This is a genomic window from Massilia endophytica (assembly GCF_021165955.1).
GTDB lineage: Bacteria > Pseudomonadota > Gammaproteobacteria > Burkholderiales > Burkholderiaceae_D > Rugamonas > Rugamonas endophytica.
Window position 1 is genome coordinate 227,560 of record NZ_CP088952.1, and the last position, 53,880, is coordinate 281,439.

Sequence of the window (53,880 nt, forward strand, 5' to 3'; positions counted from 1 at the left end):
TGCCCGCCTTGCCCACCATATAAGGCACCGCGGCATACAGCGAGATGTTGTACTGTTCGGCCGCGTTCTGCAGCTGCTCCAGCGTGCGCGCGCCGATGCCGCGCGCAGGGAAGTTCACCACGCGCAGGAAGGCCGAATCGTTGTGCGGATTGTCCATCAGCTGCAGGTAGGCGATGGCGTGCTTCACCTCGGCGCGCTGGAAGTAGCGCAGGCCGCCGTACACCGTGTAGGGCAGGCCCGCCGAGAACAGCGCATGCTCGATCACGCGCGATTGCGCGTTGGAGCGGTACAGCACCGCGATCTCGCTGCGCGAGGCGCCTTCGGCGATCAGGTTCTTCGCCTCCTCGATGATCCACTGCGCTTCCTGCAGGTCGGAGCTGGCTTCGTACACCCGTACCGGTTCGCCGTGGCCCGCGTCCGTGCGCAGGTTCTTGCCCAGGCGGCGGCTGTTGTTCGCGATGAGCATATTGGCCGCATCGAGAATGTGGCCGTGCGAGCGGTAGTTCTGTTCCAGCTTGATCAGGTTCTTCACCTGGAACTCGCTCTCGAAGGCTGCCATATTGCCAACGTTGGCGCCGCGGAAAGCGTAGATGCTCTGGTCGTCGTCGCCCACGGCGAACAGGGCGCCGCCGTACTGCGAGCCGTGGCCGGACATCAGCTTGAGCCAGTTGTACTGCAGGTTGTTCGTGTCCTGGAACTCGTCCACAAGGATGTGGCGGAAGCGCTGCTGGTAGTGCTCGCGCAGCGGCTGGTTACGGCTCAGCAGCTCGTAGGTGCGCAGCAGCAGTTCCGCGAAGTCCACGACGCCCTCGCGCTGGCACTGCTCGTCGTACAGGTCGTAGAGCTCCACCAGCTTGCGCTCCATGGCGTCGTAGGCGTTGATGTCCTTGGCGCGCAGGCCCTGTTCCTTGTGGTTGTTGATGAAGTACATGACCGTCTTCGGCGGGTACTTCTCGTCGTCCACGTTGTACTGCTTGAGCAGGCGCTTGATCATGGACAGCTGGTCCTGCGAGTCCAGGATCTGGAAGGACTGGGGCAGGGCGGCGTCGCGGTAATGGGTGCGCAGCAGGCGGTTGCACAGGCCGTGGAAGGTGCCGATCCACATGCCGCGTGTATTGATCGGCAACATGGCCGACAAGCGCGCCAGCATCTCCTTCGCCGCCTTATTGGTAAAAGTGACAGCCAGGACGCCGGCCGGCGACACCTGGCCGGTCTGGATCAGCCAGGCGATGCGCGTGGTGAGCACGCGCGTCTTGCCCGAGCCGGCGCCTGCCAGGATCAGGGCATTCTGCGGCGGCAGGGTGACGGCGGCGAGTTGTTCGGGATTGAGGTTGTTGAGGAGATTCTGCATCCCGCCATTATACCGGCAGGCCTCATTCCTTCGGGGTTTCCGGCTGCACGAGGGCGGCCGGCGCTTCCGCCTCCGGCTGGCCGAAAATCTGGCGGTAGGCGGCGTAGAAGGAGCAGTGCAGAACGACCGTGAGGATCACGGACATGGGCATCATCAGCGTCATGGCGAACTGGTTGCGGCCGAAGATGAGCAGGATCAGCTGGCTGGCCAGCACCGTCATGCCGAACCAGCTGGCGGCGAACACCGCGAAGGCCTTGATCGAACGCAGGACGGAGAAGAAGCTGAAGAAGATGGCCTTCCCCAGGCTCATTTTCTGCCAGTAGATGAGGGGCGCGGCGAAGGCGAAGCCCATGGCGCCGGGCAGGTAGACCAGCACTGCCAGCAGGATCGCGCTGCCGATGTTCGAGCCGCGCAGCTCGGGCGAATTGGCCTGGACGCGGCCGGTGAGGAGCTGGATGAACATGCCGTCGTCCACCAGGGCGGAGAGGCCCACCGCCAGCGCCGCCACAGCGAGGTAGAGCATCCCGAGCGCGAACAGCTGGGGGAAGGCGGGCTTCTGGAAGCCCGACACCAGCAGCGCGGGCACGATGCGCCTCTTGTAGTCGATGAAGGCGCAGGCGCGCATGAAGGCGACCGAGAACACGGGCACCAGGATCACAGGCAGCAGCTGCCCCAGCACAGGTATCAGGCCGAAGAACAGCATGATGAACATGTAGCCGAGGAAGAGCGTGGAGAGGCCGCCGGGCTGCTGGCGGAACAGGGAGAAGCCCTGCTTCACCCATTGCCATCCTGTGATCGCGGGCAGCTTGTTCATGCGAAGAGCACCGGAGGGGCGACGTTGATGCGCTCGCGCAGGATGCGCTCGAAATGCCCGGGATCATGGGGCGTGAGCAGTTCCGCCTCGCGCGGCTTGTGCAGGTCGTACAGGCGCGAAAGCCAGAAACGCAGCGCGCCCGCGCGCAGGGCGCAGGGCCAGGCCTTTTTCTCGGCTTCCGTGAAGGGACGCACGGCATGGTAGGCGTCCAGCATGGCGCGCACGCGCGGCTCATCGAGCCTGCCGCTGGCGAGGTCCACGCACCAGTCGTTCACGGTGACGGCCACATCGAACAGCCAGGTATCGCAGCCTGCGAAATAGAAGTCGAAGAAGCCGGTCAGGCGTTCGCCGTCGAACATCACGTTGTTGCGGAACAGGTCTGCGTGCACGGGGCCCTGCTGCAGGCAGCGGTAGGTATCGGAGGCCGCAAACTCCTCCTGGTATTCCATTTCGCTGCGCAACAGCGCCGCTTCAGCCTCGCTCAGGTGCGGCATGACGGCGGGCGCCGCCTGGCGCCACCATTCCAGGCCGCGCAGATTGGGCTGGTAGAGCGGAAAGTCCTGCCCCGCCAGGTGCATCTTCGCCAGCATGGCGCCAACGGCCGCGCAGTGCACGGGCCGGGGCTCCATCTGCGAGCTGCCTTCCAGTTTCGACACGATGGCGGCAGGCTTGCCGTGCAGCGGCACGCAGAGCACGCCCTTGTCGTTGGGGACCGGCGCCGGAACCAGCACGCCGCGCGCCGCCAGGTGGCGCATCAGCTCCAGGTAGAAGGGCAGCTGCTCGAAATTCAGGTTCTCGAAGATGGTGAGCACATACTCGCCGCGTTCGGTGCTCAGGAAGTAATTGGTGTTCTCGATGCCGGAGGCAATGCCCTTGAGTGCGGTGGCGCGGCCGAGAGGGAACTGCTTGATCCATTGGGCCACATCGTCCAGTGTGACCGGGGTAAAGACTGCCATGGGAAATCGTCAGGTAATCGTCGATAAAAACAGGCCCGGCTGCGCCGGGGCCGATCAGCGTTTTGCGGGCGGCGCGGGTGGCGGCGGCGGTTCATCCAGCTTGTCCGCTGCGGCGGCCTGGTCTTCGCTGCGCTGCTTCTGCTTTTTCGCGATATCGAATTCCATCACCGTCCATTGCGGGCCTCGTACGCCGCTGCCGCTGGCATCGCCCGGCAGGGCGGTGCTGTTGGTCTTGCGGGCTTTCACGGTATAGGCGCCCTTGCCGCTGCCTACCTTGCTCTCCGTGATCATGCCGCCTTCCCGTTTTTCGGTGACGGCGCGTTCCGCGCCTGGTTTGGTGGTAACCGTGATCGGCGTGTCCGTTTCGTCGATTTTGTCGAGTTTGGGCGGGGTCTGCGTCTGCGCGCCGGCGGCGCCTGCGGCCAACAGGGTCAGCAAGAGGATGGAGCAGTTTGTAAGGGCGCGCATGATGACCTCTGTCGAAGACGCATTTTGTCGTATGGCCCATTGTAACAAACTGACACGATATTGCCCGTTTTGTCTCTGGGGAGCCGTCCTGCAGGCGGCCGAAAAACTCTGCGATAATGGGAGATTCACCTTCATTCAGTGCCGGGCCGCTGGCGGATCCGGCCGCTTCATGGTCATTTATGCAAAAAACACTGCTGCTGGTTGACGGCTCCAGCTACCTGTACCGCGCCTTCCATGCGCTGCCCGACCTGCGCAGCCAGGAAGGCCACCCCACTGGCGCCATGCACGGCATGGTCAACATGCTGCGCCGCCTGCGCGCCGATTTCCCCGCCGCCTATATCGCCTGCGTGTTCGACGCCAAGGGCAAGACCTTCCGCGACGACATGTACCCGGAATACAAGGCCACCCGCGCCTCCATGCCAAGCGACCTGGCGCTGCAGATCGAGCCGATCCACGAGGCCGTGCGCGCCATGGGCTGGCCCATCCTCATGGTGGAAGGCGTGGAGGCGGATGACGTGATCGGCACCCTCTCCGTGGAAGCCGAGAAGAACGGCATGGAAGTGATCATCTCCACCGGCGACAAGGACCTGGCCCAGCTGGTCACCTCCAAGGTCACCCTGATCAACACCATGACCAACGAGAAGCTGGACGAGGCGGGCGTGCTGGCCAAGTTCGGCGTGCCGCCGAACCGCATCATCGACTACCTGACCCTCATCGGCGACACGGTGGACAATGTGCCCGGCGTGGCCAAGTGCGGCCCCAAGACGGCCCTCAAGTGGCTGGGGCAGTACGACAGCCTGGATGGCATCATCGCCAATGCGGACAAGATCACCGGCGCCGTGGGCCAGAACCTGCGCGACGCGCTGGAATGGCTGCCCCAGGGCCGCAAGCTGATCACCGTGAAGACCGACTGCGACCTGACGAAGCACATGATGTCCATCTCCGAGTCCCTGGTGGCGAAGGACGAGGACCGCGAGCTGCTGCTCGCCTTCTTCACCAAGTACGGCTTCAAGACCCTGCTGCGCGAACTGGGCGGCCTCACTCCTGCTGCGCCCACGGGCGCAGCCGCACCGGCCGCTGCGCCGGGCGAAACAGGCGACATGTTCGCCGCCGGACCGGCCACCGTGAGCTACGACACCGTGCTGACCGAAGCCCAGCTGGACGCCTGGATCGAACGCATCCACCAGGCCCCGCTCACGGCCATCGATACCGAAACCACCTCGCTCGACCCCATGGCCGCCGAGATGGTCGGCATTTCGCTGGCGACGGAGCCGGGAATCGCCTGCTACATCCCCATGGCCCACCGCTACCCCGGCGCGCCCGAGCAGCTGCCGCGCGAGCTGGTGCTGGAGAAGCTCAGGTCCTGGCTGGAGGACGGCTCGAAGCAGAAGCTGGGCCAGAACCTGAAGTACGACGCACACGTTTTCGCCAACCATGGCGTGAACCTGCGCGGCATCGTGCACGACACGCTGCTGCAATCCTATGTGTTCGAGTCCCACCGTTCGCACGACATGGACAGCCTGGCCATGCGCCACCTGAACCACAAGACCGTGGCGTATGAAGAGGTGTGCGGCAAGGGCGCGAGCCAGATCTGCTTCGACCAGGTGGACGTGGCGCGCGCCACCGAATACGCGGCGGAAGACGCCGACGTGACCCTGCGCCTGCACCTGGCCATGCACGGCCACGTGGCGGGGGACGAAGGCCTCACCTCCGTCTACAGCACCATCGAACTGCCGACGGCCGTGGTGCTGCAAAAGATCGAGCGCAACGGCGTGCTGATCGACGCGGCGCTGCTGGCGACCCAGTCCAATGAGCTGGGCACGCGCATCCACGAACTGGAACAGAAAGCCTACGAGCTGGCGGGCGGGCCCTTCAACCTCGGTTCGCCCAAGCAGATCGGCGAAATCTTCTTCGGCAAGCTGCAGCTCCCAGTGGTGAAGAAGACGCCGAGCGGCGCCCCGTCCACGGACGAAGAAGTGCTGCAGAAGCTGGCGGAAGACTATCCGCTGCCGAAGGTGCTGCTGGAATACCGCGGCATGGCCAAGCTCAAGTCCACGTACACGGACAAGCTGCCCAAGATGATCAACCCGCGCACGGGCCGGGTGCACACCAACTACGCGCAGGCCGTGGCGGTGACGGGCCGCCTCGCGTCGAACGACCCGAACCTGCAGAACATCCCCATCCGCACGGCGGAAGGGCGGCGCATCCGCGAAGCCTTCATTGCGCCGCCGGGCAGCCATATCGTGTCGGCCGACTACTCGCAGATCGAGCTTCGCATCATGGCGCACATCTCGGAAGACGAGAACATGCTGCGCGCCTTCGCGGAAGGCGAGGACATTCACCGCGCCACCGCCGCCGAAATCTTCGGCGTGCCGCCCGCCGAAGTGCAGAGCGAGCAGCGGCGTTACGCGAAGGTCATCAACTTCGGCCTCATTTATGGCATGAGCGCTTTCGGCCTCGCCGCGAACCTCGGCGTGGACCGCGCCGCCGCGCAAAGCTATATCGACCGCTACTTCGCCCGCTTCTCCGGCGTGAAGCGCTACATGGACGAAACCCGCATGGACGCGAAAGCCAAGGGCTACGTCACCACCGTGTTCGGCCGCCGCCTCTGGCTCCCGGAGATCAACTCGCCGAACGGCCCGCGCCGTCAGGCGGCCGAGCGTGCGGCGATCAATGCGCCCATGCAGGGCACGGCGGCTGACCTGATCAAGCTCGCCATGATCGCGGTGCAGGGCTGGATAGAGAAGGAGAACCTGAAGTCGCGCATGATCATGCAGGTGCACGACGAACTGGTGCTGGAGGTGCCGGACGAGGAACTGGCGATGGTGCGCGAAAAGCTGCCGGAACTGATGGCGGGCGTCGCGCAGCTGAAGGTGCCGCTGGTGGCCGAAGTTGGCGTCGGCCGGAATTGGGACGAAGCTCACTAAACTGAACGAAGGAGGAGAAGGTATGAAGGATCTGCAGAACGATGCCGTTAGCCTGATTGGCCAGTCCGAAGGGCTGGACCGCCGCGACTTCCTCAAGGCTGCATTGGGCACCGGCTTCGCTGCCGCCGTGCTGCCGGTGCAGGCCCAGACCGCGATCAAGACCGATACCGCCGGACTGACCGAAGGCACGGTGACCATCAAGGTCGAAGGCCAGAGCGTTCCGGTCTACCGCGCACAGCCCGAAGGCAAGACCGGGCTGCCCGTGATCCTCGTCATCTCCGAAATCTTCGGCGTGCATGAACACATCGCCGACGTGGCGCGCCGCTTCGCCAAGCAGGGCTACATGGCGCTGGCGCCGGAACTCTTCGTGCGCCAGGGCGATCCCCAGATGGAGCACAGCATCCCCGACCTGATAAAGAACATCATCTCCAAAACGCCGGACGCGCAGGTCATGGGCGATCTGGATGCGGTGGTGGCCTGGGCCAAGGCCAACGGCGGCAATACGGACAAGCTGGGCATCACGGGCTTCTGCTGGGGCGGGCGCGTCACCTGGATGTACGCCGCGCATAACCCGAACGTGAAGGCCGGCGTGGCCTGGTACGGCCGCCTGGTGGGCGAATCGAATGCCATCACGCCCAAGCACCCGGTCGATGTGGCATCCACGATCAAGGGCGCGGTGCTTGGCCTGTACGGCGGCAAGGACCAGGGCATTCCCCTCGACACCATCGACAAGATGAAGGAAGCGCTGGCCAAGGGCAGCAGCAAATCCACCTTCGTGGTCTACCCGAATTCAGGCCACGCCTTCCACGCCGACTACCGTCCCAGCTACAACGAGGCGGACGCGAAGGATGGCTGGTCGCGTGCGCTGGCCTGGTTCAAGAGCCACGGCGTCGCCTGAAAAGCTGGTAATTCTGCAAAAGCGCGGGCTGGACGGTAAAATGTCCGGTTTGCGCGCGGCTGCGTGCGCGTCACGGGCACGCCTGTAAGAGGTCTCAAAATCGATCCGGTACTCATTTCCATCCTGCTCGCCACCACCCTGGCTGGCGTCATCAGCATCACGGCTGCTGCGGTGTTCTCGTTTACGCTGCTCTCGAGGATGGTGGAACGCATGGTCAGCCTCTCGGTCGGCATCATGCTCTCGACCTCCCTGCTGCACGCGCTGCCCGAGGCCTTCGAGTCGGGTGCCGACACCCACAGCCTCTTCGCCGCGCTGCTGGCGGGCCTGCTGGCCTTCTTCATGCTGGAAAAACTGGCCATCCTGCGCCACTCCCACCACCACGAAGGCGACGGCCACCACCACGCCCATGGCCACGACAAGCACGAGGCAGGGCGAGCGGGCTGGATGATCCTGCTGGGCGATGGCATGCACAACTTCACGGACGGCATCCTGATCGCGGCCGCCTTCCTGGCCGATCCCCAGCTGGGCATTGTGACGGGCGTGGCCATCATCGCCCACGAGATCCCGCAGGAGATCGGCGACTTCATCGTGCTGCTCAACGCCGGGTTCACGCGCACGCGCGCCTACGTCTACAACCTGCTATGCAGCCTGCTGGCGGTAGCGGGCGGCCTGCTCGGCTACTACACCCTGGACCGCGCCAGCAACCTGATTCCCTACGTGCTGGTCTTCGCGTCCTCCGGCTTCATCTACATTGCAGTCAGCGACCTGATGCCCCAGATGCAGCGCCGCGCCACGATGAAGGAAACGGTGCCCCAAGTGCTGCTGATCGCGCTGGGCGTCTGCATCGTCCTCTTCCTCACCGCCCACCACTAATTTCCTAAAGGGGTCTGTCCCCTTTAAGAAATTAGTTGCGGCCGGTGGCGACGGGGCGGGTGGGGGAGGCGCACCATTCGGACCAGGAGCCGGGATAGAGCGCCGCGCCGGACAGTCCGGCGATTTCGAGGGCGAGCAGGTTGTGGCAGGCCGTCACGCCCGAGCCGCATTGCATGATGGCCTGCGCTGGCGATGCAAACAGCGGGGCGAATTCTTCCTTCAGCTGGGCCGCGGGTTTGAAGCGGCCGTCCGCCTGCAGGTTGTCCTTGAAGAAGCGGTTCTTCGCGCCGGGGATGTGGCCGCCAACCGGGTCGATGGTCTCGTTCTCGCCGCGGAAGCGGTCGTTGGCGCGCGCGTCCACCACCGTGCGCTTGCCGCTCGACAGATTTGCCACCACATCTTCCACCGTCACGGTCTGCGTCAGCGGGGCCTTGTCGCCGATATTTCCGGCGGGACGGGCCCTGGTTTCCGCCGTCAGCGGCAGGCCTTGCGCTTCCCAAGCCGCGAGGCCGCCATCCAGCACTGCCACCGCTTCGTGGCCGACCCAGCGCAGCAGCCACCAGAGGCGCGCCGCATACATGCCGCCGTGGGCGTCGTAGGCGATGACCTGGGTGCCGTCATTGATGCCCCAGCGGCGCAGCGTGTCGATGAAGCCCGCACGGTCGGGGAGGGGATGGCGGCCCTTGAACACGCCGTCCGCACCCTGTTTGGGGCCCGAGAGGTCGTGGTCGATGTTGGCGAATTGCGCCCCCGCGATATGCCCTGCCGCGAAGGCGTCCCGGCCGTAGGCGGGGTTCATGAGGTCGTGGCGGCAGTCGAGGATGATCCAGCCTTCGTCGTTCAGGTGCTGCGACAGGGTGGCGGCATCGATCAGGGTGGTGTGCATGCTGTCTCCTTATACTTCGCTGGCAATCGGGTCGGTCTTGGCGATGGCTGCGCCTTTGTCCGTGTTGCGGGTATTGTAGAACGTGGCCGCCATGCCGGAGGCGAGGATGATGCCGATGCCCAGCCAGCTGTGCCAGTCGAAGGTGTCGCTGAACACCAGCACGCCCCATACGCTGGAGAAGACGATGCCGGTGTATTGAAGATTCGCCACCACAAGGGTCTTGCCCACGCGGTAGGCGCGCGTCATGGCCATCTGCGCGGCCGTGGCGCACAGGCCTATGCCCAGCAGGAGCAGGAAGCCGTAGGTGTTGTTGAGCGAGTGCCACACGACGGGACCGCCGCCCGCTTCGGCGACATGGCCGCCCGCTCCAGCGAGCAGGTTCATGACTGAGAAGAAGTAGACGACGCGATATTCGGGTTCGCCCGCAAGCCCCAGCTTGCGCACCTGCATATAGGCCATGGCGGAGAGCACGGAGGAGCCGAGCGCGATGAGCGCGTCGAACAGCAGATTGGCGTGGAAGGCGGGCTGCAGCAGCAGGGTCACGCCGACGAAGCTCATGAAGATGGCCACCGTGAGCGGCCATTCCACGCCCTTGCGCTTGTGCCACCAGCCGTGGGTAAAGAGCCAGACGGCGATCCAGATGGGCGCCATGTAGTTGAGCGTCATGGCGGTGGCGAGGGGCAGCTTGGCGATGGCGTAGAACCACATCCACAGCGAGACCACGCCGACGACGCCGCGCCAGAGGTGGCCCATGGCGAAGCGGGTACGCAGGGTGCCGCCCTGGAACCAGATCATGCAGGAGAGGATGGTGATGCCGACCACGCCCCTGTACATCACGATTTCGGAAGTCGAATACAGTCCCGAGGCCAGTTTCACGCAGACGCCCATTGCGGCAAACATGAAACTGGCAAATAGCATCCACAGTGACTGCATGACTTCCTTAAAGTGTTATTTTGCTGCGATACCACTCATGGAAGTGCTGCATGCCGTCTTCCATCGGCGACTGGTACGGCCCCGCATCGCTGGTGCCGCGCTGCATGAGAATGCGCCGTCCGGCATCCATGCGCAGGGCGATTTCGTCGTCCTCGACGCAGGTTTCCATGTAGGCCGCGCGTTCCGCTTCGATGAATTCCCGCTCGAACAGCACGATCTCTTCGGGGTAGTAGAACTCCACCACGTTCTTCGTGCGCTGCGGCCCGTCCGGCCACAGGGTCGATACCACCAGCACGTGCGGATACCACTCCACCATGATATTGGGGTAGAGCGTGAGCCAGATGGCGCCGAAGGGCGGCGCCTCGCCGCCGCGGAACTTGAGCAGCTGCTCGTGCCATTTCTGGTAGACCGGCGAGCCGGACTTGCGCAGGCCGCGGTTCACGCCCACGGTCTGCACGCTGTAGTCCGCGCCGAATTCCCAGCGCAGGTCGTCGCAGCTCACGAAGGAGCCCAGGCCCGGGTGGAAAGGCTCGACGTGGTAGTCCTCCAGGTAGACCTCGATGAAGGTCTTCCAGTTGTAGTCGCAGTGGTGCACTTCGACGTGGTCGAACATGTAGCCGCTGAAATCGAGGTCCTTGGTGACGGAGAGCTTCGAGAGCTTTTCCATCACGTTGTAGCCGTTCTGCTCGAACAGCAGCCCGTTCCAGTTCTGCAGCCGCGTCTTCGGCAGGTTCAGGCAAGGCGTTTCGGGGAAATGCGGCGCCCCGATCAGCTCACCCTTCAGGTCATAGGTCCAGCGATGCAGGGGGCAGACAATATTGTTCGCATTGCCACGGCCATTGAACATGAGCGCCTGGCGGTGACGGCAGACGTTGGAGAGCAGTTCGAGGCCTTGCGCGTTACGGACCAGCATGCGCCCTTCGTCTTCCGCAACGAGGGTCGCAAAGTCGCCGACATTCGGCACCATCAATTCGTGTCCCACGTAGCGTGGGCCTGCCTGAAACAAGTGCTGCATTTCGCGCTGCAGAAGCGCTTCGTCAAAATAGACGCTAACCGGTAGTTGCGCGTTGGAGCGCGCTAGCCTGGCGTGGGTACCCAGATCGGACATCCCAACCCCCCTTAATTAAAGTACTGCAAACCAAGAAGAGACAGAATCCGCAAAGACCTGAATTCAGAGTATAAAAACGGTATTTCGGACAGAACCGGAGATTATAGCGCGAATGGCCCCATTTTGCCCGAATTTCTCCGGCTGCCTCGCCCCGCAGGGCGAACAATCTAGCGTGGCCGGAATTGCAACATGGGCTGATCCGTAAGCCCGGCATTTTTAGACCGTGGCGGACAGTTTGTTCTAAAATAACGGGCTACACTGAGCGATTGAGTATCTATGTCCAAGAAAATGAATGCCGAGAACGCCGCCCCCGCCTCATTCGAGGATGCGATGGCCGAGCTGGCGCAGCTGGTCACGCAGATGGAAGCCGGACAGCTGCCGCTGGAGGCTTCCGTGGCGGCCTATGCGCGCGGCTCCGAGCTGGTGAAGTATTGCGCGGCGCAACTCGACAAGGTCGAATCGCAGGTGAAGGTCCTGGAAGGCGACATGCTCAAGCCCTTCGCGGAAGACGGCGAGGCGCAGCAATGAGCGCCTCCTTCCAGGACTGGATGAAAACCATCCAGGCGGGCATGGAGGCCGACATGTCGGCTTATCTCCCCGCCGCCCAAGCCATTCCCACCAGGCTGCACGCGGCAATGCGCTATGCCCTGCTGGGCGGCGGCAAGCGTGTGCGCCCGCTGCTGGTGTACGCGGCCGGAGCGCTCTTCGGCGCCGACGCGCAGGCCCTGAGCCGAGCCGCCGCCGCCGTCGAGATGATCCACGCCTATTCGCTGGTGCACGACGACATGCCCTGCATGGACGACGACGATCTTCGCCGCGGCAAGCCGACCGTGCACGTGGCCTACGACGAGGCGACCGCGCTGCTGGTGGGCGATGCGCTGCAGTCCCAGGCCTTCACCGTGCTGGCCGAGGCTACCACGCTGCCGCCGGAGCGCCAGGTCGCCATGCTGGCGCTGCTGGCCCAGGCAGCCGGTTCCTCGGGCATGTGCGGCGGCCAGGCCATCGACCTCGATAGCGTGGGCCTGAGCCTGACCCAGGAGCAGCTCGAACGCATGCACCAGCTGAAGACGGGCGCCCTGCTGCGCGCGTCCGTAGTGCTGGGCGCCCTGGCAGGAAAATCGCTGGATGCGGCCGAACAGAAGGCGCTGGACGACTACAGCCGCGCCATCGGCCTGGCCTTCCAGGTGGTGGACGATGTGCTCGACGCCACGGCCGATTCGGCCACCCTGGGCAAGACCGCGGGCAAGGACGCCGCGGACAACAAGCCCACCTATGTGTCGATCCTGGGCCTGGAGCCTTCGATCGCACTGGCAGAACAATTACGGCGCGAGGCGCATGCCGCACTCGCCCCATTCGGAGAATCTGCACTGCGTCTGCGCGAGATCGCCGACCTTATCGTGCAGCGGAAGGCTTAAATGAAACTGCTTGAAACCATCAACAATCCGGCCGACCTGCGCAAGCTGCCGCGCACCCAGCTCAAGCCCCTGGCCGACGAGCTGCGCGGCTTCCTGCTCGATTCCGTGTCGAAGACCGGCGGCCACCTGTCCTCGAACCTGGGCACGGTGGAGCTCACCGTCGCGCTGCACTATGTGTTCAACACCCCGCAGGACCGCATCGTGTGGGATGTGGGGCACCAGACCTATTCGCACAAGATTCTCACCGGGCGCCGCGACCAGTTCCATACGCTGCGCCAGCTGAACGGCATCTCCGGCTTCCCGCGCCGCGTGGAAAGCGAGTACGACACCTTCGGCACGGCCCACTCGTCCACGTCGATCTCGGCGGCGCTGGGCATGGCCCAGGCGGCGAAGATCAAGGGCGAGCAGCGCCACGCCATCGCCGTGATCGGCGACGGCTCCATGACGGCGGGCATGGCCTTCGAAGCCCTGAACAACGCGGGCGTGGAAGAAGACCTGAACCTGCTGGTGATCCTGAACGATAACGACATGTCGATTTCGCCGCCGGTGGGAGCGCTGAACCGCTACCTGGCGCGGCTCATGTCCGGCCAGTTCTACGCCGCTGCGAAGAACGTCGGCAAGTCCGTGCTGCCCGGCCCCATGCTGGAGTTCGCGAAGCGCATCGAGGAGCATGCGAAGGGCCTCGTCGTTCCTGCAACCATGTTCGAGGAATTCGGCTTCAACTACATCGGCCCCATCGACGGCCATGACCTCGACTCGCTTATCCCCACGCTGCAGAATATCCGCCAGCTGAAAGGCCCGCAGTTCCTGCACGTGGTGACGAAGAAGGGGCAAGGCTACAAGCTGGCCGAGGCCGAGCCTATCCTCTACCACGGCACCGGCAAGTTCAACCCGGCCGAAGGCATCAAGCCCGCGCCGCCGTCGAAGATCACCTACACCGAGGTGTTCGGCAACTGGCTGTGCGACATGGCCAAGCATGACAAGCGCCTGGTCGGCATCACGCCCGCCATGCGCGAAGGTTCGGGCATGGTGCGCTTCGAGCAGGAACATCCGGACCGCTATTTCGACGTCGGCATCGCCGAACAGCACTCGGTGACCTTCGGCGCAGGCCTGGCCTGTGAAGGCCTGAAGCCTGTGGTGGCGATCTATTCGACCTTCCTGCAGCGCGCCTACGACCAGCTGATCCACGACGTGGCCCTGCAGAACCTGGACGTGACCTTCGCCCTGGACCGTGCAGGCCTGGTGGGCGCCGACGGCGCAACCCACGCGGGCAATTACGACCTGGCCTACCTGCGCTGCATCCCGAACATGGTGGTGATGGCGCCTTCGGACGAAAACGAGTGCCGCCAGATGCTGACGACGGCCTTCCATTACCAGGGCCCGGCCGCCGTGCGCTACCCGCGCGGCGCCGGCGTTGGCGCCGCGATCCAGCAGGAGCTTGTGTCCGTCCCATTCGGCAAGGGCGAGATCCGCCGCACGGGCCAGAAGATCGCCATCCTTGCCTTCGGCTCCATGGTGGCGCCGAGCGTGGCCGCTGGCGAGCAGCTGAATGCCACCGTGGCCAACATGCGCTTCGTGAAGCCGCTGGATGCGGCCCTCGTCAAGCAGCTCGCCGCCGACCACGATTACCTCGTGACGGTGGAAGAGGGTTCGGTGATGGGCGGCGCAGGTGCGGCCGTGGCCGAATCGCTGGCCGAACAGGGCATCGTCAAGCCGCTGCTCATGCTCGGCCTGCCGGACAAGTTCATCGACCACGGCGACCCGGCCAAGCTGCTGGCAAGCGTAGGCCTCGACGCAGCGGGCATCGCCGCTTCGGTCCGCCAGCGCTTCTTCGCTGGCGACGAGCCGCGCCTGGTCGTCAACAACTCCTGATTTTCATCGGGCAGGCCAGGCGATCATGCGCAATGCTCGCTGGCCTGTGCTGATTCTCGCGGCCGTGGCCATCGGCTTGCTGCTTTCCTTCTTCATTCGTCCTTCCGATCAGGAAGCGCCGCACCCTGCCGCCACTCAGCCAGCGCGCATGGCCGTCGCGAATGCGCTGCATCCCGCCGCGCCAGGCGCCACAAGGGTTCCTGGCTCGCCGCCGCCCACCGCCGCCATGCGGCAGCGCTTCGAAACCGCGGAAAACTATGCAGCCTTCATCCAGGACGCGATGCAGCGTCCCGAAGAAGGAGGGCGCTTCTACGCCTGGATCGCCTACGTGCGCTGCATGGAAGTGGCCCGTGCCGATACGCGCCGCGCAAGCGCCGCGGACCGGGGGGCTGTCCTTCAGGCCGCGGTACGCGTTATTGGTGAACTGCAGCACCGCTGCCGCGACGTTGCCGCCTACTACCCCGATGAGCGTGCGGTCCAGGCGGCGCTGCGCTACTCGAACGCGCGCGGTGCTCCCGACGCGCTGCTGAACGAGCGCGGGGCTTTGCTGCCACCCAGCCGCGAAACGAGCGTGGCCGACCTGCAGCACGCCTATGCCAGCAACGACCCCTATCTCATCGCGGCCACGCTGGATGCCAATATCGACTTCTTCGCCGAGAGCCTGGGCGAAGAATTCCGCACGGGCGATGAACGCCCATTGCTGTACATGGCGATGTCGGTGGCCGTATGCGAGATAGTCGGCGATTGCGCGAACAGCTACCGCGCGCTGCTGCCATGCCTGAACGGCGCCGCCTGCGAGTCCACGGACTACCGGGAGTATGTGCGGGCCACCGTTCCGCCCGAGTCCCGCGAGCTGTTCGATAAAACCCGCAAGCGCCTTTTGCAGATCGCGCGCGAACGCGCGATACCGCAAATCGCGCATTAATTCCACTGCCTTGATTCAATTGCAGATAACAAGCGATGCATAAACGCGTCAGCTTTCAAAATATAAGCGACATTATTTTTTGACAGCCAAAAACCCTTCGTCTTATATTTGCCAGCGCTATATAGCACGGAGGAGAAATGTTGAAAGCAAAACTGAAGTCTCTGCTGATGTACGGACTGGTACTTGCTGCTGGCCTGATCGTGGGCGTGGGCGCCGCAAAGCTTCCCAAGCTCCTGGAGCGCCCCTACCAGCAAGGCGATTTCTCCACGCATTACGCGGAAGCCAAAACACAGGTCGTGGTGTATGGCACGACGACCTGCCCCTACTGCGCTAAAACGCGTGAGTACCTCGGCCAGCACAAGGTGGCTTTTGCCGATTTCAACGTGGACAAGTCCGAGAGCGCACGCAAAAAATACTCGGAGCTGAAGGTCAAGTCGGTTCCGGCCATCCTGATTGGCGACCGCCTGATCATGGGCTTCAAGCCCGACGCCATTGACGCGGCCCTTAAAGCAGCCCGCCGCTAAATCGCCCACCGCTGACTTTCAGGGCGCCACCATGGCACGCAGCTGTTCGAGGCTGAAGCTTTCCGCGATAGCGCGGTAACCCTCGTCGCCGGGATGCAGGTGGTCGCCCGAATCGTAGCGGGCAAGCAGCCGTGATGGATGCGAGGGATCCCGCGTCACGGCATCCAGGTCGGCCACGGCATCGAAGGCGCCGCTGCTCCTGATCCATTCATTCACTTCGCGCCTCACCGCATCCTTTTCAGGCGTGTAATGCCCCGAGAACGGTGTGCCATGCAGCGAGCCCTCATACGGCAGCAGGGTGGCGCCGATCACTTTGACATTGTGTTCGTGAGCCATGGCGATCAGCTGGCGGTAGGCGCCAATCATCCGCTCTGCCGTCATCGGCGCATCCTGCGGGGCGAAGGCGCTGCGGGGCCATCCAATGTCGTTAATTCCCATGAGGATCACCACGGCCTTGACGCCGGGCTGCTCCAGCACGTCGTGACGGAAGCGCTCGGCCGCCTTCACACCCATGCCGTCCGCAAGAAGGCGGGCGCCCGAGATGCCTGCGTTGGCGACTGCGATGCCGTGTGGCGCGAGGCGTTCGGCGAGATAGTCGGGCCAGCGCCGGTTGGCGTCCGGCGTGGAGCCATTGCCGTCGGTGATGGAGTCGCCGAACGCCACCAGCGTCGCCCCGGCCGGGCCGCTTACGTGAAGAGCGCTGACGAAGCTGCGCCCATGCATGGGCTGCGCAGCGGACATCAGCTCGGCGGCGCTCTGGTTCCCCTGCGCGAGCCAGGCCGTCTGCTGCGCGCCCCAGTGAAAACTGTCCAGCGCCGCCCGGCCAGGAAGCCACAGCGACACGCTCAGGCGCTCCAGCGCTTCCGTGCGGAAGTCGACGGGATCGCTGAGCGCAGACCCGCCCGGCGGTATCGTCACCCCGGGCTGTCCGCCGAAGCGCAGCCCGGCCCCGGCTCCTTGCGTCGCCGCCTGGGCCTCGCGGGTCCTTGCGACGCGCGCCTCGCCGATGACCAGTGGAGCCTTGCCGTAGCGGTTGGACAGCATTACGCGCAGGCTGCCGCCACCGGCGCTCGTGCGCAGGGTTTCGCGCACCGTCTGCGCCGCGAGCACTGGCGGAACATTGGTCGGAAGCGCGAATGCCGGACCCCAGCTGGGCTGCGGCGCGGCGTACCAGCTGGTAGTCCAGGTGGGTTCCGCAGCCGCTACGGGAAGGGAGGCCAGCATGGCGGCAAGCAGCCAGGCGGTGGAACGTTGAATCATGATCTTCTCCTTTTGATTGACAGTGGAAGGATCATCATTCAGTTCAAATTGTTATAGTAGTGGGTAAAATTGACTATTGATCAGTCGAATATGGAATAAGTGAATGAGCGACTTCCGATCCTTGCACGTGTTTGTGCGCGCCGTTGAACTGGGAAGCCTGTCGGCGGCCGCCCGCGAGCTGCACACCACGCAGTCCAATGCCAGCAAGATCGTGGCCGCGCTGGAGGACGGGCTGCGCGTGCGCCTCCTTGAGCGAAGCACGGCCAGCCTGGCGTTGACGGTACCTGGCCGGCGCTTCTATGCGCGGGCCAAGGGACTGCTGGAGGAATACGCCGAGGCGGTGGCGGACGCGCGCGGCGAAACAGCGGCGGCGGCGGGCCTCCTGCGGGTGAATGCGCCGGTGGCGCTTGGCCAGTTCGCCCTCAACGGCATCGTGCAGGACTTCCTGCGCGCCTATCCCGGCATGGAGGTCGAGCTGATTCTGAACGACCGCATGGCGGACCTGGTCGAGGACGGCGTCGACGTTGCGCTGCGCCTGGGCGGGAGCCTGCCGCCCAATGCGGTGGCGCGCAAGGTAGCCGTGTCGCCGCGCTGGCTGGTCGCCTCGCCGGCCTACCTGAAGGCCAATCCCGCGCCGGCGCATCCCGAGGAGCTGTCACACCATAGCTACATCCGCTTTGCCTGGCTGGCCAGCGGCGACCGGATCACGCTGCACGCGGCGGGCGCCAGCCTCACGGTGCAGACGCATGGCCGCTTCCGGGTCAACAACGCGCTGGCGATCCGCGACAGCCTGCTCGCTGGCGCAGGCATCGGCCTGTGTCCCGCGTGGCTGGTGCAGGACCTGGTCGCAGCCAGGAAGCTGCGCCGCGTGCTCAAGGAATGGCATGGCGACCCGCAGGAAATCCATCTGCTCTATCCCACGCGGCGCTACCAACCCGCCCGCGCGCGATTATTCATGGAGTTTATCCAGCCGCGCCTCGCCCAATTACCGGGAATGTCGGCTGAATAAATATCGGATTAATAGTGATGCGTAATTACATCGCTATTAAATCAGAAGTAACATTGCTTTATTGACATTAACCCTTCGGCTTCCTATATTTGATCGGCGCATATTCTTATGTGCCTAACCCAAAAAGGAAAAACCGACATGAAAAAAGCTCTTGTCTTCGTTTTCGCCCTGGGCGCCGGTATTTCGGCCGCCTTCGCTTCGGGAAGCCCGGAATGCTACGCGGCCTGCCGCGACGAGCAGCTGGCCTGCCTGGCCAACTCGCCACATGCCACCGGGGCCTGCCAGAAGGTCTACGATATGTGCAAGTACGATTGCGATTTCGGAGTCTAAGTCCGCATCACAAAAAAAAGCGCCGCAATGCTGAACTGAACCCCAAGAGTTGGACACCAACTTTTGGGGTTTTTTCATGACGAAGTACGATGAGAAGTTCAAGCTAGCGGTAGTTCAGCAGTACCTGCGCGGCGGGGCCGGTTACAGGACGATCGCGCAAGAGCATAGGGTCGCATATGGGATGGTGCGACGCTGGGTGGAGTCGTTCCGGGCCCATGGTGTCGGAGGACTCAAGAAGAAGTTCAGCCACTACAGTGCCGAGTTCAAGCTCTCAGTCTTGCCCTGCAGCCCGGCCAACGAGGAAAACCGAGCAAGATGGCAACCGCAACGGAAAAAACAGAAGATTCCCCCAACGATGACACGCGCACCCGCGAGGAGCTGCTGGCGGAGGTAAACCATCTCCGCATGGAGGTGGCATATCTAAAAAAGTTGCGAGCCTTGGTTCAAGCACAGCAGAAGGCGACTCCCGCCAAAAAGCGCAAGTAGTGCAGGAACTAAGGCAGCAGTATCCAATTGCCGGATTGTTGAAGCTGGCAAAGCTGCCGCGCAGCACCTTCTACTACCAGCAGAAAGTGCTTCAAGGCGGCGACAAGCACGCGCAGGTTAAAGAGCAGATCAAGACGATATTTAATCGTCACCAGGGACGTTATGGCTATCGCCGCGTCACTGCCGCGGTGCGTCAGCTGGGTCTGCTGGTCAACCATAAAAAAGTACAGCGCTTGATGGGAACGCTGGGACTGAAATCGCTGGTTCGACCCAAGAAATACCGATCATTCAGGGGCGAGGTGGGGCGTGCTGCATCGAACGAGCTGAACCGCCAGTTCCAGGCCGATGCCGCCAACCAGAAGTGGGTTACCGATGTGACCGAGTTCAATGTGGCCGGCAGGAAGCTGTATCTTTCGCCTGTGCTCGATCTCTACAACGGCGAAATCGTCGCCTTCGAAACCGCCGAGCGTCCCAAGTTCGAATTGGTCAGCTCAATGCTGAAGCAGGCACTGGCGAAACTCGGCCCCAACGACAAACCGATGCTTCATTCCGACCAGGGGTGGCAATATCGTATGCCCGCCTACCAGCGTCAGCTCCACCAACGCGAGCTGGTGCAAAGCATGTCGCGGAAGGGAAACTGCCTCGATAACGCGGCGATGGAGAGCTTTTTCGCGGTGTTGAAGACCGAGTTCTTCTACCTCAATAAGTTCAACAGCGTCGAGGAACTCAGGGCTGGGCTGAAGCGCTACATCCATTACTACAACCATGACCGCATCAAGCTCAAACTAAAAGGGCTGAGCCCGGTACAATTCCGGACTCAGCCCTTGGCTGCCTAACTAAACTGTCCAACTCTTTGGGGTCAGTTCACAATGCGGCGCTTTTTTTATCCGCGCTTGCGGTCGTGCCGCCACAGCACGTCGCTGCCCCCTGCGAAGCGGTTCAGTACGCGGGAGAGCACGAACAGCAGGTCGGACAGGCGGTTCACGTACTGCCGTGGATAGTCGTGAATCGTTTCCGCCTTGCCCAGGGTGACGATGCTGCGCTCGGCGCGGCGGCAAACCGTGCGGCATACGTGGGCCAGCGACGCGGCTCGCGAGCCTGCGGGCAAAATGAATTCGGTCAGCGCGGGCAGGGTGGCGTTGTATTTCTCCAGCAGGCTGTCCAGGCGTTCCACATGCTCTTCCTTGATCATCTGGTAGCCCGGAATGCACAGCTCTCCGCCCAGGTCGAACAGGTCGTGCTGGATCGATACCAGTTCTTCGCGCATATCGTCCGGCATGGCTTCGCAGAGCAGCAGGCCGAGGTTCGAGTTCAGCTCATCCACTTCGCCAATGGCGTGGATGCGCACGCTGTCCTTGTCGGTGCGGCTGCCGTCGCCCAGGCCGGTGGTGCCCTTGTCGCCGGTGCGGGTGGCGATTTTTGAGAGTCGGTTACCCATCTCGTTCTACCTGCAAAAGTTCCGAAGCTGCGAGGATACGCCAAATTACCAATGGTTGGGCGGGGATTTCGCCTCCGTGCGCGGATTCGCCATACAATTCATGCTCGCCCAATCCCTTCCCCACGATGTGACATGAATTCCCCTTCCACCCAAAGCGCCTTCTGCGAGGAACGCCAGCGCAGCGTGGCGGAGGCGTTGCTTGCCGTGCTGCCGCCGCACTGCGTGCTGCACAAGCTGGAAGACACGCGCCCTTACGAGTGCGATGGCCTGGCGGCCTACCGCCAGCCCCCCATGATCGTCACGCTGCCGGAAACTGAAGCGCAGGTGGCCGCGGTGCTGGGAGTGTGCCGCAAGTACGGCGTGCCCATCGTGCCGCGTGGCGCGGGCACGGGGCTCTCGGGCGGCGCTATGCCCATCGCGGACGGCGTCGTGCTTTCCACCGCGCGCCTGAACCGCATTGTGCGCATGGATGCGTATTCGCGCACGGCGGTCGTACAGCCTGGCGTGCGCAACCTCGCCATTTCGGAAGCGGCTGCGCAGTATGGCCTTTACTATGCGCCCGATCCTTCCTCGCAGATCGCCTGCACCATCGGCGGCAACGTTGCGGAGAATGCGGGCGGCGTACATTGCCTGAAATATGGGCTAACGGTCCACAACGTGCTCCGTGTGCGCATGATGACCATCGAGGGGGATGTGGTGGAGCTGGGTGGGGAATCGCTCGACGCGCCGGGACTCGACCTGCTGGCCGCCTTCATCGGGTCCGAAGGCATGCTGGGCGTCGTCACCGAAGTCACGGTGAAGCTGGTGCCAAAGCCTGCCGCCGCGCGCGTGATCATGGCTTCTTTCGACGACGTGGTAGCGGGCGGCAACGCCGTGGCGCACGTGATCGCGGCGGGCATCATTCCCGCCGGCCTTGAGATGATGGACCAGACCTCCTCGCGCATGGTCGAGCCTTTCGTGAAGGCGGGCTACGACACCGATGCCGCCGCCATCCTGCTGTGCGAGGCGGATGGCACGGCCGAAGAGGTGGAGGAAGAGATCGCGCGCATGAAGGCCGTGCTGGAGAGCGCGGGCGCCAGCGCCATCCTCGTATCGAACAGCGAGCAGGAAAGGCTGCGCTTCTGGTCGGGCCGCAAGAACGCCTTCCCGGCGGCGGGCCGCATCTCGCCGGACTACTATTGCATGGACGGCACCATTCCGCGCAAGAACCTGGCCCAGGTGCTGACCGGCATCGCGCAGATGGAGGTGAAATACGGCCTGCGCTGCGCCAACGTCTTCCATGCCGGTGACGGTAACCTGCACCCGCTGATCCTCTTCGATGCGAACAAGCCGGACGAGCTGCAGCGCGCCGAAGCCTTTGGCGCCGAGATCCTGGCGCTGTGCGTGGAAGTGGGCGGCACCATCACCGGGGAGCATGGCGTGGGCATCGAGAAGATCGATTCCATGTGCGTGCAGTTCAAGCCTGCCGAACTGGAGGCTTTCTTCGCGCTCAAGCGGGCCTTCGATCCGCTCATGCTGCTCAATCCGAACAAGGCCATTCCCACGCTGAACCGCTGCGCCGAATTCGGCAAGATGCGCGTGAGCGGCGGCGTGCTGCCGCACGCGGACCTGCCGCGCTTCTGACCAAGGACCATGCAAGCCATTATTGAACAATTCCGCGACCGCATCCTGACGGCCCACGCCGCGCGCTCGCCCCTGCGCCTGCGCGGCGGCGGCACCAAGGACTGGTACGGCCAGCGCCTGCAGGGCGAGGTGCTGGATACGCGCGCCTACAGCGGCGTGGTCGACTATGAGCCCACCGAGCTGGTGATCACGGCCCGCTGTGGTACGCCCTTGGCCGAGATCGAGACGCTGCTGGCCGAGCGCAGGCAGATGCTCGCTTTCGAGCCTCCACGCTTCGGCCCCGCCTCCACCATCGGCGGCGTGGTCGCCGCCGGTCTCTCCGGCCCGCGCCGCGCGGCGGCGGGCGCCGTGCGCGACTTCGTGCTGGGTGCGAAGCTGATGGGCCACAAGGGTGAGCTCCTGAATTTCGGCGGGCAGGTGATGAAGAACGTGGCGGGCTACGACGTATCGCGCCTGCTGGCGGGCTCCCTCGGCACGCTGGGCCTCATCATGGAAGTGTCGCTCAAGGTGCTGCCCATGCCGGTGCGCGAGGAGACCATTCGCTTCGAGCTGGACGAGATTGCAGCGCTGAAGGCCCTGAACGAATGGGCGGGCCAGCCGCTGCCGGTATCTGCAAGCTGCTGGCATGGCGGCGTGCTCACCGTGCGCCTTTCAGGCGCCGAGGCCGCGGTGCAGCTGGCGCTGGCGAAGCTGGGCGGCGAACGCGTGTCCGGCGGCGCCGCATTCTGGACGGGGCTGCGCGACCAGACGAGCGCCTTCTTCGAGACCGAAACCCTGTGGCGGCTGTCGCTGCCGCCTGCGGCCAGCGCCGTAGTGCTCGGCGGCGAGCAGCTGATCGAGTGGGGCGGGGCCCTGCGCTGGCTGAAGGCTGCGCCGGAAGCGGCGGATAGCATCCGCCGCAGCGTGGCGGCCGCAGGCGGCCACGCAAGCCTGTACCGTGCCCAGGACAAGAGCGCCGGCGCCTTCCATCCGCTGGCGCCCGCCGTCGCGCGCATCCACGAACGAATGAAGGCGGCCTTCGACCCTGCCGGCATCTTCAACCCCGGCCGCATGTACTGAACCTATGCAAACCAATCTGGCAGACTTCATTCGTAACACGCCTGAAGGCGACGAGGCGGAATCCATCCTGCGCGCCTGCGTGCATTGCGGCTTCTGCACCGCCACCTGTCCCACCTACCAGCTGCTGGGCGACGAGCTGGATGGACCGCGCGGCCGCATCTACCTGATCAAGCAGGTGCTGGAAGGCGCGCCGGTCACGCACAGCACCCAGACCCACCTGGACCGCTGCCTCACCTGCCGCAACTGCGAATCCACCTGCCCTTCCGGCGTGCAGTATGGACGCCTGGCCGACATCGGCCGCAAGGTGGTGGAGGAACGCGTGCCGCGCCCGCTGGGCCAGCGCATCCAGCGCTATGTGCTCAAGGAAGGCCTGGCGCGCAAGGGCCTGTTCACGCCAGCACTGCGCATGGGGCAGTTGTTCCGTCCACTGCTGTCGAAGTCCCTGCAGGACAAGATTCCGCCAATGCGCCTGCCGCAGGCATGGCCGGCGCGCCAGCACGCCCGCAAGATGCTGGTGCTGGACGGCTGCGTGCAGCCCGCCATGGCGCCCAATATCAACGCCGCGGCCGCGCGCGTGCTCGACGCCGTGGGTGTCCAACTGGTCGTTGCGCCGAAGGCGGGGTGCTGCGGCGCGCTGCGCTTCCACATGAACGACCAGGACGGCGGCATGGACGACATGCGCCGCAATATCGATGCGTGGTGGCCGTATGTGGAGAGCGGTATCGAGGCGATCGTGATGACGGCCTCCGGCTGCGGCGTCACGGTCAAGGAGTACGGTCATCTGCTGGCGCGCGATCCGCAGTACGCCGAGAAAGCGGCCCGCATCTCCGCGCTCACGCTCGACCTCAGCGAGGTTCTGCCCGCCTTCGAGAATGAGCTGGTGCAGCGTGTGGCCGAACGCAAGCCGTCGGAGCGCGTCGCCTATCATCCGCCATGTTCGCTGCAGCATGGCCAGCAGATTCGCGGCAAGGTGGAAGGCCTGCTGCGCGCCGTGGGCGTGGACGTGAGGCTCTGCGCCGACTCGCACCTGTGCTGCGGCTCGGCAGGAACGTATTCGATGCTGTATCCTGAAATCTCGAAGGAGCTGCGCGACCGCAAACTGGCCAACCTGGCCGACACGGGCGCCCAGCGCATCGTTTCAGCCAACATCGGCTGCGTGAGCCATCTGCAGTCCGGCACCGAAATCCCGGTCGAGCACTGGGTTGAATTGCTGGATCGCCTGCTGGCCTAGAGGAGCGCATATGACAAGCAGAACCGCATCGTGCAGCTGTGGGCAGCTCACGGCTCAAGTCACAGGAGATCCCGTCCGGATCTCCATCTGCCACTGCCTGGCGTGCCAGCGCCGCACCGGAAGCGTCTTCGGTGAGCAGGCGAGGTATCCGCGCGAGAACGTGACGGTATCCGGTGAGGCGACGGAATACACGCGCGCGGGTGACGACGGCCCGGGCGCGCGCTTCCATTTCTGTCCCCGCTGCGGGGCCACCGTCTACTATGAGCTCCTGGGACTGGAAGGCTTCCTCGGCATTCCAGTCGGGGCCTTCGCCGACCCAAATTTTCCCTCTCCAACGATATCCGTCTACGAAGAACGGATGCACAAATGGGTGGCGCCACCGCCCGGCGCCGAGCACATTTTCTGAACGTCCCTTAGAGCCGCGCGAGCACGCCCGCCACGATACGGTCGCAGCGCTCGCCGTCGAAGGAAAACGCGGATGCGGAAGCATTGTCGAAGTCGCGCGCCAGTGCCTCGCGCAGCAGTCCTCTGGCACGGAAGAAGTGGCTGCGTACGGTCGCTTCAGGGACATTCAGAACAGATGCCACCTCCTGCACCGGCATGTCCTCCACTGCGCGCAGCACGAACACGGTGCGCAGCCGGCCGGGAAGCTTGTCGATGCGCGCTTCGATCAGCCTGCGCGCCTCGGCACGCAGCACCGCCTCGTCCGGCGCTTCGGGAAAGGCCCTCAGTGCTTCGTCCATGGCTTCTTCCTCGACGCCTTCGGCGAGATCCGCTCCCGGCACAAGCTGGATGATGTCGGCCCGGCGCTGCTGCTTGCGCAGCCTTCCCGTGGCCTCGTTGATGACGATGCGCGTGAGCCAGGTCGACAGGGAAGCCTCGCCGCGGAAGGTCGAGGCATTGCGATAGGCCAGCAGGTAGGCTTCCTGCACAATATCCTCTGCCTCCGCGTCGTCCCGCACCATGCTGCGCGCCGTCCTGTACAGAAGCTGGTTGTGCTTCCGCATGAGCACTTCGAATGCAGCCTGCTCGCCTTGCGCCACAAGGCGCATAAGCTCAGGCCCCGAGGCCTGCTTCAGATCGGCCTTGCTGTGCAATTGCATCGCTCCGCTCCTTCATTTGACGACCAGTGTACCCTTCATCATGCGATGCAAGGTGCACACGTAGGGATAGCTGCCGCGCTTCTCCGCGGTGAACTTCCAGCTTGCCTCGGCGGCAATCGCCGGCGAGGCGGGGCCGCCTTTCGCATCCGCCGTGACATTGTGGGGAAACGGATCCTTGTTGCGCCAGATGACCGTGTCCCCAGGCTTCACCTCCAGCGTCTGAGGAATGAACTGCATGCCGTCGATCAGCACGATGTGCACGGCCGGAGCGGCGAGCGCTGCCCCGGCCAGGAGCGTGGCGGCAGCCGCCACTGCCGCTTTCATGCGGAATGTCATGGCGCCTGCCTTACTTGAGCGAGGCTGCGATATGCTTGGCGTGCTCCAGGTGTGCAACGAAGGCCGGGCGCACCTTCACCAGGGTTTCCTTCAGTTCGGCGTTCTTCGCGTTCGGAATGAGCGTCTTGTCCAGCGCATCGATCACGGCCTGGTGGTAGGCCACTTCATGGTCCACATAGGCTTTGTCGAACTCCTTGCCCTTGAGCGTCTTCAGTTTCGCGAGGTTGTCGTTGCCGCCCTGTTTCAGGCTCTTGCTCAGGTCACTCTCGGCTGGGGTCACCTTCAGTTTCGTCACCAATGCGACGGCCTGCTTGTTGACGCCCGAGTGGTCCGTGACCATCTGCTCCGCGAAGGCCTTGACCTGGGCGTTCTTCGTCATCGACTGCGCCAGCTTGCCCGCCTCGATATCGACCGTATTGGCCGCGACGACGATGCCCGCGATCTGTGCATCGTCCGGCGCCGACTGGGCCAGGGCGGTCAGCGAGAAGGCGGCAGCGGCAGCGGCGAGTGCAAGTTTGTTCGTCAGAATATTCATGATGTGCTCCTTGGTCAGGTTGTTGGTACTGCTCCCTAACCTTGGATGTCACGTGCCGCCTTTTCGTTGCAAGAAATTTCGGGCCAGTTCCCGGTCGAGCGCATTGGCGAAGTTCTGCCGGTCCGCCTGGCTGAATGCGGAAGGGCCGCCAGTATCGACGCCGCTGCCACGCAGCTCCTCCATGAACGCGCGCATGGTCAGCTGCTGGGCAATGGTATCCCGCGTGTACCATTCGCCCCGCGGGTTCAGCGGCTTCCCGCCCTTGTCGAGCACCAGTGCGGCAAGAGGGATATCACCCGTCACAACGATATCGCCCGGGCTGACTCGCGCCACGATCTCGGCGTCGGCCGCGTCGGCGCCCGCCGGAACCTGGAGCGCGCGGACGAAGCGCGAGCCCGGCACGCGAATCAACTGGTTAGCCACCAATGTGACATTGATCTGCAGGCGTTCTGCCACCCGGAACAGGATGTCCTTGATGACGGCAGGGCAGGCGTCGGCATCGACCCAGATATGCATTGAGTAAATTGAATGAATAGCAGAAGGCACGATTCTAGCTGCACCCGTCCATGCTCTCGAAATAACGGTGCGGTGCTCTCAGGAATGTGACATTTTACGCATTTTCCATGAGAAAGAATTGCTACGATGCTCAGCTCTGACTCTGTACGAGTTGCACTAATGAGAGCGACCAATGAAATTAAGGCCAACCATCTGGTTCTGCGTCGTACTTTCCCTTACCAGTCCGGCCCACGCATTTGAGCGGTTCGAAGACGTAGCCACCAGAAAGCAGTGGCTGTGCGAGCTTGGGAACATGATGGAGACAACCGCTTGTATGAACAGGGAGCTGCATGAATCGAATGCTCGATTGAACCAGATTTACACAATGCTGACTCAAGCTTTGGAGAAGCCGCGCAGATTGAGAATCGCCCAACGAGCATGGCTTAAATTCCGAGATGCTCAGTGTGCGTTCGATACAGCGGAGATGTCAGAGGGCTCTGCGGCGTCGTACACAATAGATCTGTGCTACGTCAGGGTGACGGAAGGTCGCATCGCGACTCTGGAGAGCATCCTGCCGTGTAATGGATGCGTCCTCTTTAAGAAAAAGTATTACGAACAGCCGTTTCAATGGCCCAAGCGCCCGCGTCTCGCGACACTACCCGTGCTCGACACCCAGGAGACCTCGCAGCCCAACGAGGAACCGTAATCGGTCAGGAGTATGACTTCGTAAAGTGAGTGTCTCTTTCTCGTTCTTTGGCTAGACGGGTGTGAAGAGCATCATCTGCGCGTCGTCCCTGCGGTGGACGTTGTGCAGGCTGGTGAGGGGACCCAGGAGGCTGGCGTTCTCCCAGGCGGGAACGGCGGTGAAGCCGCCAGCCCAGTCCAGCACCGTGTCGGCGGGCATGGGGCGCGCGATGCCGTAGCCTTGCGCCAGGTCGCAGCCCATGCGGATCAGGAGGGCGCCGTGTTCCACCGTCTCCACGCCTTCCGCAATTACGCCGCGGTTGAAGGCGCGCGCCAGACCAATGACGGCGCTTACCAGGTGCAGGTCGTCCGAGTCGTCGAGCATATTGCGCACGAAGCTCTGGTCGATCTTGAGCATGTCGGCGGGCAGGCGCTTGAGGTAGGACATGGATGAATAGCCGGTGCCGAAATCGTCCAGCGCGAAGCGGATGCCGAAGGCCTGGCATTCCTGCATGATGTTGCGCACATGGCTCACGTCGTGCAGGGCAGAGGATTCCAGTATCTCCAGTTCCAGCAGCTGCGGCGGCACTTCCGGGAACTCGTCGAGGATGCCGCGCAGGCGCTGCACGAAATCGGGACGCTGGAAGTGGCGCGCCGCTATATTCACGCTCACCACCCATTCGCGCCCCGCGGCACGCCACTGCGCCACCTGGGTGAGGGCACGCCGCAGTACCCACTCGCCGATATCGGCAATCAGGTCCGTGTGCTCGATGATGGGCAGGAACTCGAGCGGAGGAACGAGCCCGCGTTCGGGGTGATTCCAGCGCAGCAGCGCTTCCATGCCCACGATACGGCCCTGGCGCAGGTTCACCTTGGGCTGGAAGTAGAGGCAGAGCTGCTCCGATTGCAAGGCCTCGCGGATCTCCGTGCGCCGGTTGTGGTGGGTGCGCACTTCCTCGTCCAGATCGGCGTCGAAGAAATGCACGCGGCTGCGGCCCTGCACCTTGGCCTGGTAGAGGGCCTGGTCGGCGTGGCGCAGCAGGTTGTCCGGGCTGGCCGTGGTGCCCGTGTACACGGCCACGCCAGCGCTGGCAGTCAGGTTGATCGTTTGCGTCTGGCACTGGTAGCTGCGCTTTAGCGACAGCATCAGGCGTTCCAGCGTGTGTTCGATCTCGGCGCGGTTGGCCTGTTCGCGCAGCAGCATCACGAATTCGTCGCCGCCCAGCCGCGCCACGTAGTGCCGCGTGCCTGCAAAGTCGTGTAGGCGGCTGGCGACCTGCTTGAGCACCTCGTCGCCCAGCATCTGGCCCCCGCTTTCGTTCACTTCGCGGAAGAGGTCGAGGTCGAAGAGGCAGACCGCCAGAAGCAGGTCTTCTTCGCGCGCGCGGCCGATTTCGTGGTCGAAGCGGGCCTGGAGCGCCGCGCGGTTGGGTAAGCCGGTGAGCACGTCGTGGTGGCTTTGCCAGCTCATTTGCTGCATGAGGTGCCGGGTTTCGCTCACGTCCCGGAAGACGAGGACCGCGCCTTCCACATTGCCGTTGCTGCGGCGGATGGGCGCAGCCGTGTACTCCACGTTATAGCGCTCGCCCGAGCGGTGGCGCAGGCTCTGGTTCTTGGCCTTGACCACCGGACCGCCTGCGTAGATGGCGCTCATGGATTTGAGCAGGGTATGCTGGCCGAAGTTGTTCGCCAGCGTGAACACGGTGTGCAGCTCCATGCCGCGCGCCTCGTCGGCGCCGCAGCCGGTGAGCTGCATGGCCGCCGCGTTCATCGTTTCGATCCTGCCGGTGAGGTCCGTGGTGATGACCGCGTCGCCGATGGATTCCAGCGTAACGGCGATGCGTTCCTTCTCCGCCTGCAGGGTGCCCACCAGCGCCTGCACGCGCTCTGCCATGTCGTTGAAGGTGCGGGCCAGCTTGCGGATCTCGGGGCTGCCGCGCAGGGACAGGCGCACGTGATAGTCGCCGCCCCGGAAAGCGCGCGCCGCGGCGGCGACGCGGCCCAGCACGCGGCGGGCGGCGAAGACCAGGAGCCCGAGCAGGGCGTAGATCAGGAAGATATTGAGAGCGGTGATGGCCGCCTGCTGGCGCAAGCCTGTCCACACGCGGTTCAGCGGAAGCGTATTGCTGAACCAGAGCTGCAGGGTGCCCGTCGTGCCGTCGGGGAGCACCATGGGAATGCTGTAGCTGAGCGGCTCCAGGCGGGCCACGCGGGCGAACCAGGCAGGGAATTCCTGTTCGGCGCTGTCGCGCTGGATGCGCAGTGGCGACTCGCCGCCTTGCCAGCGCACCTCGGCGATATTGGGATTGACGTCCGCAGCGTGCTGCAGCAGGGAGGCGATGGCGGTGTCGTTCCTTTCCGCCGCCAGCGGAGGCAGGGCGCGGCTCAGGGCCTGGGCCACATGCTGCGATTCCATCGTGTAGCGCAGGCGCTCCTGGCTCGACGCGGCATCGCTCAGGAGCCAGTAGCGGACCCCGACAATCCCGGCGATGAGAAAGGCCAATGGCAGAAACAGACGGGCGCAAAGTCCCATCTTGCTCCAGTATGACGTCAGCGTGGTTGGCGGCGGCATGATCCACTCATTATTACCGAAAAAGTAATGCCAGTGGGCAACTAAGTGAAAACGATGCCATCAATGGGAAAGCCGCCTTTTGGGCGGGTTTTATTCCGAAACCACAGTGCTGTGGAAAATTCTATTCGGCGAGCAGCTTCTCGATGTCCCGGACAATGTCCTCCGGACGGGTGGTGGGGGCGTAGCGGTCGTACACCGTGCCGTCCTTCCGGATCAGGAACTTGGTGAAGTTCCATTTGATGCCCTCGGTGCCGAGCAGGCCGGGGGCGGTCTTCTTCAAGTGCTGGTAGAGGGGATGGGCATGCTCGCCATTGACTTCCACTTTCGCGAACATGGGGAAGCTCACGCCGAACTTCGATTCGCAGAAGCTTGCGATCTGCGCTTCGTCGCCCGGCTCCTGCGCGCCGAACTGGTTGCAGGGGAAGCCCAGCACCTCGAAACCTTGCGCGTGGAAGCGCTGCTGCAGCTTTTCCAGGCCATCGTATTGCGGCGTGAAGCCGCACTGGCTGGCGGTGTTCACGATCAGCAGAACCTTGCCCTGGTACTGCGCCAGCGGCACCGGATGGCCGGAAATGCTGTTGGCGCTGAAATCGAAGACGGTGCTCATTACACGAGGCCCAGGTGTTCGGTGCCGGCCGCGAGGTCGCGGTTGCGCGCGTCCTTGCTTTCGAGCTTGATGGCCAGGCGCAGGTCGTTGACGGAGTCCGCGTTGCGCAGCGCGTCTTCGTAGGAGATCTTGCCCGCTTCGTAGAGGTCGAAAAGCGACTGGTCGAAGGTCTGCATGCCCAGTTCGCGCGACTTCTTCATCAACTCCTTGATCTCGTGGACTTCGCCCTTGAAGATCAGGTCCGCGATCAGCGGGGAGTTCAGCATGATCTCGATGGCGACCGCGCGGCCCTTGGCTTCCTTGAGCGGAATCAGGCGCTGGGAGATCATGCCTTTCAGGTTCAGGGAAAGGTCCATCAGCAGCTGCTGGCGGCGCTCTTCGGGGAAGAAGTTGATGATGCGGTCCAGGGCCTGGTTGGAGCTGTTCGCGTGCAGCGTGGCCAGGCAGAGGTGGCCGGTTTCGGCGAAGGCGATGGCGTGGTCCATGGTCTGGCGGTCGCGGATCTCGCCGATCTGGATGACGTCCGGCGCCTGGCGCAGGGTGTTCTTCAGCGCGATTTCCCAGTCATCCGTGTCCACGCCCACTTCGCGCTGGGTCACCACGCAGTTGCCGTGCGGGTGAACGAATTCCACCGGGTCCTCGATCGTGATGATATGGCCGTAGCTGTTGGCGTTGCGGTAGCCCACCATGGCCGCCAGCGTGGTCGATTTGCCGGAGCCCGTGGCGCCCACCATGATAACCAGGCCGCGCTTGGCCATGATCACGTCCTTCAGCACCTCGGGCAGGCCCAGGTCTTCCAGCTTCGGAATGGAGCTGTTAATCACGCGCAGCACCATGCCCACGGAACCCATCTGCACGAAGGCGGAAACGCGGAAGCGTCCCAGGTCGCCGGGGGCGATGGCGAAGTTGGCTTCTTTCGTTGCCTCGAAGCTGGCGGTCTGCTTGTCGTTCATGATCGAACGGGCCAGGTCCGCCGTGTGCGCGGGCGTGAGGGCCTGCTGCGATACGGGCGTCATCTTGCCGTCGATTTTCATCGCGGGCGGGAAGCCGGCGGTGATGAAAAGGTCCGAGCCTTTTTTGCTGACCATGAGGCGCAGCAGGTCGAACATGAATTTGGATGCCTGGTCGCGTTCCATTGCCGTTCCTTAGCCAGGGAAGTTTTCGGGGATCTTGGCCGCGTTGCGGGCGGCGGCGGACGAGATCACGTTGCGGCGCACGAGGTCCGTGAGGTTCTGGTCCAGCGTCTGCATGCCGACATTGCTGCCGGTCTGGATGGCGGAATACATCTGCGCGATCTTCGCCTCGCGGATCAGGTTGCGGATCGCGGGCGTGCCCACCATGATTTCGTGGGCGGCCACGCGGCCGGAACCGTCCTTCGTCTTCAGCAGCGTTTGCGAGATGACGGCCTGCAGCGATTCGGACAGCATGGCGCGCACCATCTCCTTTTCCTCGGCCGGGAACACGTCGACGATACGGTCGATGGTCTTGGCGGCGGAGGAGGTGTGCAGGGTGCCGAACACCAGGTGGCCCGTTTCGGCGGCGGACAAGGCGAGGCGGATGGTTTCCAGGTCGCGCAGCTCGCCGACCAGGATGGCGTCCGGGTCTTCACGCAGCGCGGAGCGCAGCGCGTTGTTGAAGGAGAGGGTGTGCGGGCCGACTTCCCGCTGGTTGATCAGGCACTTCTTCGATTCGTGCACGAACTCGATCGGGTCCTCGATGGTGAGGATGTGGCCGTACTCGTTCTCGTTCAGGTGGTTGATCATGGCCGCCAGCGTGGTCGATTTGCCCGAGCCGGTGGGGCCGGTAACGAGCACCAGGCCGCGCGGCTTGAGGGCGAATTCGGCGAAGATCTTCGGTGCGTTCAGCTCTTCCAGCGTCAGGATCTTGGACGGAATGGTCCGCATCACCGCCGAGGCGCCGCGCTCCTGGTTGTAGGCGTTCACACGGAAGCGCGCCAGGCCGGGAATGGCGAAGGAGAAGTCGCACTCCAGCATTTCCTCGTAGGCCTTGCGCTGGCCGTCGTTCATGATGTCATAGATCATGCCGTGCACGTCCTTGTGCTCAAGCGGTGGCAGGTTGATGCGGCGGACGTCGCCGTGCACGCGGATCATGGGCGGCAGGCCGGCCGAGAGGTGGAGGTCGGATGCCTTGTTCTTGACGGAGAATGCGAGTAGTTCGGAGATGTCCATTTATAATCCCTGTGCCCTGGAAATTCGGCCTGTGCTCGGCCTGCTCATTTGATTATGTCCACAATCCCCCAGAACTTGCAAGCTGTCGCTTCCGCCATTGTTGCCGCTGCCGCCGAGGCAGGGCGCCGCCCGGACAGCGTGCGTTTGCTGGCCGTTTCCAAAACCTTCGGCCCCGATGCGGTGGAAGCCGCGGCGGCAGCCGGGCAGCGCGCCTTCGGCGAGAACTATGTGCAGGAAGGCGTGGACAAGATTCGCACGTTGCGCGAAACCCTGCCGCACGCAGCGCTGGAGTGGCATTTCATCGGCCCGATCCAGAGCAACAAGACGCGGCCCATTGCCGAGCATTTCGACTGGGTGCACACCGTCGAGCGGGAGAAGATCGCGCAGCGCCTGTCCGAACAGCGCCCGGCGGGGCTGGGGCCGGTCAATATCTGCCTGCAGGTGAATATCAGTGGGGAAGCCAGCAAGAGCGGCGTGGCGCCGCAGGAAGTGGCGGACCTGGCGCGCAAGGTGGCAAGCCTGCCGAATTTGCAACTGCGCGGCCTGATGGCGATTCCTGAACCCACGGACGACGAGTCGCAGCAGCGCACCGCCTTCCGCGCCATGCGCGAGCTGTTCGACGGCCTGCGCGCGGACGGGCTGGCGCTCGATACGCTGTCCATGGGCATGTCCGCCGATATGCGGGCCGCGATACTGGAAGGCGCGACCATTGTGCGCGTCGGCAGCGCCATCTTCGGCGCGCGTTCATACAACAAGGGATAAGCATGAAGATTGCATTCGTAGGCGGCGGGAATATGGCCGCCGCGCTGATCGCGGGCCTGGCTGGCAAGCTGACGCCGGGCGCCAATATCCACGTGGCGGACCCCAATCCGGCTTCGCTGGAGAAGCTGCATGCGCAGTTTGGCGTGAGCACTGCCAGCGCAGCGGACGGGAAAGTGGCGGAGGCCGAGGTGATCGTCCTCGCCGTGAAGCCGCAGAGCATGCGCGAGGTGGCGGCCCAGCTGCTGCCGCTGCTGCAGGGCGCGCAGGCGGCGGGACGCCAGCCGCTCGTGCTGTCGATTGCAGCGGGCATTCGCGCGGCGGACCTGTCGCGCTGGCTCGGCGGCTACCAGGCCATCGTGCGCACCATGCCCAATACGCCAGCGCTGATCGGGCAGGGTGTGACGGGCATGGTGGCTTCCAGCGGCGTGACGGCGCAGCAGCGCGAAGCGGCGGACCGGATTCTGAAGGCCGTGGGCCAGACTGTATGGCTGGACGACGAGGCGCTGATCGATCCGGTGACGGCGGTATCGGGCAGCGGCCCCGCCTATGTGTTCTACTTCATCGAGGCGATGCAGCAGGCGGCGCTGGAGATGGGGCTGACGGCGGAGCAGGGTACGCAGCTCGCCATTGCCACCTTCACGGGCGCGGCGCAGCTGGCGGCGCAGTCGGAAGAGCCGGTGTCGGTGCTGCGCGAGCGGGTCACGTCGAAAGGCGGCACCACCTATGCGGCGCTGACGAGCATGGAGAACAGTGGGGTGAAGGCTGCGATTGTGACGGCGCTGAAGGCGGCGGCGGCACGCGGCAAGGAGCTCGGCGAGGAGTTGGGAGCAGAGGGGACAGACCCTGCATAGGGTCTGTCCCCGGTAACCCAGTCGACCGCCGAACATGGTCGGCGCGGACTGGAGTTCGGTAACGGACTTGGTTTTCGGGGACAGACCCCCTGCGGGGTCTGTCCCCTCTGTCATCTAAGTGCGCGAAGAGATCAGCATGCCGACGATGACGCCAATGGCGGCACCCAGGCCCACCGATTTCCACGGATTGTCGTGCACATAAACGTCGGTCGCCTGTACCGCCATCTTGCCCTTGGCTAGGACGGTGTCTTCCATCTTCAGCAGGTCGGTCTTGGCCGTGCGCAGGGTTTCCTGGAATTTCGACTTCACTTCGTTCAGGTCTTCCGCGCCGGCGTTGCTGGCGCTGCGCAGCCATTGTTCAGCGTCGTTGATGGCGGATTTCAGGTCGCCCATCAGGCGCTCGCGCGCTTCGCTGTTCTCGTTGCTCTGCGTGTGGGTCATGCCATTCGATTTGCTCGGCGTTGCTGGGGTCTGGTCCATGATCACCTCGTCTTGGGATGGATTGCAGGATGCGCGGATCAGCGCAGTGCGTAATCGAGCGCGATACCGGCAAAGACGGCCGCGCCCAGATAATTATTGTGCCGGAAAGCAGCGAAACAGGGCGCACGCTCGCGTGTGCGGATCAGGAAGTAGTGGTAGACGGCGCAGCCTGCGGCAAGCGCCAATCCCAGCAGATACCACGGCCCCAGGCCGAAGTGCGCGCCCGCCGCCAGCAGAATGGCGAGATGCACGCCGTAGCACAGCATGATGATGGCCACGTCCGCCCGGCCGAAGGTAATGGCCGAGGTCTTGATGCCGATTTTCAGATCGTCATCCCGGTCCACCATGGCGTATTCGGTATCGTAAGCCACGGCCCAGAACACATTGCCCAGCAGGAGCAGCCAGGCGAAGGCGGGCACGGAATTCTGCACGGCGGCAAAGGCCATGGGAATGCCGAAGCCGAAGGCGATGCCGAGATAGGCCTGGGGAATGGCGAAGAAGCGCTTGAAGTAGGGGTAGGTGCCCGCGATGATGAGGGCGGCCACGCTCAGCTGCTTGACGAGCGCGTTCAAAGGCTGGATCAGCAGGAAGGCGATCAGCGACAGCCCCGCTGCGATGGCCAGCGCTTCCTTGCCGCTGATGCGGCCGCTGGTAATGGGGCGGTCGGCCGTGCGCTTCACATGCCGGTCGAAATCCTGGTCGGCATAGTCGTTCACGGCGCAGCCCGCCGAGCGCATGAGGAAGGTGCCGAGGCTGAAGATCAGGAGCAGGCGCCAGTCCGGTACGCCGCCCGAAGCCAGCCAGAGCGCGCTGAGCGTCGGCCAGAGCAGGAGCACCGTGCCGATGGGCTTGTCCAGGCGGACCAGGCGGAAATACAGCTGAAGCTTGCTGGGAGAAGGGGATGTGGCTTGCACAGGCATCTCGGTGGCGTTGGAAACGCCGCCATTCTACTCCGCCTCGTCCTTGCCCAGCATGGTGACGCCCGGCAGATCGCACTCGGCGACGGCGTCGCAGATGGCGTCGATGGCCGCCTTGCGGGTGAAGCTCTTGCGCCAGACGATGACGACCCGCCGCGAGGGGGAGGGTTCGCTGAATTGACGGAACTGCAACATCCCGTCCTTCGGTTCCATATCCTGCACGGAGGCGCGCGGCAGCACCGTGAGGCCGATGCCGCTGGCCACCATGTGGCGGATGGTTTCGAGCGAGGAGCCTTCGAAAGTGCGCTGCATGCCGTTGCCCGGCGCCGAGAAGCGCGCCATTTCGGGGCAGACTTCCAGCACCTGGTCGCGGAAGCAGTGGCCCGCGCCCAGCAGCAGCATGGTTTCGGTCTTCAGGTCCTCGGCGGGAATGCTCTTGCGGTCCGCCCACCCGTGCTGGCGCGGCATGGCCACCACGAAGGGCTCGTCGTACAGGGGGCGCATGGACATGCCATGATCCGGCAGGGGCAGGGCCATGATGGCCGCATCCAGCTCGCCCTGGCGCAGCAGCTCCAGCAGCTTGACCGTGTAGTTCTCCTGCAGGATAAGGGGCATCTGCGGGGTTTTCTCGATCATCAGCTTGACGAGGGGCGGCAGCAGGTAGGGGCCGATGGTGTAGATCACGCCCAGGCGCAGGGGGCCGGAGAGCGGGTCCTTGTTCTGCTTGGCAAGTTCCTTGATGGCGGCGGTCTGCTCGAGCACGCGCTCGGCCTGGGCCACGATCTGCGCGCCCAGCGGCGTGACGGAGATTTCGGCGCCGCCCCGTTCGAACAGGGTAACGCCCAGCTCGTCTTCCAGCTTCTTGATGGCTACCGAAAGCGTCGGCTGGGCAACGAAACAGGCCTCGGCGGCGTGGCCGAAATGTTTCGCTCGCGCAACAGCGACGATATATTTCAACTCGGTAAGTGTCATAAGATCATTTGAACACAGGCAATGACCAGATGCAACGAAGATAAGATTTGCACGGGAAGTGCTGTGGCTATAATGTACCGCATACCGATAGCGAGGATCGCATGAGTCTCACTCCCGACGAAGCCCAGGCTTACATCCACAAACTGCTGAAGGCGATGCACCAGGTGGGCGGTTCGGACCTGTTCATCTCGTCCGATTTTCCGCCAAGCATTAAATCGCAGGGCTCGATGCGGGCCCTGAGCCAGCAGCGCCTGACGGGCGACGTTACGCGGGCCCTGGCCTACGCCCTGATGAACGAGCGCCAGCGCGCCGAGTTCGAAGCCGAGATGGAATGTAACTTCGCCATCTCCCTGCCGGATGTGTGCCGATTCCGCGTGAACGTCTTCGTACAGCAGCAAAACGTGGGCATGGTAGTGAGGACCATCGCCTCCGAGATTCCGAATTTCGAAAAGCTGGACCTGCCCGACGTGCTGAAGGACGTCATTATGACCAAGCGCGGCCTGGTGCTGGTAGTGGGCGGCACGGGCTCGGGCAAGTCGACCACGCTGGCCGCCATGATCGACTACCGCAACAGCAATTCGGCGGGGCACATCATCACCGTCGAAGACCCGGTGGAGTACGTCCACAAGAACAAGGGCTGCCTGATCACGCACCGCGAGGTGGGCGTCGATACGCATTCGTGGCACCACGCGCTGAAGAACACGCTGCGCCAGGCCCCGGACGTGATCCTGATCGGCGAAATCCGAGACACGGAAACCATGGAACACGCGATTGCGTTTGCCGAGACCGGACACCTCTGCCTGGGCACCCTGCACGCGAACAACGCGAACCAGACGATGGACCGCATCATCAATTTCTTCCCGGAGGAGCGGCGCAACCAGCTGCTGATGGACCTCTCCTCGAACCTGCGCGCCATTGTGTCGCAGCGCCTGATCCGCACCGAGGACGGCAAGGGGCGGAAGGCCGCGATCGAAATCCTGCTCAATACGCCGACGATTGCGGAGATGATCTTCAAGGGCAATTTCCACGGCATCAAGGAGATCATGCACAAATCGCGGGAGCTGGGCATGTGCACCTTCGACCAGGCCCTGTACGAGCTTTATAATAAGGGCTACATCTCCTACGAAGAAGCGCTGCGCAACGCGGACTCCACGAACGGGCTGCGCCTGCAGATCAAGCTGCACGGCGACCGCAAGGAACCGGGCGGCGCGGCGGCGGCCGCCTCTGCATCGCTCAGCATGCAGGTGGACGAAGAAGACGAAGAAGAACCAGGCACATGATCCCCTTTGAAGAAAAAATCTGCCCGCGCGCCGAACTGGCCGCGCGCATTGCATCGCTGCCGAAGCCGGTGGTGCTGACCAACGGCGTATTCGACATCCTGCACCGCGGCCACGTCACCTACCTTGCGCAGGCGCGCGAGCTGGGCGCCTCGCTGGTGGTGGCAGCCAATACCGACGCATCGGTCAAGCGTTTGGGGAAAGGCGACGACCGGCCCCTGAACAACTGCGAAGACCGGATGGCCGTACTGGCCGCGCTGGAATCGGTGAGCCTCGTGGTGCCCTTCGGCGAAGACACGGCGCTGGAAGTCGTGCTCGAAGCGCGTCCGGAAATCTACGCGAAGGGCGGGGACTACGACATGACCGCGATCCCCGAAGGGAAGGCCGTGCTGGGCTACGGAGGCAAGGCCGTGGCCATCGACTTCCAGCACGACCGCTCGACCAGCAAGCTGCTGGCCAAGGTCCGCACCTTCGGCAAATAGCCTTAGTCGCCCAGGAGGGCGGCGCCCGCGCGGGCGATCTGAGCGTCCTGCGATGCCTGGACGCCGGACACGCCGATACCGCCGATCACCTTGCCCGCCGCCAGCAGCCGCAGGCCGCCCTCGATGGGTGTGATGTCCGGCAGGCCCAGGACGACGGCGTTGCCCTTCTCCAGAATCTCTTGATGAAACTTCGTGTCGCGCCGGTAGTTCACGGCGTGGCGCGCCTTCCCCTGTGCCACCTCGACGGAGGAATTGGGCGTATCGTCCATGCGCACGAAATGCATCAGGCGGCCCGCCTCGTCCACGATGGCGATCGACACATTCCAGTTATTCCTGCGCGCCTCCGCTTCGGCGGCGGCAGCGATCTGGCGCACCACGTTCTGGTTCAACACCGCCTTCTGGGTCAGCTGGTCCGACAGGTTCGCAGCGCTGGCCGCGAGTGGCAAGGCTGCCAGGAGGGGCAGCAGGATATTGCGCAGCATTTCATCTCCGTTCTTATGAAAATGCTGGCGATTGTAGCCTCAGTTCTGGAGGATGGTGATTTTGCCGTCCGCCTCGAGGAAGGCGCACTTCATCTTCTCCAGGGGACAGTCCGCCTCGCGCAGGGCCTGTTCCACGTCGCCCTCGGCGACGCGGCACTTCTTCACCACCTCATCGAAAATCTTCCCATCGCGGCCGAGGAGGACAGGGGTGCCGTCGATGATATCGGCCATCTTCCGGCTATGCGAGGTGATGTAGGCGATAACCACATTCATCACGATCAAGGTGGTGGCGACGATGACTCCGGCGTGCACCGAATTATCGCCCCCGGTGAGGCCAGGCGACACCGACTCCGACAGCAGCATGACGACGAGCAGATCGAAAGGGGTGAACTGGCCGATAGTGCGCTTCCCCGTGACGCGCATCATCACCAGCAGAAACAAGTAGATTGCGGCCGCGCGCGCCGCGTACTCCCACCAAGGCAACTCCAGATCGAACATAAAAGCACCTCGTCAATTCGAGATGTTTTTATACGACTTTTCATGCCAACATGCCAGCACTCTTCGCCACGGCTGAGCCCGTGTCCAACTCTGGTGCCAGGGAAGAAATTTGGACACGAACTGTGCGCTAGTCGCCTTGACGCTGTTTTTGCAACATGCGCCAAACGGTCTTACTTGAGATTGAGAAAAAATCGGCGATCTCGGCCAAACTGAAGCTGTTTGTTCTGTAGGCGGCAACAATCGCTTGGTCTCGTCCGATGTGCTGAGCGGCAATATCGGATAGGGAGGGGGAATGCGTACCATTGTTGTGCTCCCGCTGCCTGCGGAGGGGATCGGGCTGTCCAATGCCCGCCACCACAAACTGCGCGTAAGCGGCTTTATCACCAAACTGCGAAACAATCCAACTGGTAGTCAGCCAATGCGGAGAATGGGCTAAGCCGCAGCAATATCGATGATGGCTCCAGGCCCAAGCGGCTGGATCGCGCGCCAGCTGTGCCCGCAGCGGATTGAGGGCAATGTATCGCGCGACCTCCAGTAAATGCGACTCGCGTTCGATCAAGAGGGCATAGAAGCGGTCCTGAATGACGTGTCCAGTCAGCTTGTGGCGCCAGTTGAACTTCTTCGCGTACTTACCATTCAGGTAGTGCATCCCCTCCGAGAGATTCGCGAGCCTGGTTTGTACAAGCAAGTGAAAATGATTCGGCGTAAGGCAGAAGCCGTGCACCGTGAAGCCGAATCGCTCGACAGTTTCTCCGAGCATGTCCTGCCAGAGTTGGCGATCATAGTCGTCGACAAAGATGTTCGCGCGACGATTGCCACGAGCCGTAACATGATACAGCGCGCCGGGGAATTGGGTTCGGGAAGGTCTGGGCATGGGTCAAACCATACCCGTGAAAAGCAGGGCCCGACATGCGCAAAATCAGCCTATTCATGAGCTCGTGTCCAAATTTCTTCCCTGGCACCAGAGTTGGACACGGGCTCAGCTGGAAGCTGTCAGCTGCCGCCGGCGTAGCCTTGCTGGCGCCAGGCTTCGTAGACGACTACGGCGACCGTGTTGGAGAGGTTGAGGCTGCGGTTGTCCGGGCGCATGGGGAGGCGGATGCGCTGGCTTGCAGGGAAACTTTCGCGGAAGCCGGGTTCGAGGCCGCGCGTCTCCGAACCGAAGACGAAGACGTCCCCCGGCGCGAAGTGCATGTCGGCAAAGGGCGTGGAGCCGTGGGTGGTCATGGCGAAGATGCGGCCGCTGTCGGGCTGCACCTCGGCCAGGAAGGCGGACCAGTCCTTGTGCACTTTCATGCGCGCAAATTCGTGGTAGTCGAGGCCCGCCCGGCGCAGCTTGGCATCGTCCAGCTCGAAGCCCAGCGGTTCGATCAGGTGCAGTTGCGCGCCCGTGTTGGCGCAGAGGCGGATGACGTTGCCCGTGTTGGGCGGGATCTCGGGGTTGACCAGCACTACGTGAAACAAGTCCTTCTCCTTATTGTTGCGGCGGCGTGCGCGCGAAAACAAAATTGGTGACCCGCCCCGCACCATGCCGCTTGAGCGTTGCCGCCAGTTCGTTCAGCGTCTGCCCGCTGCTCATCACGTCGTCCACGACGCCGATGTGCCGTCCTTCGATGAGCGCGCGGTCCGCCACGCCAAAGGCGTGGGCGATGTTGCTGCGCCGCGCGCCGCCGTGCAGCAGGCTTTGTGCCATCGTGTCCTGCACCCGTATCACGAGCCGCGGCGCCACCGCGATCCGGAGCCTTCGGCCCAGGGGCTTCGCTATTTCGAGCGCCTGGTTGAAGCCCCGCTCGGACAGCCGATCAGGCCCCAGCGGCACGGGACAGAGCAGCGCAGGCAGCGGCAGCCCAGGCTGCGCGCGCACCGCTTCGGCCAGCAGCTCGCCGAAGAGCCGCGCATGCGCGAGCGCCGCGCCGAACTTCAGCTGCAGCACGAGCCGGTCCACCGGCAGTTCGTAGGATGCGGCGGCGACCGTGGCGTCGAAGGCCGGCGGCTGGCGCGTGCATCGGCCGCAGCGTTCGGCCTCACTGACGCCCGCTGGCAGGGGATCGGCGCACACGGGACAGCGCAGCGGCCCGCCCTCCAGGCATTGCGCGCGGCAGGGCGCGCACAGCATGGACGGCGCGGCGAATCCGCACAGCACGCAGCTGCAGGGCAGCAGCGCCTGGGTCCAGCGCGACAGGGCGTCTTGCCAGGCGGTGGCCATCGCGTTTCGCTCCAACCATGTAAACTGCGCACATTATCTCACCGACGCAAGATTATTTATGCAAGTCCCCGCCAATCCGCCGAAACTCAGCGCGCCTATCGATCTGGATCATGTGCGCGCATTGTTTCAACGTCCCGAGCGCACCGCGCCTTCCGATTTCCTGCGCCGCGAGATCGCCCAGCGCATGCACGAGCGCCTGCAGCTGGTGAAGCTGGCGCCGGCCAGGGTGCTGGACGCAGGCTGCGGTACGGGCGCGGACCTTGCCATGCTGCTCAAGGACTATCCCGCCGCCCAGGTGCTGGCGCTGGATGCCTCGGAGCCCATGCTGCGCGCCGCCCGCTCCCAGTCGGCCCCGCAGTCGGGCATCAATCAGCTGATGCGTAAGCTTTTGCCATCGAAATCGGGCATCGACGCCATCTGCGGCGATTTCGCCGACCTGCCCCTGGCCCGCAATGCGGTGGATCTGGTCTGGTCCAACCTCGCCATGCATTGGCATCCGCAGCCGGACCGCGTCTTCGCCGAGTGGCACCGCGTGCTGCGCGTGAACGGCCTGCTGATGTTTTCCTGCTTCGGCCCCGACACCTTCCAGGAGCTGCGCGCCGCGTTCGCCGATGTGGACCTGGCTCCGCACACTCTGCCCTTCGTGGACATGCACGATTTCGGCGACCAGCTGGTGGAAGCCGGGTTCTCAACGCCCGTAATGGATATGGAAAAGATAACAGTGACCTACGAGCAGCCGCAAAAGCTGCTGGCCGACGTGCGCGCCCTCGGCGGGAATCCCCTGAGCACGCGCCGCAAGGGCCTGCTGGGCCGCGCCGCCCATGCCCGCCTGCTGGAAGGACTGAACCGGCAGCGCCGCGCCGATGGACGTATCGGTCTCACCTTCGAGGTGATTTATGGTCACGCTTTCCGCCCCGCGCCGCGCGTAACGAAAGACGGGGAGGCCATCATCCGCTTTGACCTTCCGCGCAAGCCTAAAAATTAGGCAAGGGGTGTGGCGCGGCGTCGCCAATTGACGGGCTGGGCCTGGGGGAAAGGCAAATAGCCTTGATGAAAGAGTGTGTTAATGCTTATAATCCTTGACTAATTTTGCCAGTACTTTGCCCAGCCGGACGCAATCCGGCTGCCGAAGCGGCAGACAGGCAACAATAGCCAGCGTCACCAGGGATATTGGGACGCAGGCGGCGATGTCAAGGTTCCAGCCGCGTTTCCGCTGCAGTTTTTTGCGGAAGCGGGCATGGGGCCTTTAGCTGTTTAGCGCACGGTGCGCGGCCGGTTCGGCGGCGGCGCACAGTGAAGAAAAATTTCTTTATTTTGGGTGGTTGGGGAAAACATGAAACTTGCGAAGCGACTTCAATCGTTGATGCTTGGTCTGGCCGCAGTCGCTGCCGGCCTGCCGGCATGGGCGGGACCTGCAACGACTGGAACCGGCACATATGGCGCCGCAACCGGCGGCACCGGTGGTCCGGTGGTGCACCAGCTGAACCTGCAGCCGCCTTCGACGCACATCGCTGCCGAAATCTACAGCCTGCACAACCTGATGATGATCATCTGCCTGGTGATCTTCGTGGCGGTGTTCGGCGTCATGTTCTATTCCATCTTCAAGCACCGCAAGTCGCTGGGCCACAAGCCAGCCACCTTCCACGAGTCGACCGCCGTTGAAATCGCGTGGACCGTGGTGCCTTTCCTGATCGTGATCGGCATGGCCCTGCCAGCCACCAAGACCGTGGTGGCCATGAAGGACACCTCCAACGCCGATATCACCATCAAGGCCACCGGCATGCAGTGGAAGTGGGGCTACGATTACCTGAAGGGCGAGGGCGAAGGCATTTCCTTCATCTCCAACCTGTCCACCCCGCGCACCCAGGTGGGCGCGCCAGGCGTTGCGCCGACCGAAGCGCGCGGCGAGAACTACCTGATGGAAGTCGATAACGAAGTGGTGGTGCCGGTCAACAAGAAGATCCGCATCGTGACCACCGCGAACGACGTGATCCACGCCTGGATGATCCCGGCCTTCGGCGTGAAGCAGGATGCGATTCCCGGCTTCGTGCGCGACACCTGGTTCAAGTCGGAACACACCGGCGTCTTCCGCGGCAACTGCGCTGAGCTGTGCGGCAAGGAGCACGCCTTCATGCCTATCGTGGTGCGCGTTGTGACGGCCGAAGAGTACACTGCCTGGGTGCAGGGCAAGCAGAAGGAAATGGCCGCGCTGGCGGACGATCCGAACAAGACCTGGACCATCGACGAACTGAAGACCAAGGGCGAAAAAGTCTACACCGCCAACTGCGCGGTCTGCCACCAGGCCAGCGGCAAGGGCGTTCCGGGTGCATTCGCTGCGCTGGACGGCTCGCCAGTGGTCAACGGCCCGAAAGCCGATCAGATCCACGTGGTGCTGAATGGCCTGAAGAGCGGCAAGTACCCGAGCGAAATGCCGGCCTGGAAGCAGCTGTCGGATACCGATATTGCAGCGGTGATCACCTACACCCGCAACAACTGGTCGAACAAGCCAGCCGAAAACATCGTTCAGCCAGCCGAAGTTGTGGCTGCCCGCAAGTAATCAGGAGCTTCACATGAGCACGACGACTATCGATCACGCACACGATCACGGCCACGATCACGCGCACGACCATCCGCATGGCTGGCGCCGCTGGCTGTTCGCCACCAACCACAAGGACATCGGTACCCTGTACCTGTGGTTCTCGTTCATCATGCTGCTCTCCGGCGGCGTGCTGGCGCTGATGATCCGCACCGAACTGTTCCACCCGGGCCTGCAGTACTTCCAGCCTGAGTTCTTCAACCAGCTGACCACCATGCACGGCCTGGTGATGGTGTTCGGCGCCATCATGCCGGCCTTCGTGGGCTATGCGAACTGGATGATCCCGCTGCAGGTGGGCGCTTCCGACATGGCCTTCGCCCGCATGAACAACTTCTCGTTCTGGCTGCTGCCACCGGCAGCGCTGCTGCTGGCAGGTTCCTTCTTCGTGCCGGGCGGCGCCACCGCCGCCGGCTGGACCCTGTATGCGCCGCTGTCGACCCAGATGGGCCCGGGCATGGACATGGGCATCTTCGCGATGCACATCATGGGTGCATCGTCGATCATGGGTTCGATCAACATCATCGTCACCATCCTGAACATGCGCGCTCCCGGCATGACCCTGATGAAGATGCCGATGTTCTGCTGGACCTGGCTGATCACCGCCTACCTGCTGATCGCCGTGATGCCGGTTCTGGCAGGCGCCATCACCATGACGCTGACCGACCGCCACTTCGGCACCTCCTTCTTCAACGCCGCCGGCGGCGGTGACCCGGTGATGTACCAGCACATCTTCTGGTTCTTCGGCCACCCCGAGGTGTACATCATGATTCTGCCGGCCTTCGGTATCGTGTCGCAGATCATCCCGGCCTTCGCCCGCAAGCCGCTGTTCGGCTACGCATCGATGGTGTATGCAACCGCTTCCATCGCGATCCTGTCCTTCATCGTCTGGGCGCACCACATGTTCACCACCGGCATGCCGGTGACCTCGCAGCTGTTCTTCATGTACGCGACCATGCTGATCGCCGTGCCGACCGGCGTGAAGGTGTTCAACTGGATCGCCACCATGTGGAAAGGCTCGATGACCTTCGAAACCCCGATGCTGTTCGCCGTGGGCTTCATCTTCGTGTTCACCATGGGTGGCTTCACCGGCCTGATTCTGGCCGTGACCCCGATCGACATCCAGCTGCAGGATACCTACTACGTGGTGGCGCACTTCCACTACGTGCTGGTGGCAGGCTCGCTGTTCGCGCTGTTCGCAGGCTTCTACTACTGGGGCCCGAAGTGGACCGGCCACATGTACAACGAAACCATGGGCAAGCTGCACTTCTGGCTCTCGCTGATCACCTTCAACGTGACCTTCTTCCCGATGCACTTCCTGGGCCTGGCCGGCATGCCGCGCCGCTACGCCGACTATCCGGCGCAGTTCACGGACTTCAACACCATCGCCTCCATCGGCGCCTTCGGTTTCGGCCTGTCCCAGGTGTTCTTCCTGTTCGCCGTGGTACTGCCGACCATCCGTGGCGGCAAGGCTGCTGGCGACAAGCCATGGGATGGCGCTGAAGGCCTGGAGTGGACCGTGCCGTCGCCGGCGCCGTTCCACACCTTCGAAGTTCCGCCGACCGTCAAGTAATGGCCGACGATAAGAAAAAGAGCAATCTGAAGCTGGCGCTGACGCTGGCTTCGATTGCGATCGTGTTCTTCGTGTCCGTGTTCGTCAAGCGCACCTGGCTGAGCTGAGAAAATGAGTGAAGACCGTGGCTCCAATCTCCAGCTGCTGAAAAAGCTGCTGGTGATCGCCGTAGCGATGTTCGGCTTCGGCTACGCGCTGATCCCGGTCTACAAGCATATCTGCGAAGTGCTGGGCATTAACCAGCTGACGCAGAAGGACGACACGGCGCTGGCGCACAACACGCAGGTGGACAAGAGCCGCAGCGTGACCATTGAGCTGGACAGCAACGTGCAGGGCAGCCTGCGCTTCCGGCCCACGCAGAACAGCATCACCGTGCACCCGGGCGAAATGACGACCGTGGTGTACGAAGTAGTGAATTCGCAGCAGCGCGAGGTGGTGGCCCAGGCAGTGCCGAGCTACGCCCCGCAAAGCGCCACGCCGCACTTCAAGAAAGTGGAATGCTTCTGCTTCAAGCAGCAGACCATGAAGGCGGGCGAGGCAAGGCAGATGCCGGTGGTCTTCTATCTGGACCCGGCCCTGCCGAAGGAAGTGAAGACGATTACGCTGTCCTACACTTTCATCGAGATCGGCGGCCTGCATAACAAGGTCGCGGCGAATTGAGGAGGGAAGGATGAGCGGGAAAGAACCGCAGCGCGCTTCTTTCATGTATGCGATGAAGGCGGTGGTATGGTCGTTTTTCGGCCTGCGCCGCAAGAGCGATTTCGAGAAGGACCAGGTGAAACTGAATCCGGTCCATTTCATCGTCGCTGGCGTATTGGGCGCCGCAATATTTATCGGCTTGCTGATCACGGTCGTCAAGCTGGTGGTTTCACAGTAAAAATTTAGCAGTCTACGGATACCGTTTTTAGGAGATGAAAATGAGTTCGAACAACGCCGCGGCACCGTACTATTTCGTGCCTGGTCCATCGCGCTGGCCTATGCTGGCTGGCATGTCGATGCTGGCGACCATGGCTGGCGCCTCCGGCTGGGTCAATGACGCACCGTGGGGCATGGGCCTGTGCCTGGCCGGCATCGTGTGCATGCTGGCCGTGCTGTGGGGCTGGTTCGGCGACGCCATCGGCGAATCCGAAGGTGGCCTGTACAGCAAGCGCATCGACCACTCCTTCCGCTGGTCGATGGGCTGGTTCATCTTCTCCGAAGTGATGTTCTTCGGCGCCTTCTTCGGCGCCCTGTTCTACGCCCGTTCGATCACCATGCCCTGGCTGGCCGACCTGGATCACAAGCTGATCTGGCCTGACTTCGCTGGCGTGTGGGGCAATGTGGGCCCGGCCGGCACGGTGGACAGCTTCACCACCATGGGCCCGTTCCCGATCCCGACCATCAACACCGCGCTGCTGCTGACCTCCGGCCTCACGCTGACGATCGCCCACCACGCTCTGCGCGCGGGCCATCGCAGCAAGACCGTGCTGTGGCTCGCCGCCACCGTGCTGCTGGGCGCAGTCTTCATGGGCTTCCAGGCTTACGAATACATCCACGCCTACCATGAACTGAACCTGAAGCTGAGCTCCGGCATCTACGGCTCCACCTTCTTCATGCTGACCGGCTTCCACGGCTTCCACGTGACCATGGGCGCGATCATGCTGGCGGTGGTGATGTTCCGTACCATGAAGGGTCACTTCACTCCTGAAAACCACTTCGCCTTCGAAGGCGCGGCCTGGTACTGGCACTTCGTCGACGTCGTCTGGCTCGGCCTGTACGTCGTCGTGTACTGGATGTAAGGGCTGCAAGGCCCAATAAAAAAGCCGCAGCATGCTGCGGCTTTTTGCTTTCAGGGCGATGCGCTCAGCGGATGCCGGTCGGCTGGATATAACCGAGCTTGTAGGCGCCCAGGATCAGCAGGAAGAGCGTAATGGACAGTGCAACGCGCAGCGCCAGCGCATGCACGGTACGGTTGCTGCGCCCCTTGTCGCGCATCAGGAAGAACAGTGCGGCACCAAGGCTGCCGATGATCAGGACGAAGGCAATGACGACGAGCGCGATTTTCATTTTTGCAGAATGTTTGAGTTGAAGGCTGTATTGTAATGCGACTCCGATTCCGCTTTAAACTGATTCCCTTTATCGCCACCGTGCTGCTGGTGGCGCTCGGCGTATCGCTGGGGCAGTGGCAGGACCGCCGCGCCGCCGAAAAACTGGCGCTGGAAGCGAAACTGAAGGCAGGCGCCGAAGCACCGCCGCTGGAGATCGGCGCAGCGCCTGTGAAGGCAGGCGACATCGAATACCGCCGCGTGAAGCTCACCGGCCAGTTCCTCGGCGCCTGGCCACTCTATCTGGACAACCGGCCCTACCAGGGCCGCGCGGGCTTCTACCTGCTCATGCCTTTCCGCATCGAAGGCACAGGCATGCACGTGCTGGTGGCGCGCGGCTGGGTGCCGCGCAACACGGCGGACCGCAACCGCCTGCCCGAAACCCCTGTGCCTTCTGGCACAATCACGATCGAGGGGCTGGCGCGCCTGAACGCGGGCCACGTAATGGAGCTGGGCGAAGCGCCGCCGCTGGGCGCCCAGCTGATCGTGCAGAATGTGACGCCCGCGCAGGTGGCGGAAGCGACGAAATTCCGCTTCCAGCCCTTCGTTCTGGAGCAAACGTCGACGGACGGCTCCGAAGGCAGCGGCCCGTCCGCGCTGGTGCGCGACTGGCCCGCGCCCGCGCTGGGCGTCGACAAACATCGCGGCTACGCCTTCCAGTGGTATGCACTGGCGGCGATGGCCCTCATCTTCTTCATCGTGACTGGATTCAGAAGTGGAAGCAAACCAAGCAGATAAGCAGAAAAAGAGCGGCCGCTGGAAGCTGTTCGCCGTGCTGGCCGTGTGCGCCGCGCCGATGATCGCCTCGTATTTCACCTACTACGTGGTCAAGCCGCAGAGCCGCAACAACTACGGCGCGCTGATCGATCCACGCGAGCATCCCATTCCGGCCATGGCCAGCACCACGCTGGACGGCAAGCCCGCAACGCTCGACGCCTACAAGGGCAAGTGGATCATGCTCAAGGTGGGCGGCTCCGACTGCCAGCAGGCCTGCCAGGACCAGCTCTTCATGATGCGCCAGCTGCGCACCATGCAGGGCAAGGAAATGGACCGCATCGAGCGCGTGTGGCTCATCACGGACAACGAGCCGCTGGAAACCATGCTGCTGCGCGTGAACGACGGCACCCGCATGCTGCGCGCTCCGGCGGACGCGGTGGCGAAATGGCTGCCGGTGGAGCAGGGCGGCAAGCAGGAAGAGCACATCTACCTGATCGACCCCCTGGGCAACCTGATGATGCGCTTCCCCGCCAAGCCCGACCCGGCCAAGGTGAAGAAGGACATCGGCAAGCTGCTCAAGGCATCGGCCATCGGATAAGGCGCCCTACATGCACATGACACTGCTGCAAATGGCGGTAACGGCGCTGCTGATTGCCGTGCTGCCGCTGTCCATGGTCTGGATCTCGAAGGACGTCAACAAGTACCGCAAGCTGGTATGGGTGAGCGTCTTCCTCACTTTCGACCTGATCGTGTTCGGCGCCTTCACGCGCCTGACCGATTCGGGCCTCGGCTGCCCTGACTGGCCCGGCTGCTACGGCGAAGCCAACCCCTTCATCGCGCACGACGAAATCAAGGCGGCGGAAGCGCTGATGCCGACGGGACCCGTGACGGTCTTCAAGGCCTGGGTCGAAATGATCCACCGCTACCTGGCGATGGGCATCGGCATCCTGATCGTGGCGATGATGGTGGTGGCATGGCGCCAGTGGCGCAAGGCGCGCGCGGCAGGCTACGAGCCGGGCTACCCCACACTGCTCTTCTTCTTCGTCTGCCTGCAAGGGGCTTTCGGCGCCTGGACGGTCACGCTCAAACTGCAGCCCGTCATCGTCACCACCCACCTCCTGCTGGGCATGGGCCTTCTTTCCCTGCTCGTCTGGTTCGGCTGCCGCCAGGACAGTATCCGCACCCTCGGGCTGCCGCCTGCGCGGGAACCCGCTGCCCGCCACATGCGTACCCTTGCGGTGACCTCCGGCGTCGTGCTGGCTGTGCAGATCGCCCTCGGCGGGTGGGTAAGCACTAACTATGCAACCCTGGCCTGCACGGAATTCCCGCTCTGCCAGGGCCAAATGGTGCCGGAAATGGACTTCGAGCATGGCTTCCACCTGTGGCGCGAGCTCGGGAAAACCGCCGCTGGCCATTACCTCCCATTCTCCGCGCTGACCGCCATCCACTGGGTGCACCGCAATTTCGCCTTCCTGGTGGTGCTGGTGCTGGGCTATACGGCGTGGCGCGCCTGGCGCATCGAAGGTCTGACGCGGCCTGCCCAGGGTATTGCCGCAGTACTGGCTGTACAGGCCCTCACCGGCGTGGCCACGATTTACCTGAACTATCCGCTCACCATCGCGGTGCTGCATAACGCCGGGGCGGCCCTCCTTGTGCTCTTGCTGACCATGTTAAACTATCGGGCTAAGCACGCAGACCACAAGCAATGAGCACCCAGACCGCAAGCCACAAGCCGAGCCACCGCATCGCCCAGTACTGGGCGCTGACCAAACCGCGCGTTACGCAACTCGCGGTGTTCTGCGCGGTCATCGGCATGTTCCTCGCAACGGATGGCCTGCCGGACTGGCGCATCGTGATTGCGGCCACCATCGGCATCTGGCTCCTCGCGGGCGCCGCCTTCGCCGTCAACTGCCTCGCCGAGCGCGAGATCGATGCCCGCATGGCCCGCACCGCGCGCCGCCCCATGGCGCTGGGCGAAATCTCGGTCAAGGAGACCTTCATCTTCTCCGCCATCATTGGCGGGGCAGGGATGTGGATTCTTTACTCGCTGGTCAATCCCCTCACGATGTGGCTGACCTTCGTCACCTTCGTCGGCTACGCGGTCATCTACACGATGATCCTGAAACCGGCCACGCCGCAGAATATCGTGATCGGCGGCCTTTCCGGCGCCATGCCGCCCGCCCTGGGCTGGGCCGCAGTCGCCAACGACGTGCCGATGCAGGCGTGGCTGCTGGTGCTGATCATCTTCGTCTGGACCCCGCCGCACTTCTGGGCCCTGGCCATGTACCGCCGCGACGACTACGCGAAATCCGGCCTGCCCATGCTGCCTGTCACCCACGGCATGCACTTCACCCAGTTCCACGTGTTCCTTTACTCGATCGCGCTGGCGGCGACCACGCTGCTGCCTTTCGCCGTGAAGATGAGCGGCCTGATCTACCTGTCCAGCGCCGTGGTGCTGAACATCATCTTCCTTTGGTACGCGTGGCGCATGTACCGCCACTACACCGACATCATCGCCCGCAAGGCCTTTGCCTACTCGATCGTCTACCTCTCGCTGCTGTTCGCGGCACTGCTGGTCGACCACTACATCAAGCTCTGACTTGACGTCCTCTCCGCCCTAAAGGACAGAGATTCCTGCTTCCAGCGTCGCACGTCCGCGACGGAGAATGTTTATCGCAGCATTGACATCACGATCATGTACCGTTTCACAATCACTGCAAGTCCATTCTCTTATTCCAAGGCCTGCGATACCTTTCGGCCGCGAATCGGGCAGTGCGCCACAAGTCGAGCAGGTCTGGGTGGTAAAGCGTTCGCTCACTTCCACGTACCGCACGCCATGCCTGATGGCCTTGTACGCCAGCATCTTGCGGAAGGTCGACCAGCCAGCGTCAAGTACGGATTTGGCCAGGCCGGTCTGGGCCAATCCACCAGCATTGATACTACCGACAGCAATATGATCGAAAGCGCGCACCAGCTCCACAGAGCGCTTGTTCAGGAAGTCCAGCCTTTGCCGTGCCGTACGCGCATGGATCGCCTTGACCCGGCGCCGCTTGTGCGCCCGCTGCGCCACCGCCAGCGCGGCTTCCGCCTTGCGGTAAAAGCCAGGCGCGTCGATACGTTCCTTGTTCGACAGCACGGCAAAGTCTTTCAGCCCCAAGTCGATGCCGACACCTTGGCCAAGCGGGCGTATGGGTGGCTCGGCAACTTCGATCACAATATTCAAAAACCAGTTGCCACGCCGGTCTTGGGCGAAGCAGGAGCCATCCCTGATCTTCCCTTCGGGCAGAGGACGCGAATAAAATACGCGGAAGGTATTGCCAGCAAAGCGGAATGCATTGCCTTCCCGATGCAGGTCGCGCCCCTTCATCGGGACCCAACCGAGCGACTTGCGGCTGCGGTAACGCAGGTAGGGCCGGCGGTGTTGCGCGCGGGATTTGGCAAATTGTTCGCACACAGCATTGATGACACCCGAATGCAGACCCAGTTCCTTGCTGCTGCCCGTAGTCAGGTTGTTCAAGTCGAAGCCGGTCAGCCACGGGCGGCCGAAACGCAAGGCATCCTTCTGCCGGTCATTGCAGTAGTTCCAGACAAAGCTCACCGTGCGGGCCTGTTGGTTCAGCAGTCCGGTCAGCGACTTCACACGGTAACGATAGACGAGCACCATACTGTAATTTTATACAGTATTCTATTAAACTCAAGGGGAACAACTGCTTCGCAGTCGACTCCTTTCACTCCCCGCCCTGAAGGGCGCGGTATCCCGGAGCAAATCTGATGAAAAAACTGTTCGCTGCGCTGTGCATGCTGCTGGCCATCGCCGGCTGTTCGGAGAAGAAAGAGGCCTTCACCAATATCGACCTGACCGGCGCCACCTACGCCCAGGGCTTCAAGCTGAACGACCATACCGGCAAGCCGGTCACCCTGGAGAACTACAAGGGCAAGGTCGTGGTGATGTTCTTCGGCTTCACCCAGTGCCCGGACGTGTGCCCCACCACCATGGCCGAAATGGCGGGCGTGATGAAGGAGCTGGGCCCGCAGGCGGACCAGGTGCAGGTGCTCTTCGCCACCCTCGACCCGGAGCGCGACACGAAGGAGCTGCTGGCCCAGTACGTGCCCAACTTCGACCCGCGCTTCGTTGGCCTGTACGGTACGCCGGAGCAAACGAAGCAGACCGCCGCCGACTTCAAGGTCTTCTACCAGAAGGTGCCGGGCAAAACGCCCGAAACCTACACCATCGACCACACGGCAGGCAGCTATGTATTCGACAAGAGCGGCAAGGTGCGCCTCTTCCTGCGCCATGGACAAGGCCCGGCCCCGATCGTCCACGACCTGAAACTGCTGCTTTCCTGATAAGCTTCGCTCCATGAGGTTCAACTGACAGGAACTCTGCATGGAAAAAAGGTTTCAGCCTTACACCCGCCTCGCGGCGATCGTCTTTCTCGTCATCGGCTGCCTGGTGGTGCTGCGGCCCTTCCTCGCCGCGATCCTCTTTGCCTGCGCCATCACCATTTCCAGCTGGCCGCTCTACCTGCGGCTGCTGGACCGCCTGCAGTCGCGCCACACGCTGGCCGCCGCGGTGATGACGGTGTCGCTGATTCTCGTCATCATCCTGCCGCTGGCCCTCGTCACCTGGAACATCGCGGATAACGCGGGCAATGTCTACCGTGGACTGCGCGACGCGCTCAATGCCGGAACCATCGAGCCGCCCGCCTGGATCAGCCAGATTCCCGTGATCGGCGAAACCTTCAATACCTATCTGCTCCGCCTGATCCACAACCGCGAAGAGCTCATTGCAACGGCCAAGCGCTTCATGGAGCCCGCCCGCCACTTCCTGCTCGGCGGCGGCATTGTTCTTGGCAGTGGGGTGGCGCAGGTGAGCCTTGCAGCCTTCGTCAGCTTCTTCCTCTACCGCGACGGCGCCACGCTGCTGGCGGCCCTGCGGACCGGCATGAACAAGATCATGGGCGAACATGCGGTGGAGGTGGCGGATACCGTGAGCCGCACCGTGCGCGGCGTAATGTACGGCCTGCTGGGCACAGCGCTCGCACAGGCTGCGGTGGCCGCCGTGGGCTTCCTGATCGC

Annotated in this window: 59 protein-coding genes and 1 pseudogene (2 of these 60 cut by a window edge); 33 read left to right on the forward strand and 27 right to left on the reverse strand. The window is 63.4% G+C overall.

The window, feature by feature from the left end; translation table 11 throughout:
- The 4 genes in view from LSQ66_RS01080 to LSQ66_RS01095 are tightly spaced (at most 54 nt apart) and all read right to left on the reverse strand, a layout consistent with a single transcriptional unit that may run on beyond the window.
- Positions 1–1,351, reverse strand: the 5' portion of a protein-coding gene (locus LSQ66_RS01080; protein ID WP_231767978.1) for a UvrD-helicase domain-containing protein. Its footprint begins 953 nt before the window's first position; 1,351 of the gene's 2,304 nt are visible here — the first part of the coding sequence; its start codon is at positions 1,349–1,351; its stop codon lies beyond the left edge, outside the window.
- A 22-nt stretch (positions 1,352–1,373) separates the two neighbouring features.
- Positions 1,374–2,165, reverse strand: a complete 792-nt coding sequence (locus tag LSQ66_RS01085; RefSeq protein WP_231767979.1) for a BPSS1780 family membrane protein — start codon at positions 2,163–2,165, stop codon at positions 1,374–1,376.
- On the reverse strand, positions 2,162–3,121 hold the full coding sequence (locus LSQ66_RS01090) for a homoserine kinase (protein WP_231767980.1): 960 nt from the start codon (positions 3,119–3,121) through the stop codon (positions 2,162–2,164). The genes LSQ66_RS01085 and LSQ66_RS01090 overlap by 4 nt, the downstream gene beginning before the upstream one ends.
- Positions 3,122–3,175: 54 nt before the next feature.
- Entirely contained in the window at positions 3,176–3,589 is a 414-nt protein-coding gene (locus tag LSQ66_RS01095; RefSeq protein WP_231767981.1) for a hypothetical protein, read from the reverse strand.
- A 179-nt stretch (positions 3,590–3,768) separates the two neighbouring features.
- On the opposite strand from LSQ66_RS01095, the gene polA reads away from it, so the two are divergent.
- The 3 genes from polA (at position 3,769) to LSQ66_RS01110 (ending at position 8,287) form a co-directional block, all read left to right on the forward strand.
- Positions 3,769–6,516, forward strand: coding sequence for a DNA polymerase I (polA, locus tag LSQ66_RS01100; protein ID WP_231767982.1), 2,748 nt, complete (start codon positions 3,769–3,771; stop codon positions 6,514–6,516).
- Between the two features lie 22 nt (positions 6,517–6,538).
- Positions 6,539–7,414 (forward strand): dienelactone hydrolase family protein, encoded by an 876-nt coding sequence (locus tag LSQ66_RS01105; protein WP_231767983.1) that lies wholly within the window; start codon positions 6,539–6,541, stop codon positions 7,412–7,414.
- Positions 7,415–7,537: 123 nt separating this feature from the next.
- Positions 7,538–8,287 carry a ZIP family metal transporter gene (locus LSQ66_RS01110; RefSeq protein WP_231770021.1) on the forward strand — a complete coding sequence of 250 codons (750 nt, stop codon included), beginning with the start codon at positions 7,538–7,540 and terminating at the stop codon, positions 8,285–8,287.
- A 31-nt stretch (positions 8,288–8,318) separates the two neighbouring features.
- Here the strand turns inward: LSQ66_RS01110 and LSQ66_RS01115 are convergent, their stop codons facing one another.
- From LSQ66_RS01115 to LSQ66_RS01125, 3 genes are read right to left on the reverse strand one after another with little or no spacing between them, the layout of a single operon-like run.
- Positions 8,319–9,173, reverse strand: coding sequence for a sulfurtransferase (locus LSQ66_RS01115; protein ID WP_231767984.1), 855 nt, complete (start codon positions 9,171–9,173; stop codon positions 8,319–8,321).
- Positions 9,174–9,182: 9 nt separating this feature from the next.
- Positions 9,183–10,106 (reverse strand): DMT family transporter, encoded by a 924-nt coding sequence (locus LSQ66_RS01120; RefSeq protein WP_231767985.1) that lies wholly within the window; start codon positions 10,104–10,106, stop codon positions 9,183–9,185.
- 7 nt (positions 10,107–10,113) lie between these two features.
- Complete coding sequence (locus tag LSQ66_RS01125; protein WP_231767986.1) at positions 10,114–11,214, reverse strand: aromatic ring-hydroxylating oxygenase subunit alpha; 1,101 nt, start codon at positions 11,212–11,214, stop codon at positions 10,114–10,116.
- Positions 11,215–11,490: 276 nt separating this feature from the next.
- Here LSQ66_RS01125 and LSQ66_RS01130 point away from each other — a divergent pair, with 276 nt between their 5' ends.
- From LSQ66_RS01130 to LSQ66_RS01150, 5 genes are all read left to right on the forward strand, one after another.
- Positions 11,491–11,742, forward strand: coding sequence for an exodeoxyribonuclease VII small subunit (locus tag LSQ66_RS01130; RefSeq protein WP_231767987.1), 252 nt, complete (start codon positions 11,491–11,493; stop codon positions 11,740–11,742).
- The gene (locus tag LSQ66_RS01135) at positions 11,739–12,629 is read left to right on the forward strand and encodes a polyprenyl synthetase family protein (protein WP_231767988.1); all 891 of its coding nucleotides are present in this window, start codon (positions 11,739–11,741) and stop codon (positions 12,627–12,629) included. The genes LSQ66_RS01130 and LSQ66_RS01135 overlap by 4 nt, the downstream gene beginning before the upstream one ends.
- The gene (gene dxs / locus LSQ66_RS01140; protein WP_231767989.1) at positions 12,630–14,501 is read left to right on the forward strand and encodes a 1-deoxy-D-xylulose-5-phosphate synthase; all 1,872 of its coding nucleotides are present in this window, start codon (positions 12,630–12,632) and stop codon (positions 14,499–14,501) included.
- A 25-nt stretch (positions 14,502–14,526) separates the two neighbouring features.
- Positions 14,527–15,426 carry a hypothetical protein gene (locus LSQ66_RS01145; protein WP_231767990.1) on the forward strand — a complete coding sequence of 300 codons (900 nt, stop codon included), beginning with the start codon at positions 14,527–14,529 and terminating at the stop codon, positions 15,424–15,426.
- A gap of 137 nt (positions 15,427–15,563) precedes the next feature.
- Complete coding sequence (locus tag LSQ66_RS01150) at positions 15,564–15,950, forward strand: glutaredoxin family protein (RefSeq protein ID WP_231767991.1); 387 nt, start codon at positions 15,564–15,566, stop codon at positions 15,948–15,950.
- Between the two features lie 18 nt (positions 15,951–15,968).
- On the opposite strand, the gene LSQ66_RS01155 is transcribed toward LSQ66_RS01150, so the two are convergent.
- Complete coding sequence (locus LSQ66_RS01155) at positions 15,969–17,210, reverse strand: SGNH/GDSL hydrolase family protein (protein WP_231767992.1); 1,242 nt, start codon at positions 17,208–17,210, stop codon at positions 15,969–15,971.
- Between the two features lie 103 nt (positions 17,211–17,313).
- On the opposite strand from LSQ66_RS01155, the gene LSQ66_RS01160 reads away from it, so the two are divergent.
- The 3 genes and pseudogenes from LSQ66_RS01160 (at position 17,314) to LSQ66_RS01170 (ending at position 19,871) form a co-directional block, all read left to right on the forward strand.
- Positions 17,314–18,219, forward strand: coding sequence for a LysR family transcriptional regulator (locus LSQ66_RS01160; RefSeq protein WP_231767993.1), 906 nt, complete (start codon positions 17,314–17,316; stop codon positions 18,217–18,219).
- Positions 18,220–18,357: 138 nt separating this feature from the next.
- Complete coding sequence (locus tag LSQ66_RS01165) at positions 18,358–18,549, forward strand: hypothetical protein (RefSeq protein ID WP_231767994.1); 192 nt, start codon at positions 18,358–18,360, stop codon at positions 18,547–18,549.
- A 76-nt stretch (positions 18,550–18,625) separates the two neighbouring features.
- Positions 18,626–19,871: pseudogene (locus tag LSQ66_RS01170) on the forward strand (IS3 family transposase).
- A gap of 47 nt (positions 19,872–19,918) precedes the next feature.
- On the opposite strand, the gene LSQ66_RS01175 reads toward LSQ66_RS01170, so the two are convergent.
- Positions 19,919–20,473 carry a cob(I)yrinic acid a,c-diamide adenosyltransferase gene (locus LSQ66_RS01175; RefSeq protein ID WP_231767995.1) on the reverse strand — a complete coding sequence of 185 codons (555 nt, stop codon included), beginning with the start codon at positions 20,471–20,473 and terminating at the stop codon, positions 19,919–19,921.
- A 132-nt stretch (positions 20,474–20,605) separates the two neighbouring features.
- Between LSQ66_RS01175 and LSQ66_RS01180 the strand changes: the two genes are divergently transcribed.
- From LSQ66_RS01180 to LSQ66_RS01195, 4 genes are read left to right on the forward strand one after another with little or no spacing between them, the layout of a single operon-like run.
- Positions 20,606–22,096: an FAD-linked oxidase C-terminal domain-containing protein gene (locus LSQ66_RS01180; RefSeq protein ID WP_231767996.1), complete on the forward strand. Its 1,491-nt coding sequence runs from the start codon at positions 20,606–20,608 to the stop codon at positions 22,094–22,096.
- Positions 22,097–22,105: 9 nt separating this feature from the next.
- Positions 22,106–23,155, forward strand: a complete 1,050-nt coding sequence (gene glcE, locus LSQ66_RS01185; protein WP_231767997.1) for a glycolate oxidase subunit GlcE — start codon at positions 22,106–22,108, stop codon at positions 23,153–23,155.
- A gap of 4 nt (positions 23,156–23,159) precedes the next feature.
- Entirely contained in the window at positions 23,160–24,386 is a 1,227-nt protein-coding gene (glcF, locus tag LSQ66_RS01190) for a glycolate oxidase subunit GlcF (RefSeq protein WP_231767998.1), read from the forward strand.
- Between the two features lie 10 nt (positions 24,387–24,396).
- Complete coding sequence (locus tag LSQ66_RS01195) at positions 24,397–24,792, forward strand: GFA family protein (protein WP_231767999.1); 396 nt, start codon at positions 24,397–24,399, stop codon at positions 24,790–24,792.
- A gap of 7 nt (positions 24,793–24,799) precedes the next feature.
- On the opposite strand, the gene LSQ66_RS01200 is transcribed toward LSQ66_RS01195, so the two are convergent.
- Genes LSQ66_RS01200 through LSQ66_RS01215 form a run of 4 tightly spaced genes read right to left on the reverse strand, consistent with a single transcriptional unit; the run spans position 24,800 to position 26,876 of the window.
- Entirely contained in the window at positions 24,800–25,489 is a 690-nt protein-coding gene (locus LSQ66_RS01200; protein ID WP_269449126.1) for an RNA polymerase sigma factor, read from the reverse strand.
- 12 nt (positions 25,490–25,501) lie between these two features.
- On the reverse strand, positions 25,502–25,825 hold the full coding sequence (locus LSQ66_RS01205; protein ID WP_231768000.1) for a cupredoxin domain-containing protein: 324 nt from the start codon (positions 25,823–25,825) through the stop codon (positions 25,502–25,504).
- A 10-nt stretch (positions 25,826–25,835) separates the two neighbouring features.
- A complete protein-coding gene (locus tag LSQ66_RS01210) occupies positions 25,836–26,360 on the reverse strand; it encodes a DUF4142 domain-containing protein (RefSeq protein ID WP_231768001.1) in 525 nt (174 codons plus the stop codon).
- A gap of 48 nt (positions 26,361–26,408) precedes the next feature.
- Entirely contained in the window at positions 26,409–26,876 is a 468-nt protein-coding gene (locus LSQ66_RS01215) for a YaiI/YqxD family protein (RefSeq protein ID WP_231768002.1), read from the reverse strand.
- A 295-nt stretch (positions 26,877–27,171) separates the two neighbouring features.
- On the opposite strand from LSQ66_RS01215, the gene LSQ66_RS24790 reads away from it, so the two are divergent.
- Complete coding sequence (locus tag LSQ66_RS24790; RefSeq protein WP_407659617.1) at positions 27,172–27,561, forward strand: lysozyme inhibitor LprI family protein; 390 nt, start codon at positions 27,172–27,174, stop codon at positions 27,559–27,561.
- A gap of 51 nt (positions 27,562–27,612) precedes the next feature.
- Here the strand turns inward: LSQ66_RS24790 and LSQ66_RS01220 are convergent, their stop codons facing one another.
- The 4 genes from LSQ66_RS01220 to LSQ66_RS01235 all read right to left on the reverse strand — a co-directional run bounded on the left by LSQ66_RS01220 (position 27,613) and on the right by LSQ66_RS01235 (position 32,907).
- The gene (locus LSQ66_RS01220; RefSeq protein WP_231768003.1) at positions 27,613–30,111 is read right to left on the reverse strand and encodes an EAL domain-containing protein; all 2,499 of its coding nucleotides are present in this window, start codon (positions 30,109–30,111) and stop codon (positions 27,613–27,615) included.
- Between the two features lie 121 nt (positions 30,112–30,232).
- The gene (locus LSQ66_RS01225; RefSeq protein ID WP_231768004.1) at positions 30,233–30,718 is read right to left on the reverse strand and encodes a glutathione peroxidase; all 486 of its coding nucleotides are present in this window, start codon (positions 30,716–30,718) and stop codon (positions 30,233–30,235) included.
- Positions 30,718–31,854 carry a PilT/PilU family type 4a pilus ATPase gene (locus LSQ66_RS01230; RefSeq protein WP_231768005.1) on the reverse strand — a complete coding sequence of 379 codons (1,137 nt, stop codon included), beginning with the start codon at positions 31,852–31,854 and terminating at the stop codon, positions 30,718–30,720. Before LSQ66_RS01230 ends, LSQ66_RS01225 begins: the two co-directional genes overlap by 1 nt.
- Before the next feature lie 9 nt (positions 31,855–31,863).
- Complete coding sequence (locus tag LSQ66_RS01235; protein WP_231768006.1) at positions 31,864–32,907, reverse strand: type IV pilus twitching motility protein PilT; 1,044 nt, start codon at positions 32,905–32,907, stop codon at positions 31,864–31,866.
- Positions 32,908–32,961: 54 nt separating this feature from the next.
- On the opposite strand from LSQ66_RS01235, the gene LSQ66_RS01240 reads away from it, so the two are divergent.
- Both LSQ66_RS01240 and proC read left to right on the forward strand, forming a co-directional pair.
- Positions 32,962–33,669 carry a YggS family pyridoxal phosphate-dependent enzyme gene (locus tag LSQ66_RS01240; protein WP_231768007.1) on the forward strand — a complete coding sequence of 236 codons (708 nt, stop codon included), beginning with the start codon at positions 32,962–32,964 and terminating at the stop codon, positions 33,667–33,669.
- A gap of 2 nt (positions 33,670–33,671) precedes the next feature.
- Positions 33,672–34,520 (forward strand): pyrroline-5-carboxylate reductase, encoded by an 849-nt coding sequence (gene proC / locus LSQ66_RS01245; RefSeq protein ID WP_231768008.1) that lies wholly within the window; start codon positions 33,672–33,674, stop codon positions 34,518–34,520.
- 114 nt (positions 34,521–34,634) lie between these two features.
- On the opposite strand, the gene LSQ66_RS01250 is transcribed toward proC, so the two are convergent.
- Genes LSQ66_RS01250 through LSQ66_RS01260 form a run of 3 tightly spaced genes read right to left on the reverse strand, consistent with a single transcriptional unit; the run spans position 34,635 to position 36,889 of the window.
- Positions 34,635–35,000 (reverse strand): DUF883 family protein, encoded by a 366-nt coding sequence (locus tag LSQ66_RS01250; protein ID WP_231768009.1) that lies wholly within the window; start codon positions 34,998–35,000, stop codon positions 34,635–34,637.
- A gap of 38 nt (positions 35,001–35,038) precedes the next feature.
- The gene (gene ubiA, locus LSQ66_RS01255) at positions 35,039–35,914 is read right to left on the reverse strand and encodes a 4-hydroxybenzoate octaprenyltransferase (RefSeq protein ID WP_231768010.1); all 876 of its coding nucleotides are present in this window, start codon (positions 35,912–35,914) and stop codon (positions 35,039–35,041) included.
- Positions 35,915–35,947: 33 nt separating this feature from the next.
- On the reverse strand, positions 35,948–36,889 hold the full coding sequence (locus LSQ66_RS01260) for a hydrogen peroxide-inducible genes activator (RefSeq protein WP_231768011.1): 942 nt from the start codon (positions 36,887–36,889) through the stop codon (positions 35,948–35,950).
- A gap of 101 nt (positions 36,890–36,990) precedes the next feature.
- Here LSQ66_RS01260 and LSQ66_RS01265 point away from each other — a divergent pair, with 101 nt between their 5' ends.
- Together LSQ66_RS01265 and LSQ66_RS01270 are read left to right on the forward strand one after the other, a co-directional pair.
- Positions 36,991–38,169, forward strand: a complete 1,179-nt coding sequence (locus tag LSQ66_RS01265; protein WP_269449127.1) for a PilT/PilU family type 4a pilus ATPase — start codon at positions 36,991–36,993, stop codon at positions 38,167–38,169.
- Positions 38,166–38,648: an adenylyltransferase/cytidyltransferase family protein gene (locus tag LSQ66_RS01270; RefSeq protein WP_231768012.1), complete on the forward strand. Its 483-nt coding sequence runs from the start codon at positions 38,166–38,168 to the stop codon at positions 38,646–38,648. Before LSQ66_RS01265 ends, LSQ66_RS01270 begins: the two co-directional genes overlap by 4 nt.
- Positions 38,649–38,650: 2 nt before the next feature.
- Here LSQ66_RS01270 and LSQ66_RS01275 read toward each other — a convergent pair whose 3' ends face one another.
- From LSQ66_RS01275 to LSQ66_RS01295, 5 genes are all read right to left on the reverse strand, one after another.
- Positions 38,651–39,130 carry a GlcG/HbpS family heme-binding protein gene (locus LSQ66_RS01275; protein WP_231768013.1) on the reverse strand — a complete coding sequence of 160 codons (480 nt, stop codon included), beginning with the start codon at positions 39,128–39,130 and terminating at the stop codon, positions 38,651–38,653.
- A gap of 39 nt (positions 39,131–39,169) precedes the next feature.
- Positions 39,170–39,628 (reverse strand): DUF421 domain-containing protein, encoded by a 459-nt coding sequence (locus LSQ66_RS01280; RefSeq protein WP_231768014.1) that lies wholly within the window; start codon positions 39,626–39,628, stop codon positions 39,170–39,172.
- A 127-nt stretch (positions 39,629–39,755) separates the two neighbouring features.
- On the reverse strand, positions 39,756–40,502 hold the full coding sequence (locus LSQ66_RS01285) for a transposase (protein ID WP_231768015.1): 747 nt from the start codon (positions 40,500–40,502) through the stop codon (positions 39,756–39,758).
- A 119-nt stretch (positions 40,503–40,621) separates the two neighbouring features.
- A complete protein-coding gene (gene trmL, locus LSQ66_RS01290) occupies positions 40,622–41,092 on the reverse strand; it encodes a tRNA (uridine(34)/cytosine(34)/5-carboxymethylaminomethyluridine(34)-2'-O)-methyltransferase TrmL (RefSeq protein WP_231768016.1) in 471 nt (156 codons plus the stop codon).
- Between the two features lie 10 nt (positions 41,093–41,102).
- Positions 41,103–41,834 (reverse strand): ComF family protein, encoded by a 732-nt coding sequence (locus tag LSQ66_RS01295; RefSeq protein WP_231768017.1) that lies wholly within the window; start codon positions 41,832–41,834, stop codon positions 41,103–41,105.
- Between the two features lie 58 nt (positions 41,835–41,892).
- Here LSQ66_RS01295 and LSQ66_RS01300 point away from each other — a divergent pair, with 58 nt between their 5' ends.
- From LSQ66_RS01300 to LSQ66_RS01330, 7 genes are all read left to right on the forward strand, one after another.
- Positions 41,893–42,819, forward strand: a complete 927-nt coding sequence (locus tag LSQ66_RS01300) for a methyltransferase domain-containing protein (RefSeq protein ID WP_231768018.1) — start codon at positions 41,893–41,895, stop codon at positions 42,817–42,819.
- Positions 42,820–43,167: 348 nt separating this feature from the next.
- Positions 43,168–44,391: a cytochrome c oxidase subunit II gene (gene coxB, locus LSQ66_RS01305; RefSeq protein WP_231768019.1), complete on the forward strand. Its 1,224-nt coding sequence runs from the start codon at positions 43,168–43,170 to the stop codon at positions 44,389–44,391.
- Between the two features lie 13 nt (positions 44,392–44,404).
- A complete protein-coding gene (gene ctaD / locus LSQ66_RS01310; RefSeq protein WP_231768020.1) occupies positions 44,405–46,000 on the forward strand; it encodes a cytochrome c oxidase subunit I in 1,596 nt (531 codons plus the stop codon).
- A complete protein-coding gene (locus tag LSQ66_RS01315; protein WP_231768021.1) occupies positions 46,000–46,107 on the forward strand; it encodes a cytochrome oxidase small assembly protein in 108 nt (35 codons plus the stop codon). Before ctaD ends, LSQ66_RS01315 begins: the two co-directional genes overlap by 1 nt.
- Before the next feature lie 4 nt (positions 46,108–46,111).
- The gene (locus LSQ66_RS01320; protein WP_231768022.1) at positions 46,112–46,660 is read left to right on the forward strand and encodes a cytochrome c oxidase assembly protein; all 549 of its coding nucleotides are present in this window, start codon (positions 46,112–46,114) and stop codon (positions 46,658–46,660) included.
- Positions 46,661–46,670: 10 nt separating this feature from the next.
- On the forward strand, positions 46,671–46,877 hold the full coding sequence (locus tag LSQ66_RS01325) for a DUF2970 domain-containing protein (protein WP_231768023.1): 207 nt from the start codon (positions 46,671–46,673) through the stop codon (positions 46,875–46,877).
- A 40-nt stretch (positions 46,878–46,917) separates the two neighbouring features.
- Entirely contained in the window at positions 46,918–47,778 is an 861-nt protein-coding gene (locus tag LSQ66_RS01330) for a cytochrome c oxidase subunit 3 (RefSeq protein WP_231768024.1), read from the forward strand.
- A gap of 64 nt (positions 47,779–47,842) precedes the next feature.
- Here LSQ66_RS01330 and LSQ66_RS01335 read toward each other — a convergent pair whose 3' ends face one another.
- The gene (locus tag LSQ66_RS01335) at positions 47,843–48,046 is read right to left on the reverse strand and encodes a twin transmembrane helix small protein (protein ID WP_231768025.1); all 204 of its coding nucleotides are present in this window, start codon (positions 48,044–48,046) and stop codon (positions 47,843–47,845) included.
- 35 nt (positions 48,047–48,081) lie between these two features.
- On the opposite strand from LSQ66_RS01335, the gene LSQ66_RS01340 reads away from it, so the two are divergent.
- From LSQ66_RS01340 to cyoE, 4 genes are read left to right on the forward strand one after another with little or no spacing between them, the layout of a single operon-like run.
- A complete protein-coding gene (locus LSQ66_RS01340; protein ID WP_231768026.1) occupies positions 48,082–48,822 on the forward strand; it encodes an SURF1 family protein in 741 nt (246 codons plus the stop codon).
- A 58-nt stretch (positions 48,823–48,880) separates the two neighbouring features.
- Positions 48,881–49,399, forward strand: a complete 519-nt coding sequence (locus LSQ66_RS01345) for an SCO family protein (RefSeq protein ID WP_231770024.1) — start codon at positions 48,881–48,883, stop codon at positions 49,397–49,399.
- Positions 49,400–49,409: 10 nt separating this feature from the next.
- The gene (locus LSQ66_RS01350; RefSeq protein ID WP_231768027.1) at positions 49,410–50,510 is read left to right on the forward strand and encodes a COX15/CtaA family protein; all 1,101 of its coding nucleotides are present in this window, start codon (positions 49,410–49,412) and stop codon (positions 50,508–50,510) included.
- Positions 50,507–51,400, forward strand: coding sequence for a heme o synthase (gene cyoE, locus LSQ66_RS01355; RefSeq protein ID WP_231768028.1), 894 nt, complete (start codon positions 50,507–50,509; stop codon positions 51,398–51,400). The genes LSQ66_RS01350 and cyoE overlap by 4 nt, the downstream gene beginning before the upstream one ends.
- A gap of 18 nt (positions 51,401–51,418) precedes the next feature.
- On the opposite strand, the gene LSQ66_RS01360 is transcribed toward cyoE, so the two are convergent.
- Positions 51,419–52,465, reverse strand: a complete 1,047-nt coding sequence (locus LSQ66_RS01360; RefSeq protein ID WP_231768029.1) for an RNA-guided endonuclease InsQ/TnpB family protein — start codon at positions 52,463–52,465, stop codon at positions 51,419–51,421.
- 107 nt (positions 52,466–52,572) lie between these two features.
- Between LSQ66_RS01360 and LSQ66_RS01365 the strand changes: the two genes are divergently transcribed.
- Positions 52,573–53,148, forward strand: a complete 576-nt coding sequence (locus LSQ66_RS01365) for an SCO family protein (RefSeq protein ID WP_231768030.1) — start codon at positions 52,573–52,575, stop codon at positions 53,146–53,148.
- A gap of 40 nt (positions 53,149–53,188) precedes the next feature.
- Positions 53,189–53,880 carry the 5' portion of an AI-2E family transporter gene (locus tag LSQ66_RS01370; protein WP_231768031.1) on the forward strand. The gene runs 373 nt beyond the window's last position, so the window shows 692 of its 1,065 coding nt (coding positions 1–692); its start codon is at positions 53,189–53,191; its stop codon lies beyond the right edge, outside the window.

Bases quoted from the DNA above. Each gene is read 5' to 3' on its own strand.
- LSQ66_RS01350 (WP_231768027.1), top strand. From the start codon at position 49,410: ATGCACATGACACTGCTGCAAATGGCGGTAACGGCGCTGCTGATTGCC.
- LSQ66_RS01275 (WP_231768013.1), bottom strand. From the start codon at position 39,130: ATGCTGCGCAATATCCTGCTGCCCCTCCTGGCAGCCTTGCCACTCGCG.
- coxB (WP_231768019.1), top strand. From the start codon at position 43,168: ATGAAACTTGCGAAGCGACTTCAATCGTTGATGCTTGGTCTGGCCGCA.
- cyoE (WP_231768028.1), top strand. From the start codon at position 50,507: ATGAGCACCCAGACCGCAAGCCACAAGCCGAGCCACCGCATCGCCCAG.
- LSQ66_RS01095 (WP_231767981.1), bottom strand. From the start codon at position 3,589: ATGCGCGCCCTTACAAACTGCTCCATCCTCTTGCTGACCCTGTTGGCC.
- LSQ66_RS01085 (WP_231767979.1), bottom strand. From the start codon at position 2,165: ATGAACAAGCTGCCCGCGATCACAGGATGGCAATGGGTGAAGCAGGGC.
- LSQ66_RS01325 (WP_231768023.1), top strand. From the start codon at position 46,671: ATGAGCGGGAAAGAACCGCAGCGCGCTTCTTTCATGTATGCGATGAAG.
- LSQ66_RS01265 (WP_269449127.1), top strand. From the start codon at position 36,991: ATGAGTCTCACTCCCGACGAAGCCCAGGCTTACATCCACAAACTGCTG.
- LSQ66_RS01340 (WP_231768026.1), top strand. From the start codon at position 48,082: ATGCGACTCCGATTCCGCTTTAAACTGATTCCCTTTATCGCCACCGTG.
- LSQ66_RS01210 (WP_231768001.1), bottom strand. From the start codon at position 26,360: ATGAATATTCTGACGAACAAACTTGCACTCGCCGCTGCCGCTGCCGCC.
- LSQ66_RS01320 (WP_231768022.1), top strand. From the start codon at position 46,112: ATGAGTGAAGACCGTGGCTCCAATCTCCAGCTGCTGAAAAAGCTGCTG.
- LSQ66_RS01125 (WP_231767986.1), bottom strand. From the start codon at position 11,214: ATGTCCGATCTGGGTACCCACGCCAGGCTAGCGCGCTCCAACGCGCAA.
- LSQ66_RS01295 (WP_231768017.1), bottom strand. From the start codon at position 41,834: ATGGCCACCGCCTGGCAAGACGCCCTGTCGCGCTGGACCCAGGCGCTG.
- LSQ66_RS01260 (WP_231768011.1), bottom strand. From the start codon at position 36,889: ATGACACTTACCGAGTTGAAATATATCGTCGCTGTTGCGCGAGCGAAA.
- LSQ66_RS01150 (WP_231767991.1), top strand. From the start codon at position 15,564: ATGTTGAAAGCAAAACTGAAGTCTCTGCTGATGTACGGACTGGTACTT.
- LSQ66_RS01240 (WP_231768007.1), top strand. From the start codon at position 32,962: ATGTCCACAATCCCCCAGAACTTGCAAGCTGTCGCTTCCGCCATTGTT.
- LSQ66_RS01315 (WP_231768021.1), top strand. From the start codon at position 46,000: ATGGCCGACGATAAGAAAAAGAGCAATCTGAAGCTGGCGCTGACGCTG.
- dxs (WP_231767989.1), top strand. From the start codon at position 12,630: ATGAAACTGCTTGAAACCATCAACAATCCGGCCGACCTGCGCAAGCTG.
- LSQ66_RS01345 (WP_231770024.1), top strand. From the start codon at position 48,881: ATGATCGCCTCGTATTTCACCTACTACGTGGTCAAGCCGCAGAGCCGC.
- LSQ66_RS01175 (WP_231767995.1), bottom strand. From the start codon at position 20,473: ATGGGTAACCGACTCTCAAAAATCGCCACCCGCACCGGCGACAAGGGC.
- LSQ66_RS01235 (WP_231768006.1), bottom strand. From the start codon at position 32,907: ATGGACATCTCCGAACTACTCGCATTCTCCGTCAAGAACAAGGCATCC.
- LSQ66_RS24790 (WP_407659617.1), top strand. From the start codon at position 27,172: ATGGAGACAACCGCTTGTATGAACAGGGAGCTGCATGAATCGAATGCT.
- LSQ66_RS01335 (WP_231768025.1), bottom strand. From the start codon at position 48,046: ATGAAAATCGCGCTCGTCGTCATTGCCTTCGTCCTGATCATCGGCAGC.
- LSQ66_RS01250 (WP_231768009.1), bottom strand. From the start codon at position 35,000: ATGGACCAGACCCCAGCAACGCCGAGCAAATCGAATGGCATGACCCAC.
- LSQ66_RS01135 (WP_231767988.1), top strand. From the start codon at position 11,739: ATGAGCGCCTCCTTCCAGGACTGGATGAAAACCATCCAGGCGGGCATG.
- LSQ66_RS01365 (WP_231768030.1), top strand. From the start codon at position 52,573: ATGAAAAAACTGTTCGCTGCGCTGTGCATGCTGCTGGCCATCGCCGGC.
- glcF (WP_231767998.1), top strand. From the start codon at position 23,160: ATGCAAACCAATCTGGCAGACTTCATTCGTAACACGCCTGAAGGCGAC.
- LSQ66_RS01280 (WP_231768014.1), bottom strand. From the start codon at position 39,628: ATGTTCGATCTGGAGTTGCCTTGGTGGGAGTACGCGGCGCGCGCGGCC.
- LSQ66_RS01165 (WP_231767994.1), top strand. From the start codon at position 18,358: ATGAAAAAAGCTCTTGTCTTCGTTTTCGCCCTGGGCGCCGGTATTTCG.
- glcE (WP_231767997.1), top strand. From the start codon at position 22,106: ATGCAAGCCATTATTGAACAATTCCGCGACCGCATCCTGACGGCCCAC.
- ctaD (WP_231768020.1), top strand. From the start codon at position 44,405: ATGAGCACGACGACTATCGATCACGCACACGATCACGGCCACGATCAC.
- LSQ66_RS01145 (WP_231767990.1), top strand. From the start codon at position 14,527: ATGCGCAATGCTCGCTGGCCTGTGCTGATTCTCGCGGCCGTGGCCATC.
- LSQ66_RS01285 (WP_231768015.1), bottom strand. From the start codon at position 40,502: ATGCCCAGACCTTCCCGAACCCAATTCCCCGGCGCGCTGTATCATGTT.
- LSQ66_RS01215 (WP_231768002.1), bottom strand. From the start codon at position 26,876: ATGCATATCTGGGTCGATGCCGACGCCTGCCCTGCCGTCATCAAGGAC.
- LSQ66_RS01120 (WP_231767985.1), bottom strand. From the start codon at position 10,106: ATGCAGTCACTGTGGATGCTATTTGCCAGTTTCATGTTTGCCGCAATG.
- LSQ66_RS01155 (WP_231767992.1), bottom strand. From the start codon at position 17,210: ATGATTCAACGTTCCACCGCCTGGCTGCTTGCCGCCATGCTGGCCTCC.
- LSQ66_RS01220 (WP_231768003.1), bottom strand. From the start codon at position 30,111: ATGCCGCCGCCAACCACGCTGACGTCATACTGGAGCAAGATGGGACTT.
- LSQ66_RS01180 (WP_231767996.1), top strand. From the start codon at position 20,606: ATGAATTCCCCTTCCACCCAAAGCGCCTTCTGCGAGGAACGCCAGCGC.
- LSQ66_RS01130 (WP_231767987.1), top strand. From the start codon at position 11,491: ATGTCCAAGAAAATGAATGCCGAGAACGCCGCCCCCGCCTCATTCGAG.
- LSQ66_RS01105 (WP_231767983.1), top strand. From the start codon at position 6,539: ATGAAGGATCTGCAGAACGATGCCGTTAGCCTGATTGGCCAGTCCGAA.
- polA (WP_231767982.1), top strand. From the start codon at position 3,769: ATGCAAAAAACACTGCTGCTGGTTGACGGCTCCAGCTACCTGTACCGC.
- LSQ66_RS01270 (WP_231768012.1), top strand. From the start codon at position 38,166: ATGATCCCCTTTGAAGAAAAAATCTGCCCGCGCGCCGAACTGGCCGCG.
- LSQ66_RS01300 (WP_231768018.1), top strand. From the start codon at position 41,893: ATGCAAGTCCCCGCCAATCCGCCGAAACTCAGCGCGCCTATCGATCTG.
- LSQ66_RS01230 (WP_231768005.1), bottom strand. From the start codon at position 31,854: ATGGAACGCGACCAGGCATCCAAATTCATGTTCGACCTGCTGCGCCTC.
- LSQ66_RS01090 (WP_231767980.1), bottom strand. From the start codon at position 3,121: ATGGCAGTCTTTACCCCGGTCACACTGGACGATGTGGCCCAATGGATC.
- LSQ66_RS01115 (WP_231767984.1), bottom strand. From the start codon at position 9,173: ATGCACACCACCCTGATCGATGCCGCCACCCTGTCGCAGCACCTGAAC.
- LSQ66_RS01330 (WP_231768024.1), top strand. From the start codon at position 46,918: ATGAGTTCGAACAACGCCGCGGCACCGTACTATTTCGTGCCTGGTCCA.
- LSQ66_RS01160 (WP_231767993.1), top strand. From the start codon at position 17,314: ATGAGCGACTTCCGATCCTTGCACGTGTTTGTGCGCGCCGTTGAACTG.
- LSQ66_RS01205 (WP_231768000.1), bottom strand. From the start codon at position 25,825: ATGACATTCCGCATGAAAGCGGCAGTGGCGGCTGCCGCCACGCTCCTG.
- proC (WP_231768008.1), top strand. From the start codon at position 33,672: ATGAAGATTGCATTCGTAGGCGGCGGGAATATGGCCGCCGCGCTGATC.
- LSQ66_RS01195 (WP_231767999.1), top strand. From the start codon at position 24,397: ATGACAAGCAGAACCGCATCGTGCAGCTGTGGGCAGCTCACGGCTCAA.
- LSQ66_RS01360 (WP_231768029.1), bottom strand. From the start codon at position 52,465: ATGGTGCTCGTCTATCGTTACCGTGTGAAGTCGCTGACCGGACTGCTG.
- LSQ66_RS01200 (WP_269449126.1), bottom strand. From the start codon at position 25,489: ATGCAATTGCACAGCAAGGCCGATCTGAAGCAGGCCTCGGGGCCTGAG.
- LSQ66_RS01225 (WP_231768004.1), bottom strand. From the start codon at position 30,718: ATGAGCACCGTCTTCGATTTCAGCGCCAACAGCATTTCCGGCCATCCG.